The sequence below is a fragment of the Sporosarcina sp. BI001-red genome (genome assembly GCF_003384035.1).
Classification (GTDB): domain Bacteria; phylum Bacillota; class Bacilli; order Bacillales_A; family Planococcaceae; genus Sporosarcina.
Genome location: NZ_QQAK01000009.1, coordinates 461,045 through 517,305 on the forward strand (window position 1 = coordinate 461,045; position 56,261 = coordinate 517,305).

Annotated in this window: 69 protein-coding genes and 1 riboswitch (2 of these 70 running past the window's edge); of the genes, 55 read left to right on the forward strand and 14 right to left on the reverse strand. The window is 40.4% G+C overall.

Annotated elements, in window-relative coordinates; genetic code table 11:
• Together DVB69_RS04130 and DVB69_RS04135 are read left to right on the forward strand one after the other, a co-directional pair.
• Window positions 1–497, forward strand: partial view of a tRNA (adenine(22)-N(1))-methyltransferase gene (locus tag DVB69_RS04130; protein WP_116016827.1) — the 3' portion only. The gene continues 202 nt to the left of window position 1, outside the view; only the last 497 of its 699 coding nucleotides appear in the window; its start codon lies off the left edge, out of view; the stop codon is at window positions 495–497.
• A complete protein-coding gene (locus tag DVB69_RS04135; RefSeq protein WP_116016829.1) occupies window positions 494–1,303 on the forward strand; it encodes a Nif3-like dinuclear metal center hexameric protein in 810 nt (269 codons plus the stop codon). Before DVB69_RS04130 ends, DVB69_RS04135 begins: the two co-directional genes overlap by 4 nt.
• Before the next feature lie 46 nt (window positions 1,304–1,349).
• Here DVB69_RS04135 and DVB69_RS04140 read toward each other — a convergent pair whose 3' ends face one another.
• The gene (locus DVB69_RS04140) at window positions 1,350–2,321 is read right to left on the reverse strand and encodes a 4-hydroxy-3-methylbut-2-enyl diphosphate reductase (protein WP_116016831.1); all 972 of its coding nucleotides are present in this window, start codon (window positions 2,319–2,321) and stop codon (window positions 1,350–1,352) included.
• A 67-nt stretch (window positions 2,322–2,388) separates the two neighbouring features.
• A complete protein-coding gene (gene vrrA / locus DVB69_RS04145) occupies window positions 2,389–2,868 on the reverse strand; it encodes a VrrA/YqfQ family protein (RefSeq protein WP_116016833.1) in 480 nt (159 codons plus the stop codon).
• Window positions 2,869–2,978: 110 nt separating this feature from the next.
• On the opposite strand from vrrA, the gene DVB69_RS04150 reads away from it, so the two are divergent.
• Window positions 2,979–4,274, forward strand: a complete 1,296-nt coding sequence (locus DVB69_RS04150) for a DEAD/DEAH box helicase (protein ID WP_116016835.1) — start codon at window positions 2,979–2,981, stop codon at window positions 4,272–4,274.
• A complete protein-coding gene (locus DVB69_RS04155; RefSeq protein ID WP_199562796.1) occupies window positions 4,271–5,188 on the forward strand; it encodes a deoxyribonuclease IV in 918 nt (305 codons plus the stop codon). Before DVB69_RS04150 ends, DVB69_RS04155 begins: the two co-directional genes overlap by 4 nt.
• A 148-nt stretch (window positions 5,189–5,336) precedes the next feature.
• Here the strand turns inward: DVB69_RS04155 and DVB69_RS04160 are convergent, their stop codons facing one another.
• On the reverse strand, window positions 5,337–5,585 hold the full coding sequence (locus DVB69_RS04160; protein WP_116016837.1) for a hypothetical protein: 249 nt from the start codon (window positions 5,583–5,585) through the stop codon (window positions 5,337–5,339).
• A gap of 99 nt (window positions 5,586–5,684) precedes the next feature.
• On the opposite strand from DVB69_RS04160, the gene DVB69_RS04165 reads away from it, so the two are divergent.
• From DVB69_RS04165 to DVB69_RS04175, 3 genes are read left to right on the forward strand one after another with little or no spacing between them, the layout of a single operon-like run.
• The gene (locus DVB69_RS04165) at window positions 5,685–6,458 is read left to right on the forward strand and encodes a metal ABC transporter ATP-binding protein (RefSeq protein ID WP_116016839.1); all 774 of its coding nucleotides are present in this window, start codon (window positions 5,685–5,687) and stop codon (window positions 6,456–6,458) included.
• On the forward strand, window positions 6,451–7,314 hold the full coding sequence (locus DVB69_RS04170; RefSeq protein WP_116016841.1) for a metal ABC transporter permease: 864 nt from the start codon (window positions 6,451–6,453) through the stop codon (window positions 7,312–7,314). The genes DVB69_RS04165 and DVB69_RS04170 overlap by 8 nt, the downstream gene beginning before the upstream one ends.
• The gene (locus DVB69_RS04175; RefSeq protein ID WP_116016843.1) at window positions 7,311–7,721 is read left to right on the forward strand and encodes a Fur family transcriptional regulator; all 411 of its coding nucleotides are present in this window, start codon (window positions 7,311–7,313) and stop codon (window positions 7,719–7,721) included. The genes DVB69_RS04170 and DVB69_RS04175 overlap by 4 nt, the downstream gene beginning before the upstream one ends.
• A 33-nt stretch (window positions 7,722–7,754) precedes the next feature.
• Here the strand turns inward: DVB69_RS04175 and DVB69_RS04180 are convergent, their stop codons facing one another.
• From DVB69_RS04180 to DVB69_RS04195, 4 genes are all read right to left on the reverse strand, one after another.
• Entirely contained in the window at window positions 7,755–8,339 is a 585-nt protein-coding gene (locus tag DVB69_RS04180; RefSeq protein ID WP_116016845.1) for a 5' nucleotidase, NT5C type, read from the reverse strand.
• Complete coding sequence (gene ispG, locus DVB69_RS04185) at window positions 8,336–9,460, reverse strand: flavodoxin-dependent (E)-4-hydroxy-3-methylbut-2-enyl-diphosphate synthase (protein ID WP_116016847.1); 1,125 nt, start codon at window positions 9,458–9,460, stop codon at window positions 8,336–8,338. Before ispG ends, DVB69_RS04180 begins: the two co-directional genes overlap by 4 nt.
• A 92-nt stretch (window positions 9,461–9,552) precedes the next feature.
• The gene (locus tag DVB69_RS04190) at window positions 9,553–9,888 is read right to left on the reverse strand and encodes a hypothetical protein (RefSeq protein WP_116016849.1); all 336 of its coding nucleotides are present in this window, start codon (window positions 9,886–9,888) and stop codon (window positions 9,553–9,555) included.
• A 43-nt stretch (window positions 9,889–9,931) separates the two neighbouring features.
• Window positions 9,932–10,453 carry a DUF1189 family protein gene (locus tag DVB69_RS04195; RefSeq protein ID WP_116016851.1) on the reverse strand — a complete coding sequence of 174 codons (522 nt, stop codon included), beginning with the start codon at window positions 10,451–10,453 and terminating at the stop codon, window positions 9,932–9,934.
• Between the two features lie 197 nt (window positions 10,454–10,650).
• On the opposite strand from DVB69_RS04195, the gene DVB69_RS04200 reads away from it, so the two are divergent.
• The 4 genes from DVB69_RS04200 (at window position 10,651) to DVB69_RS04215 (ending at window position 15,776) form a co-directional block, all read left to right on the forward strand.
• Window positions 10,651–12,282: a Na/Pi cotransporter family protein gene (locus DVB69_RS04200; protein WP_116016853.1), complete on the forward strand. Its 1,632-nt coding sequence runs from the start codon at window positions 10,651–10,653 to the stop codon at window positions 12,280–12,282.
• Window positions 12,283–12,298: 16 nt separating this feature from the next.
• The gene (locus tag DVB69_RS04205; RefSeq protein ID WP_116016855.1) at window positions 12,299–12,781 is read left to right on the forward strand and encodes a DUF456 domain-containing protein; all 483 of its coding nucleotides are present in this window, start codon (window positions 12,299–12,301) and stop codon (window positions 12,779–12,781) included.
• 84 nt (window positions 12,782–12,865) lie between these two features.
• Window positions 12,866–13,474, forward strand: coding sequence for a superoxide dismutase SodA (gene sodA, locus DVB69_RS04210; RefSeq protein ID WP_116016857.1), 609 nt, complete (start codon window positions 12,866–12,868; stop codon window positions 13,472–13,474).
• A gap of 106 nt (window positions 13,475–13,580) precedes the next feature.
• On the forward strand, window positions 13,581–15,776 hold the full coding sequence (locus DVB69_RS04215; protein WP_233505312.1) for a peptidoglycan D,D-transpeptidase FtsI family protein: 2,196 nt from the start codon (window positions 13,581–13,583) through the stop codon (window positions 15,774–15,776).
• Window positions 15,777–15,815: 39 nt separating this feature from the next.
• Here DVB69_RS04215 and DVB69_RS04220 read toward each other — a convergent pair whose 3' ends face one another.
• Together DVB69_RS04220 and DVB69_RS04225 are read right to left on the reverse strand one after the other, a co-directional pair.
• Window positions 15,816–16,280: an MltG/YceG/YrrL family protein gene (locus tag DVB69_RS04220; RefSeq protein WP_116016859.1), complete on the reverse strand. Its 465-nt coding sequence runs from the start codon at window positions 16,278–16,280 to the stop codon at window positions 15,816–15,818.
• Entirely contained in the window at window positions 16,277–16,636 is a 360-nt protein-coding gene (locus DVB69_RS04225) for a hypothetical protein (protein WP_116016861.1), read from the reverse strand. Before DVB69_RS04225 ends, DVB69_RS04220 begins: the two co-directional genes overlap by 4 nt.
• 169 nt (window positions 16,637–16,805) lie before the next feature.
• On the opposite strand from DVB69_RS04225, the gene rpmG reads away from it, so the two are divergent.
• The 4 genes from rpmG to DVB69_RS04245 all read left to right on the forward strand — a co-directional run bounded on the left by rpmG (window position 16,806) and on the right by DVB69_RS04245 (window position 19,802).
• Window positions 16,806–16,955, forward strand: a complete 150-nt coding sequence (gene rpmG, locus DVB69_RS04230) for a 50S ribosomal protein L33 (RefSeq protein WP_025784754.1) — start codon at window positions 16,806–16,808, stop codon at window positions 16,953–16,955.
• 66 nt (window positions 16,956–17,021) lie between these two features.
• Window positions 17,022–17,591, forward strand: a complete 570-nt coding sequence (locus tag DVB69_RS04235; protein ID WP_116016863.1) for a 5-formyltetrahydrofolate cyclo-ligase — start codon at window positions 17,022–17,024, stop codon at window positions 17,589–17,591.
• Window positions 17,573–17,794 carry a YqgQ family protein gene (locus DVB69_RS04240; RefSeq protein ID WP_116016865.1) on the forward strand — a complete coding sequence of 74 codons (222 nt, stop codon included), beginning with the start codon at window positions 17,573–17,575 and terminating at the stop codon, window positions 17,792–17,794. The genes DVB69_RS04235 and DVB69_RS04240 overlap by 19 nt, the downstream gene beginning before the upstream one ends.
• A 103-nt stretch (window positions 17,795–17,897) precedes the next feature.
• Window positions 17,898–19,802 carry an LTA synthase family protein gene (locus DVB69_RS04245; RefSeq protein WP_116016867.1) on the forward strand — a complete coding sequence of 635 codons (1,905 nt, stop codon included), beginning with the start codon at window positions 17,898–17,900 and terminating at the stop codon, window positions 19,800–19,802.
• A gap of 109 nt (window positions 19,803–19,911) precedes the next feature.
• On the opposite strand, the gene DVB69_RS04250 is transcribed toward DVB69_RS04245, so the two are convergent.
• On the reverse strand, window positions 19,912–20,091 hold the full coding sequence (locus tag DVB69_RS04250) for a DUF2759 domain-containing protein (RefSeq protein ID WP_025784750.1): 180 nt from the start codon (window positions 20,089–20,091) through the stop codon (window positions 19,912–19,914).
• Window positions 20,092–20,252: 161 nt separating this feature from the next.
• On the opposite strand from DVB69_RS04250, the gene DVB69_RS04255 reads away from it, so the two are divergent.
• A complete protein-coding gene (locus DVB69_RS04255) occupies window positions 20,253–20,888 on the forward strand; it encodes an MBL fold metallo-hydrolase (protein WP_116016869.1) in 636 nt (211 codons plus the stop codon).
• 31 nt (window positions 20,889–20,919) lie between these two features.
• On the opposite strand, the gene DVB69_RS04260 is transcribed toward DVB69_RS04255, so the two are convergent.
• Window positions 20,920–21,162, reverse strand: coding sequence for a DUF2626 domain-containing protein (locus DVB69_RS04260; protein ID WP_025784748.1), 243 nt, complete (start codon window positions 21,160–21,162; stop codon window positions 20,920–20,922).
• A 264-nt stretch (window positions 21,163–21,426) separates the two neighbouring features.
• Here DVB69_RS04260 and comGA point away from each other — a divergent pair, with 264 nt between their 5' ends.
• The 6 genes from comGA (at window position 21,427) to DVB69_RS04290 (ending at window position 26,006) form a co-directional block, all read left to right on the forward strand.
• Window positions 21,427–22,428: a competence type IV pilus ATPase ComGA gene (comGA, locus tag DVB69_RS04265; protein WP_116016871.1), complete on the forward strand. Its 1,002-nt coding sequence runs from the start codon at window positions 21,427–21,429 to the stop codon at window positions 22,426–22,428.
• Window positions 22,391–23,476 (forward strand): competence type IV pilus assembly protein ComGB, encoded by a 1,086-nt coding sequence (comGB, locus tag DVB69_RS04270; RefSeq protein WP_116016873.1) that lies wholly within the window; start codon window positions 22,391–22,393, stop codon window positions 23,474–23,476. The genes comGA and comGB overlap by 38 nt, the downstream gene beginning before the upstream one ends.
• Window positions 23,477–23,489: 13 nt before the next feature.
• The gene (comGC, locus tag DVB69_RS04275; protein ID WP_116016875.1) at window positions 23,490–23,711 is read left to right on the forward strand and encodes a competence type IV pilus major pilin ComGC; all 222 of its coding nucleotides are present in this window, start codon (window positions 23,490–23,492) and stop codon (window positions 23,709–23,711) included.
• A gap of 12 nt (window positions 23,712–23,723) precedes the next feature.
• Complete coding sequence (locus DVB69_RS04280) at window positions 23,724–24,026, forward strand: hypothetical protein (RefSeq protein ID WP_116016877.1); 303 nt, start codon at window positions 23,724–23,726, stop codon at window positions 24,024–24,026.
• Window positions 24,027–24,271: 245 nt separating this feature from the next.
• A complete protein-coding gene (locus DVB69_RS04285; RefSeq protein WP_116016879.1) occupies window positions 24,272–24,880 on the forward strand; it encodes a hypothetical protein in 609 nt (202 codons plus the stop codon).
• A gap of 172 nt (window positions 24,881–25,052) precedes the next feature.
• Entirely contained in the window at window positions 25,053–26,006 is a 954-nt protein-coding gene (locus DVB69_RS04290) for a hypothetical protein (protein WP_116016881.1), read from the forward strand.
• A gap of 117 nt (window positions 26,007–26,123) precedes the next feature.
• Here the strand turns inward: DVB69_RS04290 and DVB69_RS04295 are convergent, their stop codons facing one another.
• On the reverse strand, window positions 26,124–26,381 hold the full coding sequence (locus DVB69_RS04295; RefSeq protein WP_116016883.1) for a helix-turn-helix domain-containing protein: 258 nt from the start codon (window positions 26,379–26,381) through the stop codon (window positions 26,124–26,126).
• Between the two features lie 234 nt (window positions 26,382–26,615).
• On the opposite strand from DVB69_RS04295, the gene DVB69_RS04300 reads away from it, so the two are divergent.
• From DVB69_RS04300 to gcvPB, 14 genes are all read left to right on the forward strand, one after another.
• Complete coding sequence (locus DVB69_RS04300) at window positions 26,616–27,347, forward strand: hypothetical protein (RefSeq protein WP_116016885.1); 732 nt, start codon at window positions 26,616–26,618, stop codon at window positions 27,345–27,347.
• Window positions 27,348–27,763: 416 nt separating this feature from the next.
• A complete protein-coding gene (locus DVB69_RS04305; RefSeq protein ID WP_116016887.1) occupies window positions 27,764–28,342 on the forward strand; it encodes a recombinase family protein in 579 nt (192 codons plus the stop codon).
• Window positions 28,343–28,715: 373 nt separating this feature from the next.
• Window positions 28,716–30,464 carry a recombinase family protein gene (locus DVB69_RS04310; protein ID WP_116016889.1) on the forward strand — a complete coding sequence of 583 codons (1,749 nt, stop codon included), beginning with the start codon at window positions 28,716–28,718 and terminating at the stop codon, window positions 30,462–30,464.
• Between the two features lie 322 nt (window positions 30,465–30,786).
• Entirely contained in the window at window positions 30,787–31,767 is a 981-nt protein-coding gene (locus DVB69_RS04315; protein WP_116016891.1) for a DUF4297 domain-containing protein, read from the forward strand.
• A gap of 6 nt (window positions 31,768–31,773) precedes the next feature.
• The gene (locus tag DVB69_RS17770) at window positions 31,774–33,438 is read left to right on the forward strand and encodes a coiled-coil domain-containing protein (protein WP_116016893.1); all 1,665 of its coding nucleotides are present in this window, start codon (window positions 31,774–31,776) and stop codon (window positions 33,436–33,438) included.
• Between the two features lie 248 nt (window positions 33,439–33,686).
• A complete protein-coding gene (locus tag DVB69_RS04325) occupies window positions 33,687–33,890 on the forward strand; it encodes a hypothetical protein (protein WP_116016895.1) in 204 nt (67 codons plus the stop codon).
• A 20-nt stretch (window positions 33,891–33,910) separates the two neighbouring features.
• Entirely contained in the window at window positions 33,911–34,324 is a 414-nt protein-coding gene (locus tag DVB69_RS04330) for a hypothetical protein (RefSeq protein ID WP_255415295.1), read from the forward strand.
• Entirely contained in the window at window positions 34,317–34,613 is a 297-nt protein-coding gene (locus DVB69_RS04335; protein WP_116016899.1) for a hypothetical protein, read from the forward strand. The genes DVB69_RS04330 and DVB69_RS04335 overlap by 8 nt, the downstream gene beginning before the upstream one ends.
• Window positions 34,610–35,053, forward strand: a complete 444-nt coding sequence (gene comGF, locus DVB69_RS04340) for a competence type IV pilus minor pilin ComGF (RefSeq protein ID WP_158541018.1) — start codon at window positions 34,610–34,612, stop codon at window positions 35,051–35,053. The genes DVB69_RS04335 and comGF overlap by 4 nt, the downstream gene beginning before the upstream one ends.
• Complete coding sequence (locus DVB69_RS17495) at window positions 35,037–35,213, forward strand: hypothetical protein (protein WP_158541019.1); 177 nt, start codon at window positions 35,037–35,039, stop codon at window positions 35,211–35,213. The genes comGF and DVB69_RS17495 overlap by 17 nt, the downstream gene beginning before the upstream one ends.
• Before the next feature lie 4 nt (window positions 35,214–35,217).
• Window positions 35,218–35,778 (forward strand): shikimate kinase, encoded by a 561-nt coding sequence (locus tag DVB69_RS04345; protein WP_116016903.1) that lies wholly within the window; start codon window positions 35,218–35,220, stop codon window positions 35,776–35,778.
• A gap of 91 nt (window positions 35,779–35,869) precedes the next feature.
• Window positions 35,870–35,961, forward strand: a riboswitch (glycine riboswitch).
• Window positions 35,962–36,101: 140 nt separating this feature from the next.
• Window positions 36,102–37,202 (forward strand): glycine cleavage system aminomethyltransferase GcvT, encoded by a 1,101-nt coding sequence (gcvT, locus tag DVB69_RS04350; protein WP_370452917.1) that lies wholly within the window; start codon window positions 36,102–36,104, stop codon window positions 37,200–37,202.
• Between the two features lie 48 nt (window positions 37,203–37,250).
• On the forward strand, window positions 37,251–38,597 hold the full coding sequence (gene gcvPA, locus DVB69_RS04355; RefSeq protein WP_116016907.1) for an aminomethyl-transferring glycine dehydrogenase subunit GcvPA: 1,347 nt from the start codon (window positions 37,251–37,253) through the stop codon (window positions 38,595–38,597).
• The gene (gcvPB, locus tag DVB69_RS04360; RefSeq protein ID WP_116016909.1) at window positions 38,590–40,074 is read left to right on the forward strand and encodes an aminomethyl-transferring glycine dehydrogenase subunit GcvPB; all 1,485 of its coding nucleotides are present in this window, start codon (window positions 38,590–38,592) and stop codon (window positions 40,072–40,074) included. Before gcvPA ends, gcvPB begins: the two co-directional genes overlap by 8 nt.
• 42 nt (window positions 40,075–40,116) lie before the next feature.
• Here gcvPB and DVB69_RS04365 read toward each other — a convergent pair whose 3' ends face one another.
• Window positions 40,117–40,461 carry a rhodanese-like domain-containing protein gene (locus DVB69_RS04365; RefSeq protein ID WP_116017196.1) on the reverse strand — a complete coding sequence of 115 codons (345 nt, stop codon included), beginning with the start codon at window positions 40,459–40,461 and terminating at the stop codon, window positions 40,117–40,119.
• A 148-nt stretch (window positions 40,462–40,609) separates the two neighbouring features.
• On the opposite strand from DVB69_RS04365, the gene DVB69_RS04370 reads away from it, so the two are divergent.
• The gene (locus DVB69_RS04370) at window positions 40,610–41,443 is read left to right on the forward strand and encodes a lipoate--protein ligase family protein (RefSeq protein WP_116016911.1); all 834 of its coding nucleotides are present in this window, start codon (window positions 40,610–40,612) and stop codon (window positions 41,441–41,443) included.
• Window positions 41,444–41,482: 39 nt separating this feature from the next.
• On the opposite strand, the gene DVB69_RS04375 is transcribed toward DVB69_RS04370, so the two are convergent.
• Entirely contained in the window at window positions 41,483–42,463 is a 981-nt protein-coding gene (locus DVB69_RS04375; RefSeq protein WP_116016913.1) for a DUF1385 domain-containing protein, read from the reverse strand.
• Window positions 42,464–42,601: 138 nt separating this feature from the next.
• On the opposite strand from DVB69_RS04375, the gene DVB69_RS04380 reads away from it, so the two are divergent.
• The 18 genes from DVB69_RS04380 to dxs all read left to right on the forward strand — a co-directional run.
• Window positions 42,602–43,030, forward strand: a complete 429-nt coding sequence (locus DVB69_RS04380) for a hypothetical protein (protein WP_116016915.1) — start codon at window positions 42,602–42,604, stop codon at window positions 43,028–43,030.
• A gap of 60 nt (window positions 43,031–43,090) precedes the next feature.
• Entirely contained in the window at window positions 43,091–43,531 is a 441-nt protein-coding gene (gene aroQ / locus DVB69_RS04385; RefSeq protein WP_116016917.1) for a type II 3-dehydroquinate dehydratase, read from the forward strand.
• 5 nt (window positions 43,532–43,536) lie between these two features.
• A complete protein-coding gene (locus DVB69_RS04390; RefSeq protein ID WP_116016919.1) occupies window positions 43,537–44,595 on the forward strand; it encodes a M24 family metallopeptidase in 1,059 nt (352 codons plus the stop codon).
• A gap of 20 nt (window positions 44,596–44,615) precedes the next feature.
• Window positions 44,616–45,173: an elongation factor P gene (gene efp, locus DVB69_RS04395; protein ID WP_116016921.1), complete on the forward strand. Its 558-nt coding sequence runs from the start codon at window positions 44,616–44,618 to the stop codon at window positions 45,171–45,173.
• A gap of 219 nt (window positions 45,174–45,392) precedes the next feature.
• Window positions 45,393–45,602, forward strand: coding sequence for an HAD family hydrolase (locus tag DVB69_RS04400; protein ID WP_116016923.1), 210 nt, complete (start codon window positions 45,393–45,395; stop codon window positions 45,600–45,602).
• Window positions 45,581–45,979, forward strand: a complete 399-nt coding sequence (locus DVB69_RS04405) for a SpoIIIAC/SpoIIIAD family protein (RefSeq protein ID WP_116016925.1) — start codon at window positions 45,581–45,583, stop codon at window positions 45,977–45,979. The genes DVB69_RS04400 and DVB69_RS04405 overlap by 22 nt, the downstream gene beginning before the upstream one ends.
• Window positions 45,980–45,986: 7 nt before the next feature.
• Entirely contained in the window at window positions 45,987–46,889 is a 903-nt protein-coding gene (locus DVB69_RS04410) for a stage III sporulation protein AE (RefSeq protein WP_116016927.1), read from the forward strand.
• A 257-nt stretch (window positions 46,890–47,146) separates the two neighbouring features.
• The gene (locus DVB69_RS04415) at window positions 47,147–47,578 is read left to right on the forward strand and encodes a hypothetical protein (protein ID WP_116016929.1); all 432 of its coding nucleotides are present in this window, start codon (window positions 47,147–47,149) and stop codon (window positions 47,576–47,578) included.
• Window positions 47,565–48,110, forward strand: coding sequence for a SpoIIIAH-like family protein (locus DVB69_RS04420; protein ID WP_116016931.1), 546 nt, complete (start codon window positions 47,565–47,567; stop codon window positions 48,108–48,110). The genes DVB69_RS04415 and DVB69_RS04420 overlap by 14 nt, the downstream gene beginning before the upstream one ends.
• 150 nt (window positions 48,111–48,260) lie before the next feature.
• Complete coding sequence (gene accB, locus DVB69_RS04425; RefSeq protein ID WP_116016933.1) at window positions 48,261–48,788, forward strand: acetyl-CoA carboxylase biotin carboxyl carrier protein; 528 nt, start codon at window positions 48,261–48,263, stop codon at window positions 48,786–48,788.
• Window positions 48,789–48,802: 14 nt separating this feature from the next.
• Window positions 48,803–50,155 (forward strand): acetyl-CoA carboxylase biotin carboxylase subunit, encoded by a 1,353-nt coding sequence (gene accC / locus DVB69_RS04430; protein ID WP_116016935.1) that lies wholly within the window; start codon window positions 48,803–48,805, stop codon window positions 50,153–50,155.
• Window positions 50,156–50,173: 18 nt separating this feature from the next.
• On the forward strand, window positions 50,174–50,572 hold the full coding sequence (locus tag DVB69_RS04435; protein ID WP_116016937.1) for an Asp23/Gls24 family envelope stress response protein: 399 nt from the start codon (window positions 50,174–50,176) through the stop codon (window positions 50,570–50,572).
• Window positions 50,573–50,682: 110 nt separating this feature from the next.
• A complete protein-coding gene (gene nusB / locus DVB69_RS04440; protein WP_116016939.1) occupies window positions 50,683–51,069 on the forward strand; it encodes a transcription antitermination factor NusB in 387 nt (128 codons plus the stop codon).
• 5 nt (window positions 51,070–51,074) lie between these two features.
• A complete protein-coding gene (gene folD / locus DVB69_RS04445; protein ID WP_116016941.1) occupies window positions 51,075–51,935 on the forward strand; it encodes a bifunctional methylenetetrahydrofolate dehydrogenase/methenyltetrahydrofolate cyclohydrolase FolD in 861 nt (286 codons plus the stop codon).
• An 87-nt stretch (window positions 51,936–52,022) separates the two neighbouring features.
• Window positions 52,023–53,375, forward strand: coding sequence for an exodeoxyribonuclease VII large subunit (gene xseA, locus DVB69_RS04450; RefSeq protein ID WP_116016943.1), 1,353 nt, complete (start codon window positions 52,023–52,025; stop codon window positions 53,373–53,375).
• On the forward strand, window positions 53,376–53,618 hold the full coding sequence (locus DVB69_RS04455; RefSeq protein WP_116016945.1) for an exodeoxyribonuclease VII small subunit: 243 nt from the start codon (window positions 53,376–53,378) through the stop codon (window positions 53,616–53,618).
• The gene (locus tag DVB69_RS04460) at window positions 53,611–54,495 is read left to right on the forward strand and encodes a polyprenyl synthetase family protein (protein ID WP_233505314.1); all 885 of its coding nucleotides are present in this window, start codon (window positions 53,611–53,613) and stop codon (window positions 54,493–54,495) included. The genes DVB69_RS04455 and DVB69_RS04460 overlap by 8 nt, the downstream gene beginning before the upstream one ends.
• A gap of 97 nt (window positions 54,496–54,592) precedes the next feature.
• Window positions 54,593–56,261, forward strand: partial view of a 1-deoxy-D-xylulose-5-phosphate synthase gene (gene dxs / locus DVB69_RS04465; RefSeq protein ID WP_116016947.1) — the 5' portion only. The gene runs 230 nt beyond the window's last position; 1,669 of the gene's 1,899 nt are visible here — the first part of the coding sequence; the start codon lies at window positions 54,593–54,595; the stop codon falls past the right edge of the window.

A 56,261-nucleotide genomic window follows, 5' to 3' on the forward strand; every position in this document is an offset into this window, starting at 1 on the left:
TAACAGATAATATTGTTGTACGCCTCGCAAATGGCCTACAAGCTATTTTGCCTGAAGATGGAGTTGAAACCGTGACCATCGCGGGGATGGGTGGATCATTAATAGCCTCGATATTAGAAAATGACCCAGAGAGGTTAACAGGAGTCAAGAGGATTATTGTACAGCCGAATATACATGCTATGGCAATCCGTGAATGGGCAGTCAGACATTCATGGGGAATCGTTAATGAAGCCATCCTTAAAGAAGATCATAAAATCTATGAAATTCTTGTACTCGAGCGAGGGGAACAGTCTTATAAATCGGAACAGTTACTAATGGGGCCGATTCTTTTACAAGAACGTTCTGACGTTTTCCAGGAGAAATGGATAGGTGAGCTAAATGAGATATCACGTGTCATCAATGTGCTCACACAGTCTGCACAATCTGAAGAGGCTAAGGTGAAACGCAAGCAACTGAGTGATACCAAGGACTTGATAGAAAGGGTGTTGAAGTCATGAAAAACGTGAATGGATATGAAATCATTCAAGTATTTGAAGAGTGGGCACCGAAAAAACTAGCAATGGAAGGCGATCCGATCGGCTTACATATTGGTCAATTGAATCGTCCGGTTGACACCGTCTTAGTTACATTGGATGTGAATGAAACGGTAGTTGACGAAGCAATTGAGCGGGGGGCAACTTTAATCATTGCACACCACCCTCCCTTATTTAGACCTGCTAAACACATTTGGACAGATACCCCCCAGGGACGAATGATTGAGAAATGCATTAAACACGATTTGTCCGTTTATGCTGCGCACACAAACCTGGATATCGCAAATGGCGGGGTAAATGATCTACTTGCGGAAAAACTAGGACTCACACAATTGAAAATAATTGAACGAACTTCTGTCGAGTCTGGTGAGGAATTTGGGTTAGGACGAGTCGGCATCTTATCTTCTAAGATGACACTAGATCAGTTTGCCTGCTATGTGAAAGAGAAGCTAGAAGTGCCTGCAGTCAGAATGGTAGGGGATAAAGATCGTTTGATTCAAAAAGTGGGTGTTTTAGGGGGAGATGGGAACAAATACATCTATGCCGCTAAACGTGCTGGAGCTGATGTGTTAGTTACAGGAGATTTGTATTACCATGTCGCTCAAGATGCTGAAGCAGTTGATTTATGTGTTGTGGATCCTGGTCATAATGTTGAAAAAGTGATGATTCGAGGCGTTGCAGAAAAAATGACTGCACAATGTGAAAATCGTCAATACAACGTTACTTTTTTACAATCCCAAATAAATACAGAGCCATTTACATTCGTTTGAAAAAATCCCCCATCTTCTCAAGAAAAGAAGTGGGGGATTTACGTATTTAAACATAAGGTTCAATTCGTGTAACGGGTGCTGGGTTTTTAATCTTTGGTAATAGTCGATTCAAGTCAAACTTACGCTCAGCAATATGTGTTGATGGGTCTTCAGGATCAAACTTGGTCAAGTATTCAATTACTTCACGAACAATTAAAGTAGGAGTAGAAGCACCTGCTGTAACTGCCACTCGGTCTACCCCTTCTAACCAACTTAACTCGATTTCAGAGACGTCTGAAATTCTGTAAGATGGGGTATTGGCGATTTCCACTGAAACTTGTGTCAAGCGGTTGGAGTTATTACTCTTCGGATCACCGACCACAATTAGCAACTCTGCTTCGCCCGCTTGCTCGGCAACTGCTTCTTGTCTAACTTGTGTCGCCATACAAATTTCTTTATGGACTTCAATATGAGGATATTTCTTTTTTAAGTCTTCCATGAGGTGAACGACGTCCCACTGACTCATAGTTGTCTGATTTGTGACAAGTAATTTGTCGTTTTGAAGGGATAACTTTTCGATATCCTCAGCATTTTCAACTAAATGGACTCTTCCAGGAGCCACTCCAAGAGCCCCTTCAGGTTCCGGATGATGTGCCTTGCCAATATAGATGATGTCGTAGCCTTCAGCGGTTTTCTCGCTAATCAAGTCATGAGTCACAGTTACGTCAGGACACGTAGCATCAATTGAAACGAGTCCTTTTTTTCGTGCAAGCTCCCGTACTTCCGGAGAAACCCCGTGTGCTGTAAATATTACAGTACCCGTTTCTACCTGGTTGAGAATCTCGAGACGATTATTACCTTCTAATGTGATGATGCCATCTTCCTCAAAGGCATCTGTCACGTGCTTGTTGTGTACAATCATGCCCAATATATAAATCGGTCTCGGCAATGATTCGTCGAGTGCCGCATTTCTAGCAATCACCATTGCATCGACGACCCCGTAGCAATAACCTCTCGGGGAAATCTTCAATACTTTCATTTTTTCGCTCACTCCTCTAAAGGGATCTATCCCTATTATAGCGGAGATGGCTAAAAGGTTCAAAGTCTTAGATTGGCGGTTGGAATACTTTTGGTACGGATGGCAATGGACCCGTTGCTATGGGTGCTGCTGCGCGTGCAACTGAAGTTGCGGCAGATGCTCCTGCTATCCCTGCATCCGGAAGAGATTGAAACCCTCTGTATAATTTCCACATGGCGGGTATGTTTTGAAGCATGGGTGCAAACTGTTGTACCATAGGGGCATATTGTTGCACAGTTGACATAAAACGATTGGCGGTTTCCATATACATTTCAGGTTTTGAAAGACCAGCCCCTGTAGGCGCTCCACCTTGAGCTTGCTGTTGACCACCAAACCCAGGATCCATTCCAAATGGGGAAGGTTGCTGATTCGCTTGGCCTTGTGCTAATGGTGCCGCAGGTCCCTGCATAAAGGGATTTGCCTGCTGAAAGTTTCCACGAAACATCTGTTGGCCAGCAGGAGCTTGCCGTTGCTGGTTGGCAAATGGATAAAAAGATTGATATCTCATAATGATCTCCTTTCCCAAAGAGTACTTTGTCTATAATGTATCCTATGCGAAAAAACCAACCAGCGGTACAGTTTCGTGCTACAATGAACGAATGATAGGAGGACACGAACATGTCTAGATACACTGATTACCAATTTAAACCGTTTCTTCGCGAAGCGATAGAACAGTTGGGCTTCACAAGTCCAACCCCCATCCAAAAGGAAATGATTCCGCTCATATTAAAAGGTCAGAGCGCAATCGGACAAGCACATACAGGAACAGGGAAGTCTCATAGCTTCCTAATTCCAATTTTACAGCGCATTAATACTGAAGAGGATGAGCTACAGGCAGTCATCACAGCTCCTACACGTGAGCTTGCTCTCCAGTTATTTGATGAAGTGAAAAAGCTGACGGCTACTTCAGAAGTCCGCACAAGTTTATTGATTGGCGGGACAGATAAGAAGCGTTCTGCTGATAAATTGAAATCGAACCCTCATTTAATAGTTGGAACGCCGGGACGTATCCGAGATATGTCAGATACAGGTGCGTTGTCGATTCACACGGCTCGAATTCTCGTTATTGACGAAGCTGATCTAGCGTTTGATATGGGATTCATTGAAGATATCGACCAATTTGCAGGGAAAATGCCAAGTGACTTAGAAATGTATGTTTTCTCTGCGACAATTCCAGAAAAACTTAAGCCTTTCCTAGCTAAATATATGAACTCACCTGTTCATGTGCAGCTAGGTACGAAAAAGCCGTTAACAGAAGGCATGCACTATTCGCTAGTTCCAGTACGAGGAATGGATCGCAAGAAGAAACTGTTGAACGTCATCGAGGCCATCAATCCGTATTTGGCGATTATTTTCACAAATACTAAACAGAATGCAGATGAACTTGCAGGTTATCTTGCCACTCAAGGTGTGAAAACTGGGAAAATTCATGGTGACTTAAATGCCCGGGAACGTACACGTATGATGAAACAAATTCGTGACCTAGAGTATCAGTTCATTGTAGCGACAGACTTAGCAGCACGTGGTATAGATATCCCTGGTGTGAGTCACGTCATTAACTATGAGCTCCCCGAAGACTTGGAATTCTATATTCACCGAGTTGGACGTACAGCGCGTGCTGGATTAGAAGGGGTCGCAATCACGTTATTTGATCCTTCCGAAGATGATGCTATCGTTAAGATCGAGAAAATGGGTATCCCATTTGTACATGAAGATGTTAAAAATGGAGAATGGACGCAGCTAAAAGACCGTCACTCTAGAAAAAATCGCCCTAAAGAACAGGACGAAATCGACAAGAAGGCTACAGCTTTAATCCGGAAACCTATGAAGGTGAAACCTGGTTATAAAAAGAAGCGTGCTGCGGAAGTAGATCGTTTTAAAAAGCGTGAAAGGAGAATGAAAAATAAAAAATGAGTGAACAACCTATCTTAATCGGGTCCCATGTTTCTATGAGCGGAAAAGACATGTTGCTTGGCTCCAGTAAAGACGCTGCTGACTTCGGTGCTTCGACGTTCATGATTTATACAGGAGCTCCCCAAAACACGCGACGTAAACCAATTGAAGAGTTGAACATTGACGCTGGACAAGCGCATATGGAGGAGCATGGTCTATCATCGATGGTCGTCCATGCACCTTATATCATTAACATCGGTAATACAGTGAAGCCAGAGACTTTCCGGTTGGGCGTTGACTTCTTGCAAGAAGAGATCCGACGGACTGCAGCCCTTGGTGCGAATCAGATTGTTTTGCATCCGGGAGCGCATGTAGGTGAAGGTGCAGACAAGGGTATTGCAAAAATTATCGAAGGTTTGAATGAAGCTTTAGCTGAAGACGCGAATGTCCGGATCGCCCTAGAAACAATGGCTGGTAAAGGCACAGAATGCGGAAGAAGCTTTGAAGAACTAGCGAAGATTTTTGATGGCGTTAAAAATAACGACCGCCTCTCGGTTTGTTTTGACACGTGTCACGTTCATGATGCAGGATATGACATTGTAAACGATTTTGAAGGTGTTTTGGAAGAGTTTGATCATTTCATTGGCAGAGACCGTATTTCAGTCATTCACGTTAATGACAGTAAGAACGTCTGTGGTGCTGGGAAAGACCGTCATGAAAATATTGGCTTCGGTCATATCGGTTTTGACCCCTTGCACTATATCGTCCACCACCCTTCATTCATACGTGTTCCTAAAATACTGGAAACACCATTCATTGGAACGGACAAGAAGAACAAAACCGCGCCATATAAAGAAGAAATTATGATGTTGAAAAGCGGCGAATTCACCACCAAATATCGTGACGCACTATTAAACGAAGAGACAAGCGTATAATATTCTGTATAAGACTTCTTCTCGTTGTAATAAATACCAAGAAACAACGATCTTTTCTTGGAAGTCAATAACATATAGGGTGCTACTCTCTAAAAAAAGAAGGCTGTCGAGCAAATCAGTGATTACTGATCTGTTCGACAGCCTTTACCTACTTACGCATATTCAAGTAATCATCCAACAACTGATTCGTACGTTTCTGACCTAGAACCCGTTCAACCTTTGAAATAAAACTCTCTGGAACCCCTGTCAAAATCCAATGCATCGAAATCTCATCCAACAACGGTCTTAATTGTCTGATTTCCTCAACGGTAAAGTCCAATCCATATGCCCTCGACATTTTCAACATCTCTTCATCGCTTCTTTTTTTCATCTCCAACAACAAACGTGTGTAATCCAACTCTTCACCTAGCTCTCTTTAGATTTGTAAGCCCACGCCATTTGGTTTATAATCATTTGAGTGAATCGTAATCATTACTATTAATTAAAGGATGATCGTATGCAAGAAAGTCTAGTGAACTTAACGGATGTAACTTTCAATTACGGCAACTCAACGGTGTTGAAAGATATCACCTTAACCGTACAACCAGGGGAATTTTGGGCACTTATTGGTCCGAATGGATCTGGGAAATCGACGCTTATCAAAATTCTTCTAGGATTGTTAAAGCCGGATACAGGATCGGTTGAACTATTTGGTGAGCCGATTTCTTCTGTCAGCCATAAAGAACGCATCGGCTACGTTTCCCAAAAATCGAATTCATTCAACAGCGGATTTCCAGCAACTGTTTTGGAAGTTGTGAGAAGTGGATTGACGAAAAAAACAGGATTGTTCAAGCGTTTTTCAAAAGAAGATACAGAAGCAGCTATGAATGCACTTCTTGAGGTGGGTATGGAAAAATTCGCTGATCGTAATATCGGTGAGCTTTCTGGTGGACAACAGCAACGCGTCTTCATTTCACGAGCACTCGCAGCGAAACCGGATTTGCTCATAATGGACGAACCGACTGTAGGTGTCGATCAGCAAAACTCTGCTTCTTTCTATTCTATGCTTGAAAAATTGAATCGTGACAATGGCATAGCTATTATTTTAGTTTCACATGAAATTGACCTTGTAACAGATCTCGCTTCACATGTTGCTTGTTTGAATCTTACAATGCATTTCCATGGAGGAAGAAGAGACTTTGCGAAGCTGAATGATAAGGATTTATCACGTTGGTATGGTCATTCTGTCCGTCTCATTCATCAAGAGGAAGGAGACTCTTCCAATGATTGATGCATTATTTACCTATGAGTTCCTGCAGAATGCTTTTTTCTCAGGATTAATTATCGGGGTGATTGCACCCATGCTTGGGCTTTTCATTGTTGTGAGACGTCTCGCGTTAATAGCAGATGCACTGAGCCACGTTTCACTTGCGGGGATTGCGGGGAGCCTGTATTTGAGTCAGCAAGTGTTGTTTTTTGCAGGACTTAATCCGATTTATCTAGGAATGGCGGCAGCCGTAGGCGGATCATTGTTGATCGAACGATTACGGCGGGTGTATCGAAATTTTGAGGAACTTGCGATTCCGATCATTCTGTCTGCAGGGATCGGATTCGGTGCTATTTTCATTTCCCTTGCAAAAGGATTTGGTGCGGATCTAGTCGGCTATTTGTTCGGTTCGGTATCTGCTGTAAGTAGACAAGATTTGTTAGTTGTCGCAGTTCTGGCAATCGCCGTTTTTGTATTCATTTATTTGTTTTATAAAGAATTATTCACGCTATCATTCGACGCTGATTATTCAACAGCATCGGGTATCAAAGGACGTTGGATTCAAATGCTTTTCATGGTGCTAACCGCACTAGTAATCGGAGCCTCCATGCGAATTGTGGGGATCCTTCTGGTCTCCTCACTCATGACGCTTCCGGTGGCTGCGGCGATACAAGTAGCGAAAAGTTTTAAATCTGCCATGTTGCTATCGATACTGTTTGGAGAGGTATCTGTCATTGCAGGACTATTTGCTGCGTATCACTTGGATATTGCGCCAGGAGGTACGATTGTAGTGACGGCTATCATCATTTTGTTATTCGTGTTAATTGGTAAATGGTTGACCGGGAAGGGTACTGTAAGAAGGAAGGGGGAAGTACTGTGAATGTAGAAAAAGCATGGGAGACGTTAAAGGAACATTCTTTTAAACGGACTAAGAACAGAGAAGCGATTTTAGAGTTTCTGGCAGAGCGTGATGGATATACTGCAGCAATGGACGTTGGTGAATTTCTGAAAAAAGATAATCCCGGAGTTAGCTTCGATACGATTTACAGAAACTTAGCCACATTTGCGGAACTTGATATTCTGGAAGAAACCGAGCTGAACGGCGAACGTCAATATCGGATTCACTGTGATCCAGGCGTTCATCACCATCACTTTATATGTACGGTATGTGGAAAGACGAAACATATACCATCTTGTCCAATGGATCATATCGCGGTTAACTTACCTGGAGTGGAAATACAAGGGCATAAGTTTGAAGTGTACGGGAAATGTCCACAATGCAAATAAAAAAGGAAAGACTCAAAATTGAGTCTTTCCTTTTTATTTCACTGGAGTTGTTAAAAAGTTGTGTTGTATCCATTCGTTCGCTTCGTTCCAGTTATTGACCCGGATGACACCCTGCGGAATCGGGTTTCGATTATAGGGAGTGTCAAAAAGGATAACTGGAATGTCGAGTTCATCATGTAGATCGACAGCATTATCGTGTTTGTCTTCGAAAAATACGTCTGTACCAAACTTACGTGCAGTTTCTATTTTGCGATGACTGCCGATAAGCTCGACATGGTCATAGGGGAGTTGCTCACGTTCGAACCATTTCATCGTGGCATCCATTACTTCAGATCCGCGAGCAGAGATGTAAAACAACTCTACTTGCTGTTTCTGCCAGTCCGTCAAAAATTGTTTGGCTTGCTCTTGTGTAGTGGATGTCAGACAAATCTCTGGTTCGGCCTCTTTATACCACTTGTAAAACTCTAAAGGATCGACATCAAATGCAGTTGTCAGATCATACTCTTTAATGTCATCTAAAACGAGATCGCATCCGAACTTCTTATTAATATGCGGAAGTAGTGAGGATGGAGTCGTTACCGTTCCGTCAATATCGATACCGAATCGATAATTTTTCACTTAGAGGCTCCGCTTTCTTCCAGCAGTTCTTCTTGTCTCTTTTTCTCGAAGTACTCTTCCGCAAGTTTATCGATTTCAATCTTCAATTCCTCAACCATTGTTTCTTCAGGTACTTTACGGACTGTTTTTCCGTGCATGAAGAGAAGACCTTCACCGCGGGCACCTGCTATACCAATATCGGCTTCTCGTGCTTCTCCTGGACCGTTAACAGCACAGCCAAGAACTGCCACTTTAAGTGGTGCTTTAATGTGTGAAATATATTCTTCCACTTCATTCGCAATTGATATCAAGTCAATCTCAATACGGCCACAAGTCGGACATGAAATGAGAGTAGCTGCATTTGATGAAAGACCGAATACTTTCAATAGCTCACGCGCTACTTTAACTTCTTGTACAGGGTCAGCACTCAATGATACACGCATCGTGTTCCCGATACCTGCCGATAATAACGCTCCGAGACCTGCAGAACTTTTGATGGAACCGGTAAATAGTGTACCGGATTCAGTAATACCCAAGTGAAGAGGGTAGTCGAATGCAGCAGCAGCTTTCTTATAAGCTTCGATTGCCAAATTCACATCAGACGCTTTCAATGACACGATGATGTCATGGAAATCGAGATCTTCTAGAATCTTAATGTGGTGCAACGCACTTTCAACCATACCATCAGCTGTTGGATAGCCATACTTTTCAAGAATTTTTTTCTCAAGAGATCCGGCGTTTACTCCGATTCGAATAGGAATCCCTTTTGCTTTAGCTGCATTTACGACAGCTTCCACTTTTGCTTGCTTACCGATGTTACCTGGGTTTATACGAATTTTATCAGCACCCTGTTCAATCGCAATGAGTGCCAGTTTATAGTTAAAGTGAATATCGACAACGAGAGGAATGTTAATCTGTGCTTTAATCGCGCCTATTGAATAGGCTGCGCGCTCATCTGGGCAAGCAACACGGACAATCTGGACCCCTGCATCTTCTAAACGCTTAATCTCTGCAACAGTTGCTTCTACGTCATGTGTTTTAGTGGTCGTCATACTTTGGATGAATAATTCGTTACTTCCTCCAATTGTAAGGTTTCCGACTTTAACAGGACGAGTGTTGGATCGATGTATCATTTCAGTCATTAATCTCTCTCCTTACTTCGAATTACTACTGTTTACTAATGTTCATTTTATCAATCATTGTGCTAAAAAGACAAGGAACTGCCCTCCGCACACTATTGTTTTGAGCAAAATGTGACGGTTTCACTACTAAGTGGAATTTCAATCTGCTCTCCACCTACAATGTCTTGAAGTTGCAAATGAGGGTTTAGTTCATAAAAAACCGTTAAGCGATCAATGAAAGGCATACTAGGATCCGGATAGAGTGCAAATAGTGTTTCGATTGTATCGCCTTGAACTGTTGTGACGACAATCGACACAGGCTTGTCCACGTCTTGACAAGTGGGTTCATCTGAAGCGAAAGCTGCAAGTTGAATCGTGCCTTCCATCAAATCACTTTTCAGCATATGAATAAGTGCGAATACAGCGAGCGCGGTAACTAGTAATCTCATAGTAAAACCTCCCTTCGCACACAATATGCATGAAGGAGGAGCATTATGCTTGTTTTACTTTTGTTTGTGGCTGTTTCGGATAATAGTTTGCGGCCAATACCAAATAGATGGTATGCAAAGTAGCCGTTATTGGAAAATTGAAGGAGTTTACAACATGGACGATATCAAGAACTAAAGACACTAAAATTGGCACAGTAATTGAAATTGCTGAAGTACGCCACATATGTCTGTACTCTCCACGTCTCTTGAAAAGTTTAAGTATTCCAAGTCCAACAAGACCAAAGAAACTAACCCGAATGAATAAATAAAACGTGCTGATGACAAGCTGAAGTACAAAGGCCATTGGATAGAGCAATCCACCAACAGTCGCTGCGTAGTCAATCAGTTCCTGAGAAGCGCCAAACAAGTCAATATCGCCCGTTAGGAATCGTATAAATGACACTAAAGTTGAAAGGATTACAAAAAGAAACACATATTGAAATACTTTCCCAATAGGAAGCAATCGGAAAGCTGCGAGTTTTTTTGGCTCAAAAATGGAAGCAAGAAACAATTGATAGTTCTTCAAAGAGGTGTCTCCTTTCTTGGTATACCGTTAGTTTAGCATCGGTAGCATACAATTGGGTAGGAATTCTCAAACCACCATTCAGTTTGGCGTTTCAATTGTTAAGGGATTGTAAAGATTGACCGATGTCTATTTACATATACGAACCCGGCGACAATAATAGGAGGGTATACATATCGTTATTGGAGGTTGCACATTACATGGATATTAACTGGCAGGAAGTGGCGTTTCAATTTCTTGGGGGATTAGGTATTTTTCTTTTCGCCATTAAATACATGGGGGACGGTCTTCAAAAAGTAGCTGGAGATAGACTACGATCAATTCTTGACCGTTTTACAACGAACCCGTTCATGGGTGTGCTAGTCGGTATTATTGTGACTTGTCTCATTCAGTCTAGCTCGGGCACAACAGTGATCACAGTTGGTCTCGTAAGTGCAGGATTCATGAAGCTTAGACAAGCAATTGGAGTCATTATGGGAGCGAATATCGGGACAACCGTTACTGCATTCATCATTGGCCTTGATGTCGGTGCATACGCGCTGCCAATTATGGCTGTTGGAGCCTTCCTGATTTTCTTCATTCAAAAGTTGACGGTTAAACACATCGGCGAGGTCATCTTCGGATTCGGTGGATTGTTTTTAGGCCTTGAATTGATGAGCACGGGAATGCAACCTTTACGGACACTGGACTCGTTTTCAGATTTGACTGTGTCAATGTCAAACCATCCAATGCTCGGAGTGGTTGCAGGGACAGTATTCACCTTGATCGTTCAGAGTTCCAGTGCAACTGTCGGGATTTTACAAGGTTTGTACGCAGAGAATCTCATCGATTTGAAAGCGGCATTGCCTGTTTTGTTCGGTGACAATATTGGAACAACGATAACAGCTATTTTAGCTTCCATAGGCGCATCTGTTGCTGCTCGCCGTGCTGCTGCAACCCATGTCCTGTTTAATATTCTGGGAGCGGCAATATTCATGGTTCTTCTTATTCCATTCACCCATTATGTTGAATGGATGACAAGTACACTTGGTATTGAAAAGAAAATGCAAATTGCCTTCGCACACGGTTCCTTTAACGTTGTGAACACAGCAATCCAGTTTCCATTCATTGGTGCTTGGGCGTATTTTGTAACGAAACTGATACCTGGTGAAGATGTGACCATTGAATATAAACCAAAGCACTTGGATCCACATTTCATCCATCAATCTCCAGCAGTTGCAATTGGACAAGCAAAAGAAGAAATTATTCGTATGGGTTCTTTTGCAGTGCAAGGGCTAGAGGAAACATTTGAATACTTGAAGAGTAGTAAGAAGAGCCATGCAGAAACTGCGTATCAAATAGAAGACGCCATTAATAATTTGGATCGAAAAATTACGGATTACTTAGTTGAGATTTCGGCGGTTAATATTTCGACAGTCGAATCCGTTCGTCACGTCATGTTAATGGATACCGTCCGTGACATTGAGCGAATTGGCGATCATTTTGAAAATATCATTGAGCTCATCGACTTTAGAGAAGTGAATAAGGTCAAGCTTTCCGAGGACGCGATGGAAGAACTAGCGGAAATGTTTGCATTAACTATTGGAACTGTTCAAAAAGCGGTGGAGTCCCTGGATACAAATGATTGGGAACTTGCACGTACTGTCGCTAAACAAGAAGAGTTGATCGACAAAATGGAACGGAAATGTAGAAAGAGTCATATTATCCGTCTGAATGAGGGTGGCTGTTCTGCACAAGCTGGTATTGTATTTGTCGATATCGTATCTAATCTAGAGCGGATCGGAGATCATGCTGTCAATATCGCGGAAGCCGTTTTAGGAAAACGAGCATAAGTGAGGGGGATGTAGGATGGAATGGATTGCGTGGATTGTAGCTAGTTTGTTTTTCGCCATTGCTTTTTTGGGTTTAATCTATCCGATCATACCTTCTGTTCTTTTCATCATTGGTGGCTTTTTGCTTTATGGTCTAATTGATACGTTCAGTTCAATGGGATGGCTATTTTGGACAATCCAACTCTTATTCACCATTTTATTGTTTGGCGCAGATACGCTAGCAAACCTTTTCGGTATTAAAAAATTTGGTGGTTCGAATGCCGGTGGGTGGGGCAGTACAATAGGTCTTCTTGTTGGGCCATTTGTCATCCCAGTAGCAGGTATTCTGATTGGTCCGTTCCTAGGGGCTGTTATAGCGGAATTACTCATAACGCGTTCGGGTTTTAAACAAGCTTTACGTTCCGGGGTGGGCTCGTTGATCGGCTTTTTGACGTCTGTGCTTGTCAAAGCTGTTGTAATGATTGTGATGATTGGAATCTTCATATTCTTCGTCACGTAAAAGACAAGATAATTGAATGCCTATGGGAAGTTTGATACCCTTGAAGAGTAGGAAAGAAATCAATCATTCAAGGAGGAATTGGAAATGGCTTACAAATTACCTGAATTGCCTTATGCATATGATGCACTAGAACCACACATCGACAAAGAAACGATGGAGATCCACCACACGAAGCATCATAATACGTACGTTACTAATGTGAATAATGCATTGGAAGGACATGCTGATCTTGCTGCTAAATCTGTAGAAGAACTTATCTCGGATTTGAATGCAGTTCCTGAAAACATTCGTACGGCAGTTCGCAATAATGGTGGAGGTCATGCGAATCACTCCTTATTCTGGACACTTCTTTCACCAAACGGTGGCGGAGCGCCAACAGGTACTCTCGCTGAAGCAATTGACAAGAAGTTCGGAAGCTTAGACAAATTCAAAGAAGAGTTTGCGAACGCTGCAAAAACTCGCTTTGGTTCTGGATGGGCTTGGCTCGTTCTTGATAACGGCGAACTTTCAATTATGTCAACACCAAACCAAGACAATCCATTAATGGAAGGTAAGACACCACTTCTTGGACTTGACGTTTGGGAGCATGCATACTACTTAAACTACCAAAACCGTCGTCCTGATTACATTTCAGCATTTTGGAATGTTGTTAACTGGGATGAAGTACAAAAGCATTACACAGAAAATAAGTAAGCGATTGATGCAACCAAGCACACATCTTGTTCGTCAAGATGTGTGCTTTTTCATTTTTTAATGCTATAATTCATTTGATGTGCACCTATTTAAGGAGGAGGAAAACGTGAGGAAAAACCAGCGTAAAGTCGATCAGGCAAAAGTACGTCAGCGCAAATTGACTTCCTTCAGAATGAACTTTTTATTCTTTTCTATATTCGTTTTGTTTTCATTGCTGATTTTCCGTTTGGGATATTTGCAAATTGTTAAAGGGGAAGATTATAAGCTTTTATTAGAACGTACAGAAGAAATAGCAGTGAACACCAGTGTTCCAAGAGGACGTATTTTTGATCGTAGTGGCCATTTGCTTGTAGATAACGAACCACGAAATGCAATTACATATACGAAAACAACGTCTACAACTTCTGATGAAATGTTAAAAACGGCTAAAAAGCTAGCCAAGTTGATTGAAAAACCGACGACCCGAATCACACTTGGCGATAAGAAAGATTATTGGATTCTTTTACATCCTAATGAAGCAATTGAAAAAGTTACAAAAAAAGAATTATTAGCAATTCAAAAAGACGAATCCATTACAAAAAAAGAAGCACAACGTAAAATCACCAAAATGACACGCGACCGCATCACAGATAAAGAATTGGACTCATTTACAGAAAGTGAACTTGAAGTTCTCGCAATCTATCGAGAAATGATGTCTGGATATGCATATACACCTCAAATTGTTAAGAGTGAAGATGTGACAGATACCGAATTTGCCACAGTTTCGGAACAACTGAGCTCACTTCCAGGTGTTAATACAACAACAGACTGGGAGCGCGTCAAGATGTCTGATAGCGCAATTCTAGGTACGACAACTAGTCCACTTGAAGGTATCCCTAAATCGGATCTGGATTACTTCTTAGCTCGTGGTTATTCACGGAACGACCGGGTAGGTAAGAGTTATATAGAACGATATTATGAGGATCTGTTAAAGGGTCAGAAGACTGTTGTGAAAAATATTAAAGATCGAACAGGTAAAGTAGTTGAAACGAAAACTGTACGGGAAGGTGAGCCAGGAAAAGATCTGATGTTGACGTTGGATACGGAACTGCAATCCCATCTCGAAAAAATTGTGGAAGACAATTTATTGAAAGCTAAGCGTATGGGAGGCTCCCAATTTTTGGACCGTGCTTTCCTAGTAATGATGGATCCGAATACAGGTGAAGTACTTTCTATGGTGGGTAAACGAATTGTCAAAGATAAAGAAACAGGTAAGCTGACTGTTCAGGACTATACATTTGGTGCGTTCAGTACTTCATATGAAGTAGGATCGACTGTTAAATTGGCGACTATGCTGACTGGATACAAGTATAATGCAGTGCATATAGGCGAGACAAAAATTGATGAGCCTATTTATGTGGGGAAACAGCGCAAGGCATCGCTTTTTAACCAAAACTCTCGTGTTGCTATTAACGATGTTGAAGCACTAGGCCGTTCTTCTAACGTGTATATGTTTAAGATTGCGATGTCAATTGCGAATTATCATTATGTAAAAGGTGGAAGTTTGAATATTGACTTTGATGCATTTAATAAAATGCGCGATAGCTATGCATCGTTTGGTCTTGGTGTTAAAACAGGCATCGACTTGCCCGGTGAAGTGTCAGGGTCATCACCAGACCCAAACCGGAAAGAACCAGGTAAACTCCTTGACTTAGCGATTGGACAGTATGATACGTACACGCCTCTTCAACTTGCACAGTATGTATCTACCGTTGCAAATGGGGGATACAGAATAGCACCTCATGTACTGAAAGCGGTATATGAACCTTCAAAGGATGGGGAAGAATTCGGGGCTCTTCTGCAACAAGAAGCTTCACAGGTCCTTAATCGTATTGATAATACACCTGAGGAAATTGCTCAAGTGAAAAAAGGTATGCATTATACGTATTATGAACCTCGTGGAACTGCGTATAACATCTTCCAAGGTGAAGATTTCGATGCAGGCGGAAAAACGGGTACAGCGCAGGCAGGTTATTATGAGGGCGATGATCGTTCCCTATGGGGAACTCAAACAGTTTCTGTTGCCCATGTAGGGTTTGCGCCTTATGATAACCCTGAGATTGCCTATTCCGTCATCGTGCCGCACGTCTCGACGTATACTAATGGGTATGCTCATCCGAACAATGATATCGCTCAAGCGGCTGTCAAAGAATATTTTGCCCTTAAGAAAAAACGAGCTGAGTCTGAAATTTTCTCTACAGAAACTCCGGCTATCCAGCCACCTTTAGATGAAAAAGCTGAAACTGAAAAAGAGAAAAAATAACAAAAAGACAAGCTCAGCGACGCTAAGCTTGTCTTTTTGTTATTGCTTTACTGTTGTGAGTTCTTTGGCAAGAGCTGCAAAATTCATGGAAGAGTCTATTTTATGCTGTCCGATTTGCATCTTCCCAGAAAGACCGTTCTTTGTTAAATAAGATTCAAACTCCGATGCACTTTTTATAATCCCGGATTTCTCGAGGGTGTCCGATGCATCTTTTGAAGTATCACCGGACGAGATGGTTAGAATTGTCTGGATGACAGGCTCTTTGTTTTCGGATTCTTTGTTTTCTTCCGTAGCCACATCTGTTTTCTTATCAGCTTTAGAGGACTGCTGTGCATCCGCTAATGCTGCTTTTACATCTGCTAATTGTAGTTTTAGTTCTGAAATCTGTGTGTCTTTATTTGCGTTTCCTTTATCTTCAGACGAGAAAGGCTGGCTGGTTAAATATAAAACAGCCCCTGCTGTTAAGAGTGCTATACCGATTAGTTGGAGGAGATGGCGGATCATACGTGCACACCTTTCGAGCGCAGGACAGACAGTACTCGATCCGTAGTAAGGGAAGAGCGTTTGGAAATTTCCTCAATTGAGTATCCTTGCCCGTGAAGCGCAGTAATCTGACTGACAATAATCGAGTGCACCGGTTTTGTTGTGTCTGCTGTTCGAAGAGCTTGAGTGATCGGCGTGGGCTCTAGCATCAACTCTTCTTCAAGTGCTTTTAATCGTTTTTTTAAGTGACTTGTTTCTTGATGTAAGCTGATCGAAACTTGTTCGATCTCGTCTGTACTTGTTTGTTTGGTTCCAGCAAAGATCGAAACTATCAATGCAGCAATCCCAATAATCATAAGGACAATAGGCAGTGACACAATTGTCGCCTCCTTGGTTCATTAGTTTACTTAATCGTACCATATCAAAAACCAATTAGGGAATTTAGATTTCTTGCTAGACAATCATTGAATTTATGATACAATAGAAAAGTCGTATAAATCATGCTCATAAATACTCTACTATCGCTGATGAGTGGGAGGGACAACAATGCGCGTAAATATTACACTTGCTTGCACAGAATGTGGTGAGCGTAACTATATCACAAAGAAAAACAAGCGTAACAATCCAGAACGTCTTGAAATGAAAAAATATTGCTCACGTGAAATGAAGCAAACGCTTCACCGTGAAACGAAATAATTGCTCATGCCAAAACCTTTTACGGTTTTGGTTTTTTCTTTCAAAAAGAAGGGAAGAGAGTATATAATGAAAAATTTACTTAGAAATGATTGTTTATTCAAATTGGAAAATATGTCTACGGACGAATACATAGAGAAGTCGGATTGTATCCGATTGCGTTTTCTTGAAACTGCAGAGTTTAAAGAGGCCAAGACTGTGGCTATCACTATGTCGCGTCCGACGGAAGTTGAAACTAGAAGGATAATTGAAACATGCTGGATAGCAGGAAAAAATGTGGTTGTCCCGAAATGTAACACTAAAGATAAAACAATGGACTTCAGGAGGATTACATCTTTCAAACAGCTGGAGACAGTGTACTTGGACATACAAGAACCTGATCCATTATTGACACCGTCTGTAGAGGAAGCTGAAATAGATTTAGTAATAGTACCTGGGGTAGTATTCACAATCGAAGGTTATCGCATAGGCTATGGAGGTGGATATTACGATCGTTATCTGGAAAGCTTTTCTGGTGCGACACTGTCCATTGCTTTTGAATTACAGCTAGTTGACCAGGTTCCAAGAGAAAGTCATGACTTGCCAGTAGGGAAAATAATTACAGAAGAGCGTGAAATTGAATGCAACAATCAGGATTAAAAGAGTTTTGGGATGTCATAAGACTGATGAAGCGTTTCGGCGCATATATCTATACGGGCGACAGAAGAGCAGATATACTATTAATGCAGTCCGAACTGAAGGATTTATATGATGACGGACTTATTATGAAAGAAGACTATATCAGTGCATCATTACTCATACGGAACGAGTTGTCCGAATTCAGTGGAAAAACTGAAAAGTAGAGGACTCAGTCCGATGAATTTGTGTTGTAGTGAAACTTTTGTATGTCTTAAAACGTTATTATAAGTTATAGGTATTTTTACGATTTAGAAAGGACGAGATGAAATGAGCAAATTTAACTGGCCGAAGCATTCGGTTCTAGTGATTGCAATAGTTGCGACTTGGCTAACGACCTACTTTGGCTATTTGGCAAGTTTTAATATGAGTATTGACAATATGGTTCAACAATTGATTCTCTTTATAAACCCATTAAGTTTCCTATTATTAGTGTATGGGGTAGCGCTATTTATCAAAACAACGAAACGTCGGAATGCTTATTTAATCACTGTAAGTGTTTTGACATCTATTGTCATGTTTTCTAATGCAGTGTTTTATCGTTTCTTCAGTGATTTCATAACGATTCCGTTACTCTTCCAAACAAATAACTTTGGAGACCTCTCATCGTCAATCACTGCAAATCTTCATGGAACTGATATTTTCTTTTTCACTGATGTAATTATTGTGGCACTGGCTGTGAAATTTATTCCCCAGCCAACTGAGACGGTACGCCAATTTAAAATGGGGCGTCGGCTATACTTCATTGCAACAGCAGCTATGTTCATGGTGAACTTAGGGCTTGCAGAAGCAGAGCGTCCGCAATTATTGACACGAAGCTTTGATCGAGAATTACTTGTAAAAAACATTGGAACTTATAACTATCATATCTACGACTTGATTATCCAATCGAAGTCACATGCGCAACGTGTATTAGCTGATGGCAGTGAACTTTCTGAAGTAGAGAACTATGTACATGCGAATCATAAGGAACCGAGTGTAGATATGTTTGAAGATGCAAAAGGTCGTAACATTATTACAATTTCTCTTGAATCCCTTCAAAGTTTTGTCATTAACCAAGAAATGGACGGTCATGTAATTACACCATTCCTTAACGAATTGACAAAGGATAAGGATACATTTTACTTTGATAACTTCTACCATCAGACAAGTCTTGGAAAAACATCGGATGCAGAATTTATTGTTGAAAACTCTATCTATCCGCGAAATGGTAGCGCTGTATTCTTCACCCACAGCGGAAATACGTTCGATTCAATGTCAGAGAAGCTCGCAGATAACGGCTATTTTACTAACGTCATGCATGCGAATAATCGTAGCTTCTGGAACCGTGATATCATGTACAAGGCACTTGGCATCGAGAAGTTCTATGATGTTGAGAGCTACCAAATCGGTGAAGGTCAGGCAGTGAACTGGGGCTTAAAAGATATTCCTTATTTTGAACAATCTGTAGATATGATGAAGGATATGCCTCAACCTTTTTCTTCTCGTTTGATTACGTTAACGAATCACTATCCGTTCGATTTGGATGATGAGGATATGCTAATTCCACCTTACAATTCAAACTCTAAGACTTTGAACAAATATTTCCAAACATCTCGTTACCTAGATGAATCAATCAAAGATCTATTTGAAAAACTGAAGGAAAGCGGTCTATACGATAATTCCATTATTGTGATGTATGGTGACCACTATGGTATCTCCGAAAATCACAATAAAGCAATGGGCATGTATTTAGACAAAGAAATTACGCCTTTTGATAATGCTGAGCTTCAAAAAGTTCCGTTCTTCATTCACATTCCTGGCAATGGTAAAGGGAAAGTGATGCATGAACTGTCGGGACAAATGGATATACGACCGACTGTGTTGAACTTAGCTGGAATTGATACTAAAGATGACTTGCAATTCGGTTCTGACTTGTTCTCTAAGGATCATGAGGACTTTGTCATCTTTAGAGATGGTAGGTTCATAACAGACAAATATGTTTATACACATGAAGTCTGCTATGATGCAAAAACTGGCGAGCCTACTGATTCTGAGTCGTGTGCTCCCTATGTTAAGCGAGCTACCCAGGAACTTGAAATCTCTGATTCGATTATCAATGGTGACTTACTACGATTTAAAGACGATCAAGGTGAACCTCAACAACAGCAACCGGAAATTAAAGGTAAAGAATAAAGTAAAGCCCGATTGTGTAGTATTCGCAATCGGGCTTTTGTTATTTTATACTGGAGAAAACAAAAAAACGTCTTTTGCACTTAAGCAAAAGACGTTTTTTCTTTCGTGATCAGTGTAGTGATGGTGGATAGCCTTGGAATACAATTGTTGCAATAGTAAAACCACCAAAAATTACGGCTGCCAATAGATTAAAGACAATACTGAGCAAGTTACGCTCTTTGAATCCTTGCACGGTTCCAACTACAGCTAAAATTGCAATAAGACCAAAAATAACCATTAAAAGATTCATAAATAATGACACTCCTTTCAAAAAAGAACAGATAAATGCCTAGTTAACAATACTCATCTCCTATTGTACTGTTTCGATGAAGGTTTGTCGAGCTGTAAACGTGACGTTTGTTTGAAATCTTAGCGAAGATTTCGTACTATAAAGAGGAGGAGGCGATTCCAATGAAAATTAAAACATTACCACTCGGACCTATACAAGCAAATTGTTATCTGATTAGTGATAACAACGGTAATTGCCTAATAATCGATCCGGGAGAACAGGCAGAGAAAATTGAAGAGGTAATCGAATCATCAAATTTGAAGCCGCTTGCAATTTTACTGACCCATGCGCACTTTGACCATATTGGAGCGCTTGAGCCGATCAGAAAAAAATATGACATTCCGGTTTACATCCACAAAGATGAGAATCTTTGGTTGCGTAATCCAGAGTTAAATGGATCTGCGAAATACCCGATGTTTCCACCAGTTGTTTGTGAACTTGCAGATCATATAATTGAACGTGAAGGTACAATGCAAATCGGTCAGTTTGAATTTGAGGTGCGTCACACCCCAGGACATTCACCAGGAAGCGTAAGCTACGTCTTTCACGAGAATAGGTTCGTAATTGTAGGGGACACGCTATTCCGTCAAGGAGTGGGTCGTACAGACCTTCCTGGAGGGAATACACATCAATTGCTGACAGCCATTGAACAAAAGCTATTGTCCTTGGATGACGACTACAAAGTCTATCCAGGTCACGGACCTAAAACAACACCTAAAGACGAGATGGATTCAAATCCATTTTTAAATGGATTTTAAAAAAAACAGCCGAAATTCGGCTGTTTTACTTTTAGTGTCCTGCTCCTGGTACGTGAATGAATGTTGCATAGTACGTGAACCCAACTGTAAATAACATTAAGTACGCGCCAAACATGTACAAGTACATTCTTTCAGTAAGTTTCATGTAGCCAAGCAGCATGAAGAAAATAGTACTAGCGACAAATAAAAGTGCGACTTGGTCCATATGACCAACAAAAAACATAACTGCGAAAATTCCTGTCCAGAAACCACACAGCTTGAACATATTATCCATAAGTGCGTCCCTCCTTACAACAATACAATAAACTCCTCTTTATTATATAGGATAGTGCTGACAAAAGTAAACTGAAAGTAAATGACTTGATGTGACAAATCAGTGATTATTGAGGAATATTCTTTAAATTGAAATTGAATTCACATACGGCTATGGGTATCCAAAATACTACTTTCGCACAAAGCATTCCATTTTGTTGAAGGGGGCATTATACTATGGGCAAGACATAAAGCGGTCTTATGTTTCTAGAGAGAGGGGTGTGCATTGGATACTCAAGAAAATGTGATTGAACAAAAATGTTTTCAACTACTGCAGAAAGCCATAGACGTAGATGCAACTGACGTCCATCTCGTCCCTACAGAAGAGGGCTATGGCCTATTTCACAAAAAAAGTACGAAGCTCGAACGGATCGGCAAACTTCCCCCACAGTTGGCGACCCGAATGATTTCATTCTATAAATTCTTATCTTCCCTCGATATCAGCGACCGCCGAAAACCTCAAAGCGGTTCTTTCCACAAACAATTCAACAATCAGAACTTCTCATTTCGAATTTCAACTATTCCGTCTATACATCTAAACGAAAGTGCGGTTATCCGTATTCAACAGCATGATCGAGTAGTTTCGCTTGATCAGTTATGTCTGGAACCATCCTGGGCAGATATGCTGAAAAACTCTATTACTAAGCAGCAAGGGCTTTTCATGATCACAGGTCCAACGGGCTCCGGAAAAACCACGACTATCTATTCGTTGACTGCGCACTGCGTCAATGAGTTAGATCGTCATGTGATTACGTTAGAAGACCCTGTTGAAAATCCTCACAGTCACTTATTGCAAATCCAAGTGAATGAACGTGCTGGAATGTCGTATGCGGCAGGACTCAAAGCAATTTTACGGCATTCTCCTGATGTCATCATGATTGGTGAAATACGGGATGCTGAAACAGCTAAAATCGCTGTGCAGGCTTCATTAACGGGTCATTTAGTGTTGACGACAGTCCATGCAAAAGATCCATTAGGCTGCTTTTACAGGATGATGGATTTCGGCATTTCGGCTGAAGAACTTCGACAAACGGCTGTTTGTATCTCCGCTCAACGCTTGATTCGTAAATCTGATGGAGAACTAGCCGCTGTTTTTGAAATTTATCAAGATGAAGAATTAGAACGTCTTAAAAATTCACTTAGTAATAAGGAACCTATCTTCCTCACTGAAGAAGGGAGAGTAGAGGCCCTTGCGAGAAAGTACAGCAGCTCCAATTATTCTTCGTAAACGCTGGTATTCAATTAAGAAAGACCCATTATTCATCGTGACAGACAAGTCACTATTTTTATTGAGAGCATCTGAATTGCTACAAGAAGGTTATACGATCCATGAATGTTTTTCGTTATTGCTCCCGCATCATAGTGCGAATAGTTTGAGCCTAATAACGAAGGTAGAAGACATCTTTAGGGAAGGTGCAAACGTTTCCGAAGTATTAAGAGTGCTTGGATTTCCAGATAGGATTTTATTGTCTGTCGAGCTATCCGAGAGTGATGGCAGATTGGCAGAAGCTTTAAATGGCGCCTCTGTTCGTCTAAAAGCTGCGCAAGTGAGAAAGCAGAAATTCATACAAGCTGCGACCTATCCTGTCGTGCTCATGTTTGCCATGGCACTATTGCTTATCGCGTTTAAAATCTATTTTTTACCGAACTTTGAAACCCTAGCAACCTCACGCGCTTCAACGACTCAAGGGGTTGAAAAGTATTTACCTCGTATTGTAGCAAAAGCCCCTGATTTCCTGTTATTTGGTATCGGAATGGGGGGAGCATTATTCCTAGTAGGTAGATTCTATTTACGACGATTACACCCAGGAGCAAAAATAAAGAGAGTATTGGCCATCCCGTTTGTTGGTGATATGTATAGTAGCATTTTGACCCGACTTTTTGCTTCTGAGACCGGGAATTTACTTAGAGCGGGAAATTCAATTCAAGAAGCGATGCTCATTTTAAAGAATCAACAAACGGATCTCATTTTAGCACAAGTCGCAACGTCGATTCATGAAGAAGCTGGAAAAGGAGAGCCATTTCATATGGCGATAGAACTAACAGATGGACTTACTCGTGACTTATCTTTCTTTGCTAAACATGGTTCTGATAGTGGGCATTTACCGAAGGAGTTACTTCTCTATAGCGAACAGTTAGGTAATGCGATAGATCTAAAAGTGAACCGGTTGATGGCCATGCTTCAACCTATCTTATTCGTCATTCTAGCGGTGTGTATAATAGCAGCCTATTTAGCACTACTTTTACCCGTCTATGGAATGATAAAAAACATGTAAAGGAGCAAATTCAATGAAGTTCTTACGGAATGAAAAAGCTTTTACATTAATTGAAATGATGATTGTTTTGCTAATTATTTCTGTACTCATTTTAGTTGCGATTCCAAATGTGACAAAACACTCCAAATCGATAGATTCGAAGGGCTGCGATGCTTATTTGAATATAATTGTAATGAAAAGCAACCTATATGAAAAACTCAATGGTTTCAAGGGTTACAGTGTTTTTGAGGAGTGATATATAAATCTAATGGAAGAAGGCGATGGTGAAATGCGGACAGTAGTAGAGAAATTAAAAGGACAATTGGATATGTTGCCAGGGGCTATCATAATTACAGTTCAGCGCAAAGACTTGGAAATGTTGATACATGAATTGGAAGAGAAGACGGAAGAGTGGTCAAATCAGTCGTGTTTAGGTTATGTCATTCAGGGGCTAAATGATGCGGGTCTGGATGGAGCGGAGGGAAGAGAGCTTGTGAGGTACGTTCAAAGAGCCGCTGATTCGAAAACACTTAAACAGGCAACGTCTATTTTTAAAAAGTCGAGGATATAGACGAACAGCAGGCTTGTAACCCTAAAGAACATGAAGTTAAATGTTAAACCATGGAAATTAGTGTTGACAACACTTATAACATAAAAACATGAAAAATAAAAGGTGCTTTTGCCCTATCTTTCAATAAAGTGTTGAAGTACTATGATGCACGTGATATTGTATTCAACAGAGTAAAGCAACCTTGCGAATTTATTTGTACTGGCTGTTGATATAACAACAAATTAAAAACAGAAGGAGATTTAAAAATGGGAAGAACAAAAAAGAGTGAGCAATGTAGAACAGTTAGCAAATTATTTCTTGAAAATGATATTGATTTGTCTTTGGTTAGTGCGGGTGTAACTCTCTATCAGTCATTAGCAAAAGCTGAGGAGCGTACTCGCAAGAGAAAGGACTACGTTGTTAAAGGGATTAAATTCATGTTTGATTCTGAGGATAGAAAAGCCTTACTTGAAGTAATTAAAGGTGATAAGGATTTTTGGCAAGCGTGGGTAAACCAAAATAAAAGTTTTGAGAGAACAGGACTTGAAAGTGATAGACCAACTATCCACAGATTGAATCCTGATGGCAACTATGAGATTGGGAATATTGCAGTACTTCCTTATGGAGAACATCAACAGGAACACGCTAAAGCTGTTTTGATTATTGACACTGATGATTGTGAAATATATAGCCATAAAAGTCTAACAAAAATGGCTCAATCAGAGGGCGTTAAACAATCCAAAGTCAATGCCATGAGCAAAGCTTTTCGTGAAGACGATGTTTTTCTACAGCAAAAGAAGAAAGCTAAAAAAAAATTAGCTGATAGAAACAGGGAGTTTTGTGAAAAGCAAGGCATAGAATACCGACCAATTTAGAATGGGTGTATTTCTTTTTAGCTCAGACAAAGTGCCTTTCTTTTGTGGGTGCTTTGTCGTCCTATAATAACACTAGGATATGGTTGTTTTTTAGAAATCTAATCTTAGTTTTAATCCTAATTATTAATCAATTAGTAACAACTTCAATGTTGGCAGAAAGAGAGTCGTTTCAATGGTAGCAGTAATAAACAAAAAAGCAGTAATAGGAAAGAGTATTTCATTCATTTCAAACAGGCATAAGCCTTACTTTGAAGTCGATGAAAACAATGCAATCACATCGTACAAGCGGAGTATTTGCATTGATAGAGTAGAGCTAAAAGTAAGATTAGCAGAGGAAGATATTGAGGAATTCACTTCAATGTTCCGTTACCATATCGAGCATGACCTAAAGCCGAATGGCTATAATTTAATAACCTATGTCATGGATTTGTCAGAACAATTTGGTGTGTATATCAAGATTCAACCGTTTATCAAATCTAAAGTGAATGCAGTGATTCAACTTCAATCCAAATTCACGAACAACCTACAAGGTAACAGCCCCTATATACTTGACCTACTGAACCGCCACAAATGGTTTATAACCCGGTTAGACGTAGCTTTTGACTATAAGACACCCTTCAATACAAGCGCCTATCTAAGGAGGCATGGAGGGCAAAAACAAAAGAACTATGATACATCATCATGGGCGGGTTCAATGAGAAACTATAAGCGTACAGCAAACGATTCCCATTATGACCGCAAGGCGGAGAATGAATCACTGGATAGTCGATATACTAATCGTTTTGAGGTCAAGTTAAACTTTCTAGAGAGCGATAATATGACATTTTCTAATCTAAATCATTCATTGATAGCTAACCGTCTACGAGCAGAAATGTTCATTCCATGCCTAAAATACTCCTATTTTTATGAGCGGAAAGTAAAGACGAACAGAGGGCAGAAGGGCTTCATTGACCTTATCAAGCGTTCCAAAAAAGTGGAGAACGAAAACTATGTGAAATTGCTCCTTAGTGATAGTCAATGGAAAACATTTCGTAAGCATTTCAAGGCGTGTCGTGATGATATAGAGGATTGGTACTTGCAGAATAGCCATGTTATATATGATTTTCTGTTGCGAAAAGAAAATTAATGGGGACAACTCATCTATGAATAACCCTAAGTAGGCCGTATACACGTCCTGTGAGTAACTTCTATACTTTAAGGGGTGTTTACGGTCTTGAGGGCTTATATGAGCGTTTAGGAGTAATTATACCGTAGTGCGTTTAATATTGTATTCTTTAAATTCGTTTTCCAGTAATTGAACAAATTCAGATGGTTTTATCTCTAATCCATCTGATAACAGAAAAATTGTTGTTATAGTTGGTTGTTTAATATTCCTTTCCATCATGCTGATATAAGTTCTATCTAAACTGCTTCTATGAGCTAACTCCTCTTGTGATAGTTTCAGAGATTTACGTAGCCTTTTTAAAACCGCACCAACTGTAATATTTTCAATTTCATTCAAGAGATAAATCTCCTTTTTAAACAATTACAATGGTAAAAAGCATTCATAACCACGTACTACAGTCTACAAAAAAGAATAAGTATCATTAACTTGAGGTGTATAGTAAAATATACACTGTATACTATAGTCTCATTTTACGTTGTGAAAAAGTGTTTTTTATTTGTGTTATTAAGCCGAGGTTATTTGGTCTGTGTAATGGGCGTTGAAATGAAATAGCAGCAAGGAGTGGTAGGTATGATGAAAAATAAGGTTTTTAGAGGGTTTTTATTCTATGCATCTGCGACTTTCATAATTATAAGCGTATTTGCAGGAGTCTCATGGTTGTTTTATTACCAAGATGAGGTAGATAACAAGAAAACACTGGCAAATCAAAAAAAGTCTTTCTATGACGAACAAATGAAGTTACTCAAAGAGGTTTCAAATGATAATAAATCTGAAGAAAGCTTGGAAGTTGCTATGATTTCATATGATATTATCAAGGAGATTGAACGTGATGATAGTTATTATCAGAGATATGAAGATGGTAATGAGTATTTGGAGAAGTTGGAAGTAGAGACCACGAAAAGGCTTAATGATTCTCTCGAATATCTGTTAGGTAAGGAGTACGATGCTGAGGTATACGGTGAGCTTATGGATTTTTATAGAGAAATCCCTGATTACATCAGTAAAGAGAATTCGGTTTTATTGGCGCAAGCAGAAAAAATAGCGGATGAAGAATTGCAAACTGAGATTGCCAAGATAGAAGAAGAGAACAAAGATAAAAAGAAGTATACACATGAAAATAGAAAGAGAGCTTTGCAATCAATTTTCCAAACAGGTATGTCAGTTAGTGAAGTGAAGAGTGCAATCGGCCCTCCAACTAAGAAATACAGAAGTGACGAAGCCGAATTTTGGAACTATGAAGATGCCGTGATTTTAACAATAAAGAACGGATTCGTGTATGACATTACATATCCTTCTAATTGAGTACAAATTATTTTATGAAGTTGGAGGTAGAGTTTATAGCTCTACCTTTTTCTATACGCATCGGTAGCAAAAATGAATGACCGTTACCTCAGGCGAGACGATAGCTTTTAGTGGGAATGACATTTAGTCATTGATGAATCAAGATGAAATACAAATAAAACCTGTATAACTCTCGTCACATGATTGATGAGACATATAGTGACGGTACGTAAGTAAAAACTTATCATTGTTTGAACTGTGTGATTATGGAAGATTATTTTCACGCAGAAACATAGGCTTTAACGATGGCGCTTACAGAAGCACTTCTGGTGTCGTAACTTAAAAGTATTGACACCGAAAGCCTGACGCCGTAATATCAAGGTATCGAATGGTGTCACATCAAGGTGTCATAAATATATGTGGAACGAGGAAATGAAATGACAGTATATGGATATGCGAGGGTATCGACTAAGGGACAAGACCTAGAGGTACAGATTACGGACTTAACCAGGGAGAATGTTGAACACATCTATCAAGAGAAGTTCACAGGTACTTCAACTGACAGACCGCAACTAAAAGAACTGCTTAACATCTTGCAAGGTGGCGACAAATTGGTTGTAACCAAATTAGACCGCTTGGCAAGAAATACAAGGGAAGGAATTGATTTAATAAATTCCCTATTTGAAAAGGGAGTTAAGGTTCATGTTTTAAATGTTGGCTTACTAGAAGACACAAGTATGGGGAGATTCTTTTTAACAACACTATTGGCGGTTGCTGAAATGGAACGTAACATGATTGTTGAGCGTACACAGGAAGGAAAAGCGATTGCAAGACTGAATCCCAACTATCGTGAGGGTCGTAAACCTACATATACAAAGGCGCAGTTAGAACATGCTCTAAGCATGTTGGAGGGTCATTCCTACAATCAAGTGGCAGAAAAGACGGGTATCAGTAAAAGCACTCTAATCAGAGCCATGAATAAGCGTAAGGCAAAAGAAGCGACTCGGGATAGCTAATAAGTATCGGTGACATTCGGCTGAAGACTTTGCGAAATGGAGTGCTTTTGCGAAGGTGACGTTCAGGTAATTAGATAAGAAAATGAGTATTCCGTTAGGCTTTTTTTCTTATCTAATTACTTCATGAATTCTTGTGAAATATTGATTTTATTAATAGGGTAGTAAGTTGTTCTAAAGATAGTCTGAGAGGTTGTAGAAGCGTCACAGTACCTCTTTGAAACTGGGGTTGATATACAAACAAGCAGAGAAGTTCGAAGGGCATCAACGGGTCGTTTAATGGGTAGCCCATCCTTTCCGATATTCGATAAAAGTATAAAATGGAATATGCCGTACCAGATGCACACACACACCGAAAGAGAAGGAGCGAAACGACATGACGGGAAATAGAGTAGTAGTTTATACGAGGGTTTCAACAGACAAAGAGGAGCAGAAAAAGTCTTTGGAGAATCAGATGCAGATTTACACTGACTATTGCAATCATAAAAATCTAGAGTTAGTTGAAATCTATGCTGATGAAAGAAGTGGAACAAATGCGAGGCGTAAAGGCTTCATTAGAATGATGTATGATGCGGGATTGAACTACATAAAGGATGATGAGAATGTTGATACCTTTGTTACTACAAAGAGAGAGCCAAAATTTGACCTAATCATAGTCAAAGATACAACCAGATTCAGCAGAAATGCAGAGATAGCGGAATCAGTTGTCAAACGATTAATGAGAATGGGAGTACAAATATTGTTTGAAAATGTAAACCTTAAAACGTCTGATGAAAATTGGGGGTTAATTGGTAGCTTTCTTTTCAAAATGGGGGAAAATGAGTCAGCTAGTTTAGGTAAGAAAATCAGACAAACGAAGTATTATAACGCTATAAATATGAGGTATAGACCTGCCAGGCTTCCATATGGCTACACTTGGGATGAGGAAAGAAACATTGTAAAAGTTCCAGAACAGGCGGAAATTGTGGAACGTATTTACAATAGTTACGCTAAAAAAGGTTCTATGATATTAACGAAGGAATTAAACAATGAAGGGATTAAAACCCAAAAAGGTCATGAGTGGTCGGGGGACAAAATAACACGTATTATTAAGAATCGTATTTACACAGGTACAGCGGTTGTTAACCGCTCTTACAAAGCTAATGTGACAGACACAAAGCGCTTACAACGTGATGAGAGTGAGTACATCCTCATTCCAAATGCAGTACCATCTATCGTTACATTAAAGCAGTACGAAGAGGTGAATAAGATACGGGAAAGCCGAATCAATAAATCTGATAAGAATAGACGTGGTCGGAAGATTTCTTATGATGATATCTACTTTCAGAAAATAAAATGTGGTTCGTGTGGTAAAGGGTTTAAGAAGCACACAACTATAGGCAGTGGTAAAAAGAAGAAAATCAATTACATGTGTATGGGAAGAGCAAAGGGTAACAACTGCAATACTAGGGGAATTGCATTGAACAATCTGGACAAGGGATTAAGTGAAATAACAATAAATTCCCATGTAGAATCAATAAAGGAGCAAGTAGAGTTCATGCAGTTAATGGATAGATTAGAAATTGAGCTTGAACGCATTGAAGAAAGTAGAAGTCAATTACAGGAGGAATTGAGTGAGCTAAAAAGTGATTGTGATAGATTTTTGAGTACGATAGATAGCTACAGAAAAAATGGACAGGAGAAATTAGCTTTGGGTTTTGAAATAAAGTATGACAACGCTACACTGGAACTAGGGGCATTAGAAACGCAACTTGCGGATATAAGCTTTGAAAAGATTCAAAGGTTAAAAATCAAAGTGGAGCATAAGAAAGAGCTTATTCAGCAATTAACCCATAGCAAGAGTTTAAGTAATGAGGGAAAACTTAAACTCCTAAAGAAGGTTGTTGTGACTGACTATGAGCTTGAATACTTCTTTACAATGCCAAATTATGACGACGAAATCCAAGAGTTCAATAGTATTTTCAAGGGAAATCCAATCGAAAATGGATTTCAACCGAATTCTAGTGGAATTACTGTAAGAAGAAATCATAAAGAAGCTCGGGAGTATTTCAAACAGCTAATCGAGAGTTATGAAGACTGGGATAATTTTAAACGAGATTATCCATATCAGGATTGTGGAGATTAAGCAGACTGAAAGACTAAGTCCGGAAGGGTTACTGGAGTTTCTTCTATATGGATTGTGCGATTCATTTGACCTAAATGAATCGCACAATTTTTTTGTATTATAATGAGCTTGTTTTTCTTAAAGCAAGTAGTCATAGCATCGGGTTTTATTAGAGTGCCAAAGATTAATAACAGAAATTACTTTCAATAATACATACAAGTGATAAAATAGGATTAAAGCCACTAAACTATAACAACTTTTTGGTAGATAAATAGTCATCTGAAATGAAAAATGCAATATAAATTCAGGGTTAGCTATAATTAATCTTTAAGGGGCGAACATATTGACCGAACAAAAGAGGATAGACAATGGCGGAGCAGAAGCTATACGAGGTTTTAATTTCCAAAAAGCAAACCTAATTTTATTGGCAATTAATAATTATATGAAACCAAATTTCAAGATTTATGTTGAAGCTGAAGATGATATCGTTGTAACTTTTGATGATTATAAGGCAATTATTCAAGTGAAGAAACAAAGTCATACATTTAATAGTCTTACGAAAAAAGAAAAACCTAAAGGTTTAAATAAAGACGGTAGTAAAAAAAATACTGAAAAACTATCAATATTAGAGAAAAATTTGAGTGCCGGTGAAAAGGATGATGTCTTCAAAATATTTGTCAAAGATATAGGTAAAACAGATAAAAAACGATTAATAGTTAAGAAGCCTGGACAAATCTGCGTCAATTTACACCAACTGAATGATGAAGCAAAAACTGAAATTCTTTCCAAGTTGCCTAGCGAAGATAAAACTAAACTTGATAACTTTTATTTGCATATTTCACCACTCGGCGAAGAATATGATGATGCTCAAACCTATTTAATTGGTACTTTAAATAAAAATGATATTTCTGTAGATAATAATCAAGGACGAGCAATTATTGCAGAACTCACTCTTAACATTGACCATAAATCGCAACATATAATTCAAGATATTTCTGACAAGGAATTAAAGTACATGGATTCTGAGTACTTTTCAAATATTTTTATAACCTCTACTGCGATTATTAAGTTTGAGAAGGTATTAGATACCCTTCAATATGGTGATATAAAAAGTACAAGAATTAAAAAGGAAAGACTGAAAATTGATTTAACAAGAGTTACATTAAAAGAAGACATAAAAGGTTTTATCCAAAGCTTGGATGACGTAGAAGATTTGTCGAATTTAGAAATTGTAAAAATAGTGTTAGAGAAATATTTGGATAAAGACGACCAAAATTTATTAATTGCTATAGCAATTGAAGCCATCTGTGAAATTGGGGAGTGATACGAAGTGATAATTGAAAATATCATCATACATGATTACATAAATAATGGGATTAATAAATTCACTTTTGATTCAAGGGTTAATCTATTTGTAAGCAAAACAAATACTATAGGGAAATCAAGCTTAATGAAATCCATATATCATACTTTGGGGTATAGCATAAAAATTTGGCCTAGTGAATGGAATGCAAAAGATATGATATTTCAGTTGAATATTTTGATTAACAATGAAAGATATTCTATTACTAGACATAAAGACTTGTTTTACATAAACGGAAAAGAAAGTATATTAAATGAACAAGAATATTCTAGTTGGTTACAGGATTTATTGAAAATAGAAATAAAGATAAAAAGTAAAAAAAATAAAAAGCTTACAAATGTCTATGCAAGTGAAGTATTGCTACCTTTTTACATTGACCAGGATAAGTCTTGGAATGGTTATGTCTTCTCAAAGTCTTCCGATTCATACGGTAGATATAGTGATACAGTTAAAGATATATTCAATTTCTATTTTGATATAACCAATAATAAAATCCTGGATTTAGAAGTTGAGAAGAGCGAATTAGAATTGAAAATAAAAACAATTGACAAAAAAGGAGAAGGATTAGCCCTTATAGGAGACGAATTCCAACCTAAAGAAACACAGGTTTATGTTTCGAAAGTCGAGGAATTAGAAAATAGCTTAAGTGAAATTCAACTAAATAACTATCTCGAAAAACTAAATATCATAAATTCTTCTTTAGCTGAAAACGATAAAGAAATAATTGAATTAGATAAAAAAATTAACATACTAAATCGAGATTTAGTAGAATTAGAAAAACTAAAATCATCCTACTCAAAGAGGTTTGAAGATATTAAGCATAAATGTATATATTGTAATTCAAATCTCACTGACGAACAGTCATTAACTAGACTTAAAATCAGAAATAACTTATTTGAAATTACTGAACAAACTGATAAAAATAAGCTTAAATTTAATAGCCTAAAGTTAGAAAGGGATAGAAAGATTGATAAGAAAGATGAACTTGTTTCTGAACAATTTACCTATGAGAATATCGTTAATAACAGCAGAGAAGTAGAAAATCTTATAGAAAATATAGTCAAACAAGAAATGTTTAATAACTATGTAAGTATAGAACAGGAACTAATCCTCTCTAAAAATTCAACTATAGAAGAAATAAATACCATCAAAAATTCAATTAAAGCAGAAAAGAAGGTAGGAAACAAAAAACGTACTGTCATAAGAAAAAAATATATGGAATTACTTAGTCAATATGAGCTAAACCTACGGAAGGTAAAATTAGATGAAATTAAACTTTATAATTTCAAAGAAGTTTCTGGTAGTGGTAATGACTCTAATAAAAAAATGCTAGCTATATACATATTATACTCAAATCTAATCAGCCAGTTTTCAAATGTAGAAATTCCTTTTGGTATGGACTCTTTTATTAAAAATGAAACTTCCGTTGAATTTAAAGAAGAGATGTTTGGTTTTCTATCCAAGTATTATTTAACTATTCCGAGCCAAGTGTTTTTTTCGATTATAGATGAAAACATAATCTATTTAGACTCGGAAATGGATTATAACAAAATTGAATTGGAACGACCAATATTAAAGGAAGTAAATAAAGGAAATCAACACCTTTTAGAACATTTTACTTTTATTGAATAGGAATTTAATATCGGGAACTATTCGAAGTAATTAGGGAAAGATAAAAGGTGCTATAGTCAAACGATAAAAATCCTCCATTGATAAATGAATGGAGGATTTTTAACTTTTTTTTTTTACAAATGCTCGTCTCTAATTAAAACAATAATCAAAATTGCAGTATTAAACTATTCTTTTTAATTAGGTTCTTTCTATATAATATGTGCGATTTATCAACCAAAAATGAGTCAGACATTTAGTGTGTTAAAAGGTTGCATTTCAATGCTTTTATAAAAATGGTGGAGGGACAAGTTCAAGCATACAAGATGGATACCAATGAAATCCCTACAAGCTTGGCGGATCTTACGGCAAAGGATTATTTACCTAAGGACGCTAAATGTCCAGATGGTACAGAACTGACTATAGAAGCGGATGGAAAAGTTATCAATCCAAAGGCAACTTCTAGTAAGCAATGACAAGTTCGTCTGAACACGGAATGACATTTTTGGAGTTGCTTCTCGTCCTCACAATTTTGGGGGTTCTGACGGTGATTGTTATACCCGTCAGTAGTGGTTGGACAACTGAGCAAACAGAAAGAGATGCACTTGAAGCGTTTAAAGCGACTGTGCAGCAGATGCAAGCACATTCAATTGCTCATGAAACCATAACTTGGCTCGGGTTCTCAAATGGAGGAAAAACATATACAGTGACTTACTTTGATACAAATGAAAAGATAATAAGTCATTTTCCTCCGACCATTAAATTCGACCACACGAGTACATTACGGAATGTAAGTTTTCAAGGGAATGGCAATATGTACAATACCGGAACCTTGACCTTTGAAACTGCAAGCGGAACGAAGAAAATTAAGTTTCAGTTTCAAAGGGGAAGGATGTTACTGTATGAATGAATCTGGGTACTCTTGGCCGGAAGCGATTTTAACGTTAACGATTATGATGGTCATTTTTAGCACTCTACTGCCATTGTCGTTTCGAATGCTTACCGGATTGGAAGATAAAAAACATGAAATGAGAGCAAAAGAGACCATGTACCAAGGGGCATTGCTCTATACAACCTATGGAATTACAGATGGAGTTCGAACTGAGAACGGTGCTGAATATGTCTGGACGGCAGAAAATGGTCGACTTTGCGTTACCTATCCATCCTCTACTAAAACGGAAAAGACGTGTACACCGTGAACAAGGTTCGTAATGAATCGGGATACACATTGCTTGAAAGTTTGTTTCAACTAATTATTGCTGCTACTTTCCTTCATTTGATTGTCCTATTTCTCCTTTTTAAGGAGTCCACACATCATCAATTGACAGATAGTCAAACGACTGAATGGGAATTATTTATGGTTGATTTGCAACTAGACTTATCAGTTGTACAAACGATTAACGTCAATGATACGGGGACTGTCTTAACTGTTTATTCGATGGATGTAGAAGATAACAAAGAATACTCCACCGTAGGAGGAGTTGTCCGGAGGAGAGTTGGAAATCAAGGACATGTTCCGTTACTGACATATGTGCAGTCTGTCAGATTTATAGATGAAGGCCCAATGGTTGCGGTCTCTGTAACGCTCCAAGATGGAACGGAGCGGTTAAGGAGGGTTGCAGTTGGACTTCGTGAATGATGAACGTGGAGTGGCACTTATGATGGCACTTGCATTATTATTTTTCGTCTCCCTCTTTCTTTTTACATTCGTTTCATGGCATAGTAGTTTATATGGATCGTATGATTCGCTGGGAACGATTTACGAGAAGGCAGCGATAACAAAAATGCAGAGCGGATGATTTGATGAACAAAGTATACCTAGTTGGATTCATGGGATGTGGAAAAAGTGCAATCGGCAAAAGGCTGAGTTTTTTTACCAAGCTCCCTTTTTATGACATGGATCATGAAATCGTACAGAAAACGGGTATGACAATCCCGCAAATATTTGCAACCTACGGGGAAGAACGATTTCGTGAGATGGAGACCGAATTTCTGAAGACGTTTCGAGACGAAATGTGCATAATTGCCACCGGGGGTGGTGTTGCGATGCGTAAGGAGAACCGTAAGCTGATGCGTGAAAGTGGGCTCGTCTTTTTCCTTGACGCTCCTTTTCGAGACATCTGGCGACGGATAGCAACCGATAAAAATAGACCGATCGTTCAGCGGTCGACCCGTTCTGAGATTGAAAAGCTCTACCAAAAACGTTACGATGCGTATAAAGAATCTGCGCATTTCCTTGTTCAGACACGCCAACGTTCACTCAGTAAAGTCACGGAATACATCGCGTTTCAAATGGAACGCTTGTCCAGTAAGTCTATTTTCATCACTGCTGCTCAAGACACATCCAGAAGCACTCAAAAGTAATTGCACTTCAATCTACAAACTGGTAAGATAGGTTCGAAAGATATTAGTTTTCCGAATCTTAAACTATTTCGTAACGAATTGAATAGTGCGGATGAATACATGGGGAGAGAGCGCACAAAGCGCCGCCGAAGGAGCAAGTGACAATGTCATGAATCTCTCAGGCAAAAAGACTCATGTTGGACGCATCTCTGAACAGTGTTGGCTAAAGCCAGCCTCTGAAATTAGCCCCCGCAATGGGGAGCGTTCAGGAGATTGGACAGAGGCTCTCTTTTAATAAAAAGGGGGTCTCTTTCTTTTTTTGAAGATGAATGGGGGAAATTGTGTTGTCAGTAACTTTGAAACGAACACCACTTTTTGAAAGCTATGTTCCTTATAATGGAAAAACTATCGATTTCGGTGGCTGGGAATTACCAGTTCAATTTTCAAGTATAAAAGCAGAGCATGAAGCTGTCCGAACGGCTGCTGGACTGTTCGATGTATCCCATATGGGAGAAGTCGTTGTCAGCGGAGAAGGTGCACTATCTTTCTTGCAAAAACTGGTGACGAATGATGTTGCAAAACTAGTCGACGGGCAAGCTCAATATACGGCTATGTGCTACGAAGACGGCGGCACGATTGATGATCTGTTAATCTATAAAAGAAGTGATAACGACTTTCTTTTAGTTGTAAACGCATCCAATATTGAAAAAGACGTCAGCTGGATGAAGCAACAAGCTGGCAATGATGTTGAAATTGACAATCAGTCCGATAGCTGGGCATTACTAGCATTACAAGGTCCAAAAGCAGAAACGATTTTACAGCGACTAACAGACGAATCACTGACTGACATTCGGTTCTTCCGATTTAAAGACAAGGTGAATGTAGCTGGAGAATCGACACTAGTATCACGAACAGGCTACACAGGAGAGAACGGATTTGAAATCTACTGTTCGCCTGAAGCGGCCGTGAAGCTTTGGGATGCAATTTTGGAAGAGGGAAAAGAAGATGGTCTAGTGCCAACAGGCTTAGGCGCGCGCGACACCCTTCGTTTCGAAGCGGGACTGCCGTTATATGGTCAAGAATTGTCGAAAGATATTTCACCACTGGAAGCAGGACTTGGTTTTGTAGTGAAATTGAAAAAAGAAGAGGACTTCCTTGGGAAATCCGCGTTAGCTGCACAGAAACAGGACGGGGTTCCGCGTAAATTGGTTGGGGTTGAGATGATCGACAAAGGCATTCCACGAACGGGATATCCTGTTTACCATAACGACGAATTAGTCGGTGAAGTGACGACGGGAACACAATCTCCAACATTGAAAAAGAATATTGGCTTTGCTTTAGTGAACCAGGATGTCTCTGAGCTTGGCACGGAAATTGAAGTTGAAATCCGCAACAAGAGGTTGAAAGCTAGAATTATTGAAACACCATTCTATAAGCGCTCATGAAGTGAATCGGATACAATTTCCGTACAAAGGGAAAGAGGGGAAATAATTATGATGCATCGTTATATGCCAATGACAGAAGCCGATCGCGAAGAAATGTTAAAAGTGATCGGAATTTCATCCGTTGATGAACTATTCGCAGATATTCCTGAAAGTGTTCGTTTTACTAGAGATTTGGCCATTAAGGAAGCTAAATCTGAATCTGCGTTACTTAAAGAGCTTTCAAGAGTAGCGGCAAAAAATGCGGATTCCAAACAATATGCATCCTTCCTTGGAGCGGGAGTATATGATCATTACAAACCAATCATTGTCGATCACGTTATTTCTAGATCTGAATTTTACACAGCTTATACACCATATCAGCCAGAAATTTCCCAAGGTGAACTTCAGGCGATCTTTGAATTCCAGACCATGATTTGTGAATTAACTGGGATGGATCTCGCAAACTCCTCTATGTATGACGGTGGTACTGCGCTCGCAGAAGCGGGAACCCTTGCAGCAGGACATACGAAACGGAAAAAACTACTTGTTTCTGAAACGGTACATCCAGAATCTCGCGATGTAGTTCGCTCTTATGCAGATGGTCAGCAGATTGAAGTTGTTACGATTCCGCAAAAAAATGGCGTGACAGATATCGAAGAGTTAAAGAAATTATTGGCTGAAGATACGGCTGCTGTTCTCGTACAATATCCGAACTTCTTCGGTCAAGTTGAAGAATTACAAGCAATCGGCGAGTTAGCACACGACAATGGCGCATTGTTTGTCGTATCCTCCAATCCATTGGCGCTAGGCATTTTAACACCTCCAGGAGAACTCGGTGCAGATATTACGGTGGGGGATGCACAACCCTTCGGTATTCCTGAACAGTTCGGTGGACCTCACTGTGGATATTTTGCAGTGACGAAGAAACTTATGCGTAAAGTTCCAGGGCGTCTTGTTGGTGAAACGACAGATGACCAAGGACGTCGTGGCTATGTACTTACATTGCAAGCACGTGAACAACATATCCGTCGTGATAAAGCCACGTCCAATATTTGTTCAAACCAAGCCTTGAACGCACTTGCAGCTTCTGTTGCGATGACGGCTCTCGGGAAAACCGGTGCACGTGAAATTGCCTATCAAAACTATGCAAAAACACATTATGCAAAGCAAGCATTAGAAAATGCAGGATTCTCAGTTCTTGGTGGAAATGCACACTTTAACGAAATCGTAGTCGATTGTAAGCGTCCAGTTAAAGAGTTGAATAAGCAATTGCTCGGACAGGGGATTATCGGAGGATACGATCTCAGCCTTACTTATGAAGGAATGGAGAACCACGCATTATTCGCAGTGACAGAGCAACGGACGAAAGAAGAGATCGATGCACTAGTGCAGGAAATGGAGGCCGTCCATGCATAACGAAAACCAACCACTCATTTTTGAAGTCTCAAAACCAGGCCGTATTGGATATAGCCTTACTGATTTAGATGTCCCTGAAGTGGATTTGACAAAACTATTACCTGAGACGATGGTCCGTAAACAGGACGCTGCACTTCCTGAAGTTTCCGAGTTGGACATCATGCGACATTACACGGCGCTGTCGAACCGAAATCACGGTGTTGACACAGGATTTTATCCGCTTGGATCTTGTACGATGAAATACAATCCAAAAATTAACGAAGCGGTTGCACGTATTCCAGGTTTCGCAAACATTCACCCTTTGCAAGATGAGTCTACCGTTCAAGGCGCGATGGAAGTTGCCTACGATTTGCAAGAGCATCTATGTGAAATTACAGGGATGGATGAAGTCACACTTCAACCAGCAGCTGGAGCACATGGTGAGTGGACTGCATTGATGATGATCCGTGCGTTCCATGAAGCGAATGGAGATACAGGACGTACGAAAGTGCTTGTTCCCGACTCGGCACACGGAACAAATCCTGCCTCTGCAACAGTGGCAGGATTCGATACGATTACTGTTAGTTCCGATGAAAATGGACTTGTGGATATCGAAGACTTGAAAGCAAAAGTTGGAGACGATACGGCAGCTTTAATGTTAACGAACCCGAATACTCTTGGCCTTTTTGAAGAGCATATTATGGAAATGGCGAAAATTGTCCATGGAGCTGGTGGGAAATTGTACTACGATGGTGCCAACTTGAACGCCGTCATGTCAAAAGCTCGACCTGGAGATATGGGCTTCGATGCGGTTCACTTGAACTTGCACAAGACATTCACAGGGCCACACGGTGGTGGTGGTCCTGGTTCAGGTCCTGTAGGTGTGAAAAAGGATCTTGCTGCATTCTTGCCTAAACCCGTGTTGGAAAAGAACGATGGATTGTACACGTTCAACTATGACGTTCCACAATCCATTGGTCGTGTAAAGCCATTCTACGGGAACTTTGGAATTTACTTGCGCGCTTATACGTACATTCGTTCTATGGGACCAGATGGTTTGAAAGCAGTTACCGAGAATGCAGTTTTGAACGCGAACTACATGATGCGTCGTTTGGAGCCGTTTTTCGACCTTCCATATCCGCAGCACTGTAAGCATGAGTTTGTGTTATCAGGTCGTCGTCAGAAGAAACTTGGTGTACGGACGTTAGATATGGCGAAACGACTGCTTGATTTCGGCTTCCATCCACCAACAGTCTACTTCCCACTTAATGTAGAAGAAGGCATGATGATCGAGCCGACTGAAACAGAATCTAAAGAAACACTCGATTCCTTTATCGATGCGATGATTCAAATCGCTAAAGAAGTGGAAGAAAATCCAGAAATCGTTCAGGAAGCACCTCATACGACAGTCATTAGTCGTTTGGATGAAACGAAAGCTGCGCGTAAGCCAGTACTACGATACACTCCTGAGACTGAAGAAGAATTAGTGAAAGCATAACAAAAGGACCGAAGCCTAAGCGCTTCGGTCCTTTTCATATACTTACTTTTTGCTTTTCACTTTTCCTGACCACGTACGGAATCCGCCTTGTAAATGGTAAAGTTGCGTGTAGTCCTTCTTTTTCAAGAACAGGGCCGTTCGCGCGCTTTTACCACCATTGTGATCGTATAGATAGACGGGTTTGTCAGCACGGATTTCTTTATGCCTTTGTCGCAGTTGGGTGTACGGAATGTTGCGGGCACCAAGTATATGACCTGCATCAAAATCTTTTGGTTCGCGTACATCGATCAGTTGTGCTTTCCGGTAACCTTCAATGAATTGCTCTTGCGTCAAATTCGTAACTGCTTTGCGGAGTCGAAGAGCCGTAATGATGAAATAGGCAATCATTACAACTAACAGTCCTATTAATACATACAGATTAGCATTCAAAACATCTTTCCCCTTTCTATCTCATTCTTCATTATAAAGATTAAGTGGCACATGTTCAATTGCAATGATAAAATTGAGTTCGTTATGAAGGGAAAGGCGGGGTGAAATGGATAAAGTGAAATGGAATTATATTCAGTCAGGGAAGTGTTTGCCATCCTTTAATATGGCTTTGGATGAAGCACTCCTTGACTGGCACAGCAAAGGGGAAATCGGCCCTGTTCTCCGGTTTTATGAATGGGAACCTGCAACACTCTCCATTGGTTACTTTCAAAGTGTTTCCAAAGAAATCGATATGGAAGCTGTACAGCAATACGGACTCGGTTTCGTGCGAAGACCTACAGGGGGAAGGGGTGTTCTGCATGAACAAGAGCTTACTTATAGCGTCATCGTTTCAGAAGACTATCCGGATATGCCTGAAACAGTCACGGAAGCGTATCGTGTCATTTCAGGAGGATTGTTGGAAGGCTTTCGCAATCTCGGACTGGAAGCTTCTTTTTCAGTTCCTTCAGAACAAGTGGCGGAGCAGTTGAAACGTCCGAAAAGTGGAGTGTGTTTTGACACTTCCAGTTGGTACGAACTCGTCGTTGAAGGGAAAAAAGTGGCGGGAAGTGCACAAACCCGTCAAAAAGGCGTCATTTTACAGCACGGTGCAATTTTACTTAGTTTGGACGTAGACAAACTTGTTTCGCTGTTTAAATTCGAATCAGAAGAAATAAGAGAGCAAGTGAGAAAAGGACTTCCGGAAAAAGCAGTAGCTATTGATCGCTTATCTGATCGTGATATTACTGTAGCGGAATGTTCATTAGCTTTTTCAAACGGATTCGAAAAAGCACTCGGCATTGAACTCATACCTTATGTTCTTACGACTGAACAACTCAAAGTGGTCGAAGAAATTGAAAATCGAAAGTATGCAAATGATGAATGGACATATCGAAAATGAAAAAGGAAGGCTTCCGTTTTGGAAAGCCTTCCTTTTGCGTTACAAATTCACTGTACTCATTTCACTCTCGGGAGATAAAGGAGAGGGGTTAGTTAGAACTTCCTCGCCATGTATTTCAATCTCAAGCAATTTGTTAAACGAAGCAATCGCGACTTCAACCTGATCGTCTTCGGGCTCTTTTGTCGTTAACAACTGAAGCCATAACCCTGGGTATCCTAAGAAACGTAGCACTGGAATATTTCGTACAGCATTCGTAATCTGCAGCACTTCAAACGACACTCCAAGAACAACTGGAATCAGTAAAATCCGATTTACAATACGCAACCAGAATGGATCTGTCGGCACTAGGAAGTAAATGAACATCCCGACAACAACAGTGAATAGTAAGAAACTGCTGCCGCACCGATAATGCAAGCGTGACTGTGCCTGAACGTTCTCGACAGTAAGTGGAAGATTATTTTCGTAGCAGTTAATGACTTTATGCTCCGCGCCATGATACTTAAAGACCCTCTTAATGAGAGGGGTCAAGGATATGAGGGAAACATAACTCAATAAGAGTGTCAGTTTGAAAAAAGTCTCTAAAAGAATCTGAGCAGTCTTTCCCGGGAAAATTGGATGGAAAAGCCCTGCAAGGAAAACTGGGAATAATGTGAAGACAAACTTGCCGAATAGGAAGGAGAGTACACCGACTGCAGCAACTCCTAAAATCATCGTCAACTTAGAAGAATCTTCATCTGACTTGTCCACTTCTTCACCCGGCATCACATCATAATGATCACTGGCAAAAGTTAAATGTTTTGAGCCAAGCCCTGCAGACTCGATAAGAGCTACAATTCCTCTGACTAAAGGAATCTTTTTCAACCTTTGACGAATCGGGCTACTCTCTTTCAGCACATGAAAATAATCAATTGTGCCGTCTTTACGACGTATAGCAGTTACTGTATGTCGTTTCCCTCCGAACATGACACCCTCAATGAGAGCCTGACCGCCATAGGCAGGGGATTGCTGATTCTTTTCCATGCACAGCCCACACTTTCTTTATAAAGTCTCAATGTTGTATTTTGTATAGTTGTTATTGTACAGGAAAATAAGTAATTGCTCCACCATCACGTTTAAAAACGTGAGAACCGGCGACACTTGGAGCAGGAGGGGACAGCTATGCATATACCTACACTTTTTTGGACTGCTCTAGTTGCTGCTTTACTAACGGCGCTGAGTCTGAAGTTTCTGAAAGTCTTTCATTTTGTTAAATGGTCACCACTCGGATGGTCTAAGAAATGGGATATCCTTGCTACGGAATCTCCGATTGTGAAATGGTTCGTCTTAATTATTGTTTTAGTCCTTATATTTATCGTCCTTTATAGTATTTTGCAAGTCACTTCTAAAATACCACCATCGATCACATCGATAGTACTCGCCCTGCTTTTAGTTTGTGCAGTGGAATGGACGATTTCACGACCTGATTCTATAGGATCTGCTTTTAAGTCGGTTTCAATTCCATTTCTTTGTCTCATCGCCATTATTACTAGGTTTGTCGTAGGCACTTCAGTTTATATGAAGAACGAACTTCCAAAGAAAGCGAAATAGGTTACCTCGTCTAAATGTTGTGATAAAATAAGGAGGAAAATGGCTAGGGGCTGATAAACAATGGATTTGTTGCTACTGAATGGACCTAATTTAAACAGATTAGGAAAACGGGAACCTGATGTATATGGTCATGAAACGCTTGAGGATATCGAAAGTCGTATTCTCGAGTTATGCATGGATCATAATATCGGGTTATCGTGTTTTCAATCGAACCATGAGGGTGCTTTAATTGACCGCATCCATCAGGCGGCGGACGAGGGCACAAGTGGAATCGTTTTTAATCCTGGTGCTTACACGCATTCCAGTATCGCTATTCGGGATGCCATTGCATCTGTAAACGTACCAGTCGTGGAAGTACACATTTCGAATATACATAATCGAGAGTCATTCAGGCAGAACTCTATGCTTGCCCCTGTATGTGCAGGACAGATTTCAGGATTAGGAACCGATGGCTATGAGTTGGGTGCACTTGCATTAATTCGTAAAATGGAGAGGAATTGAGATTAATGAAACTTACAAGACTAAGAGAACTACTTGCTGAAAAAGAATTGGATGCATTACTTGTCACAAGTGGCTATAATCGCCGATATATGACTGAATTTACAGGGACTGCGGGTGTAGCTATCATTTCTAAGGACGACGCAGTATTCATCACTGACTTTAGATATATGGAGCAAGCAGCTGCACAAATCAAAGATTTCCGCATTGTTCAACATGAAAGAACAATCATTGAAGAAGTCGCACAACAAGTTACTAAAATGAAGGTGAGCCGTCTAGGATTTGAAAAGGAAGATTTAACGTTTGGTATGTATGAGCTATATAAAAGCCAAATTACAGCTGAACTTATCCCGACTGCAGGTCTTGTTGAAAAACTCCGTATCATTAAGACCCCTGAAGAGTTGGAAGTTTTGAAACAAGCTGCAAAAATCGCAGATGATGCATTTACGCATATTTGCGGGTTCATCAAAGCGGGAATGACGGAACTAGAAGTATCCAACGAATTGGAGTTCTTCATGCGTAAACAAGGGGCGACTTCATCGTCATTTGATACAATAGTTGCTTCAGGTGTTCGAGGTGCGCTTCCTCATGGTGTAGCGACCGACAAAAAAATTCAATCAGGAGAACTCGTGACATTAGATTATGGTGCGTTGTATAATGGATACATCTCCGACATAACGCGAACAGTGGCTGTCGGTGAACCATCGGAAAAAATGCGGGAAGTCTATGAGATCACCCTTGCTGCACAGAAACTGGCAGTTGAAGGCATTAAACCAGGGATGACCGGCATCCAAGCAGATGCGATTGCACGGGATTACATTGCTTCAAAAGGGTATGGTGAGGCGTTCGGTCATTCTACGGGTCACGGAATTGGTCTTGAAGTTCATGAAGCTCCTGGACTGTCCTTCCGCTCTGAAACGGTGCTGGAACCGAATATGACGGTTACTGCTGAACCGGGCATTTACTTGCCTGGTATCGGAGGCGTAAGGATTGAAGACGATCTTGTTATCACAGAAAATGGTTGTGAACGATTGACTCACTGTACAAAAGAACTGCAAATTTTATAAGAGCTATTGGAGGAAACAAGATGATTTCAGTAAACGATTTTAAAACAGGTTTGACAATTGAAGTGGATGGCGATATTTGGCGTGTAATGGAATTCCAACACGTTAAACCAGGTAAAGGTGCAGCGTTTGTCCGTTCGAAATTACGTAACTTACGTTCAGGTAACGTGAACGAGAAGACGTTCCGTGCTGGAGAGAAAGTAGCTAAAGCGCAAATTGACAACAAACGCATGCAGTATCTTTATGCAAACGGTGACGATCACGTCTTCATGGATAACGAAAGTTTCGAACAGATCGAGTTGCCTACAAAACAAATTGAAGAAGAATTGAACTATTTGAAAGAAAATATGGAAGTACACGTCATTCAATACAAAGAGGAAGTTCTTGGAGTTGAAGTACCTGCAACTGTTGTACTTGAAGTAGCTGAAACTGAACCAGGTATTAAAGGCGACACTGCGAGTGGTGGTTCAAAGCCAGCGAAACTTGAAACGGGTCTTACTGTACAAGTTCCATTCTTCATTAACATTGGTGACAAACTCATTATCAATACAGAAGAAGGGGAATATGTGTCCCGCGCATAATCTCAAATATATTTGAACTATTTTATTTCTTCAATGACATAAAGTAGTTGTTTGAAGCGTCCTCATGGAGCGGAAAACAACGGTAGCAGGACATCGTTTTTAAGTAGTAAATCATTATGTCTAACCTATAAAACGCTTGCCCATTCAATTTGAATGGGCAAGCGTTTTTCATATTGTCTGAAGCGCGTGCGTATAGTGGAGCAGGAGGAGGATCGCCGGATGGAATTGAATGATTTACTGCGAATTGCCGGCATCGGACTGGTTATCGGTTGTTTGCATATTTTTTTCGAACAGACAGGTAAGAAAGAGTTCTCTTTTTTCTTATTTTTTATTGCGTATTTGTACATCTCTGTAGAAATGATCCGCTTTTTAAAGATTTTCTTTACTGAGATTTCCGAGTTTTTCCAATGGCTTTCTTTGGCAATGTAATGGCACTCCTTTTTCAATTACTCGCTGTTTTCTTGTTGCTGCTCATTATCCGTTTTGCAGTCCCACAGTTACATCCGATCTTGTATAGTGCCTTGTTTCTATTTGTTCTTGCTTATATCATGGTGAACGTTTTAATCCCATTCATTAAAAAGCTACGTGATATTTTTCACGGCGTCCCTGAGCCATACGGGCAACTTCTGTTAATCAGTGCGTTCTTGTTTTTCATTTCGGAGTCGATTACGCAACATTTGTCTGAATCAGGATATGCTTCGTTCGCAAACTTAGCTCAATTTGTAGTCAAAATTACCATCCTGTCCTTCTGGCTGCCTGAGCTTGTCAATCTCATACAGACACTCACTGCGCTCATTACGCCGTGAATGGGGGATGATAGTCATACTCGATTTCCTGCAATCAATGCTTAGTGGTTTGCTTTATAGCTTCATTGTCGTAATTATCTTTGCTCTGATGGCAACGGTATTGAATTATCTCTTCCCCTCTTTCTCGGAGTGGACAAAGCAGTTACTTTATATTGTGATCATTCTAGTAGTTTTACGTCCGGCATTTGAGCAACTCCTGCTAATCCAACAACTCATGAAGTCGATTGCCATGTTGTTTGTTACGAGTTATCCGATTTTGACTGCAGGTATGGCGATCTCTGGAAATGCACTGAGTCTACTCAACTTCCAACCTGCGTTGCTATTGTTTGCAAATGGGGCTGTGTTTTTCGCTGACAGGTTGTTGTTACCCTTAGTAACGGCTGCATTGCTGTTCGATATCGTGACTCGGTTGTATCCTCTCATTTCGTATTCAAAGCTTTCGGACATGCTGCGGACAACATTATTAGCTGTTGTATCATCAATCGTCGCTGCCTATTCAATTTTCATTACAGCTGGCGGAGCGGTTTCTTTCGGTATTTCAGAAGCAGCGAGTGAACCGTTGAAAGAATTGATTCGACAGAACATTCCGTTTGTCGGATCATTTGTGACAGACAGCATGGGTACACTTGGCCGCTATTCATCCGGAGCAGGAGTGATGGTGGGTGGCTGGCTACTAGTAACATTGTGGGGGATTGCTATTCTGCCTGTCGTGCAAACGTTACTATTAGCTTTTTTATATCGTTGGTGCGCAGCACTTATTGAGCCGTTCACTTCCTCCGAGTTATCCGACGTATTGGATGATATCGGTCGTTCTCTATTCGTGTTATGTGCTATTACATTTTTAATGATTTTTGCGTTCGTTTATACGGTTCTATTTTTTATCGTTTACGTGAAGCTTTCAATGACGTAACCGAAAAAGGGGGAATTTGAAATGACAAGTTTCTGATAGGGGTTGTCCTGATTTCAGTTCTTTCGGGGGTTTTGTCTATGATGTTACCAGAGTCCAGAAGAGAAGAATTTAGCCAATTGGCTAAACTTGCTGCTGGTATGTGGTTGCTACTGAATATCTTTTCCTTTCTTAGGTTATAGGAACAGAAAAACGCGCATACATTGTTTCATAGATGAACAGGCCCCCGGTCCTAAACAGACAGATGGAATGGTGATGTCATGCAAAAACCAACTGGGAAAATGCAAGTGATCCTATTCATAGGAATCACGGTTCTCGTATTCATCTTACTCAATCCACCCTGGAATTCAGAAGGAGCGACGTCCGGGAAGTCTAATGAAAAGGAGGGGAACACAGAAGCGGCCGCACTTGAATCCGCTTTGAAAAAGATTGATGGAGTGGGGGAGGTTTCCATATACCTTCATCCTCCAAAGGGAGCAAAAGAACAATCACCGCTTTCTGATTACTTCACAAAGTCAGCGGACTCCAACACCAAAGAAGCGACGGGTGTACTTGTTGTGGCGGAAGGAGCCGGAAAGCCGGGTCTCAAATCTGAACTCACAAGGATATTGTCTGCAGTCCTTCAAGTACCAGAACATCGAATTGTTATCGTGGAAATGACCAAAAGGGGGAACTATGATGAGAACAAATAAACGCACAGTTTGGTTTTTAACACTAATGAGCCTTGTTGCTGTCATCTCGATATACTATATTAAAGAGAAAGCACCTATGCCATTCGACGGAATCTCCATATTTTCAAGTGATATGACTGAAACGGCTGAAGTCCCTAAAAAGGGATCATCCGATAAGCAAACACCAGTGTTTGCCACTTCGTATCTATTTGAAGAAATGCGGATGGCTGTCCGTGATGAGCGTAGCAAAACATCAGAACAACTGAATGCTAAGATGACATCCCCTGATTATACAGCTGAAGAGAAAAACGAAGCATTCGACGAGATGTCTGAGCTTAATAAACGAGATTCCGCGGAAGCGTTATTAGAATTACAAATCAAGGCGCTCGGATATCCAGAAGCATTTGTCCGAACAGAGAATGGAGAAGTGAAAGTGACCGTACTTTCAACAGAAGGACATTCTAAACAATTAGCTGACGAAATCACGCAATATGTTCTAGCGAGTTGGGACGATGCGAAAAAAGTACAAGTCGATTTCACAGGGAATCAGTAATCAGTTAAAGGCCCAAAATCCGGGTCTTTTTTTCTGTTTACAGATTTTTAGAGGCGAAATGGGGGTTAACTATTTCAAAATCCGTAAAAAACGACTACTATAGAGAATGAGGGTGTAAAACAAAACTTTATGGAGTCAGGAGAATCGTTCATGCTAAAGATTCAAGAAATTAGAGAAATTATTAAACTTATCGATCAGTCTTCAATCGACAAATTTACGTATGAAGCAGATGGAGCTAAAATTAAAATCGTAAAAAGCAATACAAGCGGAACAGTTATGACACCGATTCAAGTTCAAACACCAGTACCAGATGTTCAAGATTCCACTTCAGGCGCACGTGTTGTTCAACAAGCTGCACCTGAAACAGTCGAAGCACCTAAGCAAGTGGCCACTCCGGTTGCGGAACCTGCAGCTGAAGAAAAAGTTGCTGATCCATCATTAAAGAGCATCGTATCCCCAATGGTCGGTACGTATTATAAGTCAGCATCTCCAGAATCGGCTCCATTTGTTCAAGTGGGACAAAAAGTAGGGGCTGAAGATGTTGTCTGCATCGTAGAAGCTATGAAGCTATTCAATGAGATTGAAGCAGAAGTATCTGGTGAGATTGTTGAAATTCTTGTCAAAGATGGACAGCTTGTCGAGTATGGGCAGCCTCTTTACCTTGTAAAAGAAAATTGAAGGGGGAATGGACGATGAAAAAAATTCTAATCGCAAATCGCGGTGAAATTGCAGTTCGTATTATCCGTGCATGCAAAGAACTCGATTTAGAGACAGTCGCTGTTTACTCTGAAGCCGATCGTGATGCATTGCATGTCAAAATTGCCGATGAAGCATTTTGCATCGGACCCAAACTCTCAAAAGACAGTTACCTCAACTTTTCTAATATCATAAGTGTCGCGAAAATGACCGATTGTGATGGTATCCATCCAGGATATGGTTTCCTCGCTGAAAACGCTAGCTTCGCAGAAATGTGTGAAGAAGTGAATATAGAGTTTATCGGTCCTACTTCTGATGCGATTGCACGTATGGGAACGAAAGACGTGGCACGTGAAACGATGCGTCTAGCAGGCGTTCCGATTGTGCCGGGATCTGATGGTCTGGTTGCTGATGAAGAGGAAGCGCTTTCCGTTGCACTGGAGATCGGCTTCCCTGTCATTATTAAAGCAACTGCTGGTGGCGGAGGTAAAGGAATTCGCGTAGCGCGTGACGCTGAGGAACTTAAAAAAGGGATCAAAATTACACAAAAAGAAGCTGCGGCTGCATTTGGTAACCCTGGTGTGTATCTCGAAAAGTTCATTGAAGTATTCCGTCACGTTGAAATTCAAGTATTAGCAGATAAGCATGGCAACACAGTTTACCTTGGTGAACGGGATTGTTCCATTCAGCGACGTATGCAAAAGTTAGTGGAGGAAGCACCATCTCCAGCACTTACTCCTGAATTGCGCAAGGAAATGGGACAAGCTGCTGTGAAAGCGGCAGAAGCAGTAGGGTACCAAAATGCTGGTACAGTTGAATTCATCTTCGATCATATCAACAAAAAGTTCTACTTCATGGAAATGAATACAAGAATTCAGGTAGAACATCCCGTAACTGAAATGATTACGGGAATTGACTTAATCCAGCAACAGTTGAAAGTTGCAGCTGGTGAAAAACTGCCATTCAAACAAAAAGACATCAAAATCAATGGCTGGTCAATAGAATGCCGTATAAACGCGGAGAATCCTGAGAAGAACTTCATGCCTTCTCCAGGCACAGTTGAAATGTACCTTCCACCAGGAGGTAACGGAGTGCGTGTCGATTCAGCTGTCTACCCAGGATACAAAATCCCACCGTTTTACGACTCGATGGTAGCTAAACTGATTGTTCATGCGGATACGCGTGAAGAAGCGGTAGCACGTATGAAACGTGCACTAGATGAATTCGTAGTCGAAGGGGTTAAGACAACCATTCCTTTCCACTATAATCTCATGAAAAATGAAGTATTTAAGTCAGGAGATTTTGACACGAAGTTTCTTGAAAAGTATGATGTCATGAACGCAGACTGAGGAAGGAGGCGCGCAGATATGGCTGAAAAAACGAATTCGTTTATTGAAGCAAACTCTTCTGCGAGTGAGAGCCTTGGCCGGATTGAACTCGCTCCTGAAGTCTTAGAAGTGATTATCGGAATTGCAACTTCTGAGGTACAAGGAATTGCCATGACTTCAGGAAACTTTGCAACGGGTGTTGCAGAGAGATTTGGAAAAGTTATGCATGGTAAGGGTGTAAAAACGAACTGGGTTGATAACAAACTCATTATTGACGTCTTTTGCATTGCGGAAGATGGCCAACTTATTCCAAAAGTTGCTGCAAACGTTCAGAAAAAGATTGAAGAAGCGGTATATCATATGACTTCGATTGAAGTTGGAGAAGTCAATGTACACGTAACTGGAATCCGTTCTGAAGTGAATTCGGTGACAGAATGACAAAAAGCATCATCTTCGGATGATGCTTTTGTCTATTGTGACTGTATCTTCATACAGCATTTGTGCTATGATAAAGCCTAAACGAACCAGTGACGAAGGAGACAAATTGTATGAAAAGAAGAGAAGCGAGAGAAAAAGCGGTTCAGACCCTTTTCCAGCTTGATGGAACAACACTGCCTGTAGAAGAGGCAATTAGCTATATTACTGAGGGACCGATCGATTCTTTTTATGAAATGCTTGTAAAAGGAACGCGTGAAAAACAGGAATCAATTGATGAAGTCCTAACCGGCAAACTTGAGAATTGGTCATTAGATAGACTTCCGAAAATTGAGCGAACTGTCCTGCGGCTTGCAATATTTGAGTTGCTGTATAACGAAGACGTTCCTCACAAAGTTGCTGTAAACGAAGCGATTGAACTTTGTAAAACATTCGGGGACGAAAAATCAGGACGCTTTGTTAACGGTGTGCTGTCGAAATTTGAACAACAAAGGATGTGACGCTTTTGTCAAGTGTACTCATAGATGGAAAAGCGATCGGAGCAAAGATTCGAGAAGAGATTAAAATAGACGTGGAACGGCTCATCGAAAGAGGATGTCGTCCAGGTCTTGCAGTTGTCCTCGTAGGAGAAGACCAAGCATCTCGTACATACGTGAAAAATAAGGAGAAATCCAGTACTGTAGTTGGCATGAAATCTGAAATGATCGAGATGCCCATCAGTGTGAGTCAGAAGGACTTATTAGAAACCGTTGATCGATTGAATAATGATCCAACAATCCATGGTATTCTTGTCCAATTGCCATTACCTCCTCATATCGATGAAAACAAAGTGATTCGAGCTATCTCCCCTAAAAAGGATGTGGATGGTTTTCATCCGGAGAACGTTGGGAAGATGATTATTGGACAACCTTCATACGTTTCATGCACCCCTGCAGGTATTTTGGAATTACTCGAGCATACGGGTACTGAAATATCTGGAAAGCATGCAGTTATAGTGGGGCGTAGCAATATCGTTGGCAAGCCTATGGGGCAATTGCTTCTTCAAAGAGATGCAACCGTAACCTATTGCCATTCCAAGACTGAAAACTTGGAGTCATTCACTCGTCAAGCAGATATATTAATTGTTGCAATCGGGCAAGCAAAATACATTACAGCAGACCATATCAAAGCAGGTGCTACTGTGATTGACGTAGGTATGAATCGAGATGAGAATGGGAAACTATGCGGCGATGTCGATTTCGAGAGCGTCAAAGAAAAAGCAGGTGCATTAACGCCTGTCCCCGGTGGTGTTGGTCCGATGACTGTAACCATGCTGCTGAAAAACACACTGAAGAGCGCTCAATTGACGTGCAGTAATTATATTTAAGAAGACGGCTGAGGCCGTTACATAGAATTCAACAGTGCTGTTTCTTGTTAGAGAGAGACAGCTTTTTATACGCAGGAGGGGAATTCGTTGTCAGGTAATCCATACTTAACCGTACAAGCTGTCACTAAATACATTAAGCGGAAATTTGATGCCGATCCACACTTGCGAAATGTCTACATTAAAGGTGAATTGTCCAATGTGAAAATCCACCCGAGTGGACACATTTATTTCACGTTGAAAGATGACAAAAGCAGAATACAATCGGCTATGTTTCGTGGCAATGCCTCTAGTTTGAAATTCAAACCAGAAAGTGGCATGAATGTACTGATAACAGGGGATATTAATGTATATGAAAGTAGTGGGCAATACCAGCTTTATGTTCAATCCATGGAACCCGATGGAATCGGTGCACTTTTTCTGGCCTTTGAGCAACTAAAAGAGCAATTGGGCAAGGAGGGGTTGTTCGACGTCCGATGGAAGCAACAATTGCCATGGATTCCTAAGAAAGTAGGCGTTGTCACCGCTAAATCAGGTGCTGCATTCCAAGATATCTGTTCTACAATAGGACGTAGATTTCCAATGGCTGAAATCGTATTATTTCCGGCTGTTGTTCAAGGAGAACAAGCGGTTCCTTCGATTGTTGAAGCGATAGGACTAGCAGATAAACAAGGAGACATAGATGTCCTCATTGTCGGTAGAGGCGGAGGTTCGATAGAAGATTTATGGGCTTTTAACGAAGAAGCCGTTGCTCGTGCTATTTTCTCATGTCGAATCCCCACAATCAGCGCAGTAGGTCATGAAACAGATACTACGATTGCGGATTTTGTTGCAGATCATCGTGCACCTACTCCGACTGCAGCTGCTGAACTTGCGGTTCCGGCAAAAGATGAGCTGGCTGGACGTATTTTAGATCGAAAGCGTGTCATATACCGTTTTTTAGCGACTCGCCTGACACAAGAACAAAAACGGTTGGACCGTTTAAAAAATGCTTATCCGTTCCTTTATCCGGACCGGTTATATCGACCATTTATTGAAAAACAAGTATCTTTTGAAGAGCGTCTAGCTCGTAGTCACAGTGATTTACTTTATCGAAAGTCTACTCTATATAGTCAAATAAATTCTCGATTCCAATATGTTTCGCCAGCTGTCCAACTACAGCAACTTTCAAAAGAATCGGTTAGAGCTGAAGAAAGGCTTCTAAGGGCGATGCGCCAAGCCTTGGGTGGCAAACAAGACCGTTTCTTAACAGGGATTCGTATGTTGCAAGCACTTAACCCGCTGAGCGTCATGGAACGAGGATTTACAATCGTATACAAAGAAGGCGACCTTGTAAAGAATGCTGGATCACTGACGCCGGGAGATCGTGTAGAGATCAACTTGCAGGATGGTACTGCGATTGCTGAAATCCAAACGATTGAATCCCTTAAGGAGGAATCATGAATGGAAACTGATTCGATGAAATTTGAAGAAGCGATGCTGGAGTTGGAAAAAATCGTTCAACAACTTGAAACTGGAGATGTCCAATTAGAAGATTCCATCACTTTATATAAAAAAGGGATGGAGCTTTCTACATTTTGTCAACAAAAACTGCAACATGCTGAGAAGCAACTCGTCTCAATAGTAGACAAAAATGGAGAAACAACACCGATGGACTCTTCGAAGGGAGAGGACACAAGTGAGTGAACAACTAAGTAAGTTTATGGATGAAAAGTTACCACTTTTACATAAGCATTTCTCAGAGCTTTTTGTTGGGACGAACTACCCAAAAGTCTTGCAAGAAGCGATGGCTTATTCTGTGAATGCAGGTGGAAAACGGATTCGTCCTCTTCTAGTACTCGCGGTACTACATGATTTAGATGTAACTTCTAAAGATGCAGTTCAAGTTGCGGGAGCGATTGAATTGATCCACACTTATTCTTTGATCCATGATGATCTTCCATGCATGGATGACGATGATTTTAGACGAGGGAATCCAACCAATCATATTGTTTATGGAGAAGCGACAGCCGTATTAGCTGCAGATGCCCTACAAACCCTTGCATTTGAGGAGCTTGCCTCTCTTCAGCATACGGCCCCTGCAACCATGCTTGCCATTTTGAGAGCTGTGAGTAACGCTTCAGGCGCAGCTGGAATGGTTGGTGGTCAAATTCTAGATATGCAAGGTGAAGGTAAACAACTAACCTTGACTGAGCTGGAGGAAATCCATGTCCATAAAACAGGTGCATTGCTTGCGTGTTGTATTGAATCAGGTGCGCTTCTGGCGAATGCAACAGATGCTAAAATGCAAAACCTTCGCACTTTTTCAAGGAATATTGGATTAGCTTTTCAAATCAAAGATGACATCCTAGACGTAACCGCTTCCACCGAGCAACTTGGAAAGACAGCAAACAAAGATACCGCTAGTGATAAGAGTACTTACCCTGCACTACTGGGGCTAGAAGGTGCTCAAGCAAAACTTGCAGACCACCATAAACAGGCACTAGATGCATTAGAAGGAATCGATTTAGGTAGTTCTTTGTTAGCACAAATAGCGGACTATATTATCGATCGAAACGCATAAAGCAAGGCATCTAAATGGTACTGTTTGTTTAATTGTTGATATAATAAGGAAAATGAACAGAAACAGTAGTATTAACTTATGAAGGTGTGTGATAGAGATGGATCTTACAAAGATCAGCAGTCCATCGGATATTAAAAACTTGAACCTAGAAGAGATGAAAGAGCTCGCTTCAGACATTCGGAGATTTCTTATAAACAAATGTTCTGTAACAGGCGGTCATATCGGACCGAATCTCGGTGTAGTGGAGTTGACAATTGCTCTTCACAAACTTTTTAATAGTCCAGAGGACAAATTCATTTGGGACGTTGGACATCAAGCGTATGTCCATAAAATTTTAACCGGCCGAGCTGGTGATTTTGATACGCTTCGTAAATACAAAGGCTTAAGCGGTTTCCCTAAGATGGCGGAGAGTGAACACGACGTCTGGGAAACGGGACATAGCTCAACTTCGTTATCTGCGGCGATGGGTATGGCTGCAGCACGTGATATTAAAGGTGACGACAACTATGTCATTCCAATTATAGGAGACGGTGCACTAACAGGCGGCATGGCACTTGAAGCACTTAACCATATCGGCAGTCAGCAGACAAATATGATTGTCATCTTAAATGATAACGAAATGTCGATTGCGCCGAACGTTGGAGCGCTCCATTCCATATTAGGGAAATTACGTACAGCTGGAAAATATAACAGCGTAAAAGACGATGTTGAAGAATTGATCAAACGAATCCCTGCCGTGGGAGGGAAAATGGCGTCTTTGGCTGAACGTCTAAAAGATAGTGTGAAATATTTGGTTGTTTCCGGTGTCTTCTTTGAGGAGCTTGGGTTTACGTATTTAGGACCGATTGACGGTCATGATTTCAATGAATTGGAACGCAATCTACTATATGCAAAAAAAATGGAAGGTCCAGTCCTTCTTCATGTTGTAACGAAAAAAGGCAAAGGGTACCATCCTGCTGAAAATGACAAAGTAGGTACGTGGCACGGGACAGGGCCATATAAAATCGAAACAGGCGACTTTGTAAAATCCCCTGCTAAAGGACCATCCTGGAGCGGGTTAGTTGCAGCAACAGTAGCAAGAATTGCTCGGGAGGACCGACGTGTTGCAACGATTACACCAGCAATGCCTGTAGGTTCAAAATTGGAAGCTATTTCAGCGGAATTCCCTGATCGTTTTTACGATGTAGGAATTGCAGAACAACATGCAGCGACAATGGCTGCAGGAATGGCGACTCAAGGCATGAAACCATTCTTGTCGATTTACTCTACATTCCTCCAACGAGCTTATGATCAGCTAGTTCATGATATTGCGCGCCAGAAGTTGAACGTTTTCATCGGAATTGACCGCGCAGGTCTCGTTGGCGCTGATGGGGAAACTCACCAAGGCGTCTTTGATATCGCATTCTTACGACACTTGCCAAACATGGTCATTATGATGCCGAAAGATGAAAATGAAGGTCAACATATGGTTAAAACAGCGTTGGCTTATGATGATGGACCGATAGCTATGCGTTACCCACGAGGAAATGGATTCGGAATCCCGATGGATGAAGAATTGAAAGTACTGCCAATCGGTAAATGGGAGAAGTTAACCGACGGACAAGATGCAACAATCTTAACGTTCGGAACAACGATTCCGATGGCGTACGAAGCAGCAGAAATCTTGGCGGAGCGTGGAATTTCAGTAAGCATCGTCAATGCCCGTTTTATCAAACCATTGGATGAAGAGATGCTCGATGAACTCTTTGCAACTGGAAAGCCGATTA

Excerpts from the sequence above, each read along its gene's own strand:
- DVB69_RS04135 (WP_116016829.1), top strand. The coding sequence starts at position 494 with ATGAAAAACGTGAATGGATATGAAATCATTCAAGTATTTGAAGAGTGG.
- DVB69_RS04140 (WP_116016831.1), bottom strand. The coding sequence starts at position 2,321 with ATGAAAGTATTGAAGATTTCCCCGAGAGGTTATTGCTACGGGGTCGTC.
- vrrA (WP_116016833.1), bottom strand. The coding sequence starts at position 2,868 with ATGAGATATCAATCTTTTTATCCATTTGCCAACCAGCAACGGCAAGCT.
- DVB69_RS04150 (WP_116016835.1), top strand. The coding sequence starts at position 2,979 with ATGTCTAGATACACTGATTACCAATTTAAACCGTTTCTTCGCGAAGCG.
- DVB69_RS04155 (WP_199562796.1), top strand. The coding sequence starts at position 4,271 with ATGAGTGAACAACCTATCTTAATCGGGTCCCATGTTTCTATGAGCGGA.
- DVB69_RS04165 (WP_116016839.1), top strand. The coding sequence starts at position 5,685 with ATGCAAGAAAGTCTAGTGAACTTAACGGATGTAACTTTCAATTACGGC.
- DVB69_RS04170 (WP_116016841.1), top strand. The coding sequence starts at position 6,451 with ATGATTGATGCATTATTTACCTATGAGTTCCTGCAGAATGCTTTTTTC.
- ispG (WP_116016847.1), bottom strand. The coding sequence starts at position 9,460 with ATGACTGAAATGATACATCGATCCAACACTCGTCCTGTTAAAGTCGGA.
- DVB69_RS04190 (WP_116016849.1), bottom strand. The coding sequence starts at position 9,888 with ATGAGATTACTAGTTACCGCGCTCGCTGTATTCGCACTTATTCATATG.
- DVB69_RS04200 (WP_116016853.1), top strand. The coding sequence starts at position 10,651 with ATGGATATTAACTGGCAGGAAGTGGCGTTTCAATTTCTTGGGGGATTA.
- DVB69_RS04205 (WP_116016855.1), top strand. The coding sequence starts at position 12,299 with ATGGAATGGATTGCGTGGATTGTAGCTAGTTTGTTTTTCGCCATTGCT.
- sodA (WP_116016857.1), top strand. The coding sequence starts at position 12,866 with ATGGCTTACAAATTACCTGAATTGCCTTATGCATATGATGCACTAGAA.
- DVB69_RS04220 (WP_116016859.1), bottom strand. The coding sequence starts at position 16,280 with ATGATCCGCCATCTCCTCCAACTAATCGGTATAGCACTCTTAACAGCA.
- rpmG (WP_025784754.1), top strand. The coding sequence starts at position 16,806 with ATGCGCGTAAATATTACACTTGCTTGCACAGAATGTGGTGAGCGTAAC.
- DVB69_RS04235 (WP_116016863.1), top strand. The coding sequence starts at position 17,022 with ATGAAAAATTTACTTAGAAATGATTGTTTATTCAAATTGGAAAATATG.
- DVB69_RS04240 (WP_116016865.1), top strand. The coding sequence starts at position 17,573 with ATGCAACAATCAGGATTAAAAGAGTTTTGGGATGTCATAAGACTGATG.
- DVB69_RS04245 (WP_116016867.1), top strand. The coding sequence starts at position 17,898 with ATGAGCAAATTTAACTGGCCGAAGCATTCGGTTCTAGTGATTGCAATA.
- DVB69_RS04250 (WP_025784750.1), bottom strand. The coding sequence starts at position 20,091 with ATGAATCTTTTAATGGTTATTTTTGGTCTTATTGCAATTTTAGCTGTA.
- DVB69_RS04255 (WP_116016869.1), top strand. The coding sequence starts at position 20,253 with ATGAAAATTAAAACATTACCACTCGGACCTATACAAGCAAATTGTTAT.
- DVB69_RS04260 (WP_025784748.1), bottom strand. The coding sequence starts at position 21,162 with ATGGATAATATGTTCAAGCTGTGTGGTTTCTGGACAGGAATTTTCGCA.
- comGC (WP_116016875.1), top strand. The coding sequence starts at position 23,490 with ATGAAGTTCTTACGGAATGAAAAAGCTTTTACATTAATTGAAATGATG.
- DVB69_RS04280 (WP_116016877.1), top strand. The coding sequence starts at position 23,724 with ATGGAAGAAGGCGATGGTGAAATGCGGACAGTAGTAGAGAAATTAAAA.
- DVB69_RS04285 (WP_116016879.1), top strand. The coding sequence starts at position 24,272 with ATGGGAAGAACAAAAAAGAGTGAGCAATGTAGAACAGTTAGCAAATTA.
- DVB69_RS04290 (WP_116016881.1), top strand. The coding sequence starts at position 25,053 with ATGGTAGCAGTAATAAACAAAAAAGCAGTAATAGGAAAGAGTATTTCA.
- DVB69_RS04300 (WP_116016885.1), top strand. The coding sequence starts at position 26,616 with ATGATGAAAAATAAGGTTTTTAGAGGGTTTTTATTCTATGCATCTGCG.
- DVB69_RS04305 (WP_116016887.1), top strand. The coding sequence starts at position 27,764 with ATGACAGTATATGGATATGCGAGGGTATCGACTAAGGGACAAGACCTA.
- DVB69_RS04310 (WP_116016889.1), top strand. The coding sequence starts at position 28,716 with ATGACGGGAAATAGAGTAGTAGTTTATACGAGGGTTTCAACAGACAAA.
- DVB69_RS04330 (WP_255415295.1), top strand. The coding sequence starts at position 33,911 with ATGACATTTTTGGAGTTGCTTCTCGTCCTCACAATTTTGGGGGTTCTG.
- DVB69_RS04335 (WP_116016899.1), top strand. The coding sequence starts at position 34,317 with ATGAATGAATCTGGGTACTCTTGGCCGGAAGCGATTTTAACGTTAACG.
- DVB69_RS04345 (WP_116016903.1), top strand. The coding sequence starts at position 35,218 with ATGAACAAAGTATACCTAGTTGGATTCATGGGATGTGGAAAAAGTGCA.
- gcvPA (WP_116016907.1), top strand. The coding sequence starts at position 37,251 with ATGATGCATCGTTATATGCCAATGACAGAAGCCGATCGCGAAGAAATG.
- gcvPB (WP_116016909.1), top strand. The coding sequence starts at position 38,590 with ATGCATAACGAAAACCAACCACTCATTTTTGAAGTCTCAAAACCAGGC.
- DVB69_RS04365 (WP_116017196.1), bottom strand. The coding sequence starts at position 40,461 with ATGATTGCCTATTTCATCATTACGGCTCTTCGACTCCGCAAAGCAGTT.
- DVB69_RS04370 (WP_116016911.1), top strand. The coding sequence starts at position 40,610 with ATGGATAAAGTGAAATGGAATTATATTCAGTCAGGGAAGTGTTTGCCA.
- DVB69_RS04375 (WP_116016913.1), bottom strand. The coding sequence starts at position 42,463 with ATGGAAAAGAATCAGCAATCCCCTGCCTATGGCGGTCAGGCTCTCATT.
- DVB69_RS04380 (WP_116016915.1), top strand. The coding sequence starts at position 42,602 with ATGCATATACCTACACTTTTTTGGACTGCTCTAGTTGCTGCTTTACTA.
- aroQ (WP_116016917.1), top strand. The coding sequence starts at position 43,091 with ATGGATTTGTTGCTACTGAATGGACCTAATTTAAACAGATTAGGAAAA.
- DVB69_RS04390 (WP_116016919.1), top strand. The coding sequence starts at position 43,537 with ATGAAACTTACAAGACTAAGAGAACTACTTGCTGAAAAAGAATTGGAT.
- efp (WP_116016921.1), top strand. The coding sequence starts at position 44,616 with ATGATTTCAGTAAACGATTTTAAAACAGGTTTGACAATTGAAGTGGAT.
- DVB69_RS04400 (WP_116016923.1), top strand. The coding sequence starts at position 45,393 with ATGGAATTGAATGATTTACTGCGAATTGCCGGCATCGGACTGGTTATC.
- DVB69_RS04405 (WP_116016925.1), top strand. The coding sequence starts at position 45,581 with ATGGCTTTCTTTGGCAATGTAATGGCACTCCTTTTTCAATTACTCGCT.
- DVB69_RS04410 (WP_116016927.1), top strand. The coding sequence starts at position 45,987 with ATGATAGTCATACTCGATTTCCTGCAATCAATGCTTAGTGGTTTGCTT.
- DVB69_RS04415 (WP_116016929.1), top strand. The coding sequence starts at position 47,147 with ATGCAAAAACCAACTGGGAAAATGCAAGTGATCCTATTCATAGGAATC.
- DVB69_RS04420 (WP_116016931.1), top strand. The coding sequence starts at position 47,565 with ATGAGAACAAATAAACGCACAGTTTGGTTTTTAACACTAATGAGCCTT.
- accB (WP_116016933.1), top strand. The coding sequence starts at position 48,261 with ATGCTAAAGATTCAAGAAATTAGAGAAATTATTAAACTTATCGATCAG.
- accC (WP_116016935.1), top strand. The coding sequence starts at position 48,803 with ATGAAAAAAATTCTAATCGCAAATCGCGGTGAAATTGCAGTTCGTATT.
- DVB69_RS04435 (WP_116016937.1), top strand. The coding sequence starts at position 50,174 with ATGGCTGAAAAAACGAATTCGTTTATTGAAGCAAACTCTTCTGCGAGT.
- nusB (WP_116016939.1), top strand. The coding sequence starts at position 50,683 with ATGAAAAGAAGAGAAGCGAGAGAAAAAGCGGTTCAGACCCTTTTCCAG.
- DVB69_RS04455 (WP_116016945.1), top strand. The coding sequence starts at position 53,376 with ATGGAAACTGATTCGATGAAATTTGAAGAAGCGATGCTGGAGTTGGAA.